Origin of the sequence: Hyphomonas pacifica, assembly GCF_000682675.1 — a bacterium.
GTDB classification, from domain to species: domain Bacteria; phylum Pseudomonadota; class Alphaproteobacteria; order Caulobacterales; family Hyphomonadaceae; genus Hyphomonas; species Hyphomonas pacifica.
The window spans coordinates 1-57,671 of the sequence record NZ_AWFA01000009.1 but is presented as its reverse complement, the minus strand read 5'-3'; the positions used below and the strand labels follow the sequence as shown (position 1 = coordinate 57,671).

General features: G+C 58.2%; 49 protein-coding genes (1 of these 49 running past the window's edge). 26 read left to right on the top strand and 23 right to left on the bottom strand.

Annotated elements, in window-relative coordinates; translation table 11 throughout:
* The 3 genes in view from HY2_RS04315 to HY2_RS04305 are tightly spaced (at most 18 nt apart) and all read right to left on the bottom strand, a layout consistent with a single transcriptional unit that may run on beyond the window.
* Positions 1-921, bottom strand: partial view of an efflux transporter outer membrane subunit gene (locus HY2_RS04315; protein WP_034825036.1) — the 5' portion only. It extends 501 nt beyond the left edge of the window; the window shows 921 of its 1,422 coding nt (coding positions 1-921); the start codon lies at positions 919-921; its stop codon lies beyond the left edge, outside the window.
* Positions 918-4,052: an efflux RND transporter permease subunit gene (locus tag HY2_RS04310; protein WP_034825034.1), complete on the bottom strand. Its 3,135-nt coding sequence runs from the start codon at positions 4,050-4,052 to the stop codon at positions 918-920. Before HY2_RS04310 ends, HY2_RS04315 begins: the two co-directional genes overlap by 4 nt.
* A gap of 18 nt (positions 4,053-4,070) precedes the next feature.
* Entirely contained in the window at positions 4,071-5,165 is a 1,095-nt protein-coding gene (locus HY2_RS04305) for an efflux RND transporter periplasmic adaptor subunit (protein ID WP_158535316.1), read from the bottom strand.
* Positions 5,166-5,377: 212 nt separating this feature from the next.
* Between HY2_RS04305 and HY2_RS04300 the strand changes: the two genes are divergently transcribed.
* From HY2_RS04300 to HY2_RS04290, 3 genes are all read left to right on the top strand, one after another.
* Positions 5,378-5,998 (top strand): TetR/AcrR family transcriptional regulator, encoded by a 621-nt coding sequence (locus HY2_RS04300; RefSeq protein WP_081814916.1) that lies wholly within the window; start codon positions 5,378-5,380, stop codon positions 5,996-5,998.
* Positions 5,999-6,117: 119 nt separating this feature from the next.
* A complete protein-coding gene (locus HY2_RS04295) occupies positions 6,118-8,514 on the top strand; it encodes a transketolase (RefSeq protein WP_034825028.1) in 2,397 nt (798 codons plus the stop codon).
* 31 nt (positions 8,515-8,545) lie between these two features.
* The gene (locus HY2_RS04290) at positions 8,546-9,022 is read left to right on the top strand and encodes a MarR family winged helix-turn-helix transcriptional regulator (RefSeq protein ID WP_034825026.1); all 477 of its coding nucleotides are present in this window, start codon (positions 8,546-8,548) and stop codon (positions 9,020-9,022) included.
* On the opposite strand, the gene proB is transcribed toward HY2_RS04290, so the two are convergent.
* On the bottom strand, positions 9,023-10,186 hold the full coding sequence (gene proB / locus HY2_RS04285; protein WP_199285695.1) for a glutamate 5-kinase: 1,164 nt from the start codon (positions 10,184-10,186) through the stop codon (positions 9,023-9,025).
* Between the two features lie 230 nt (positions 10,187-10,416).
* Here proB and proC point away from each other — a divergent pair, with 230 nt between their 5' ends.
* From proC to HY2_RS04265, 4 genes are all read left to right on the top strand, one after another.
* On the top strand, positions 10,417-11,196 hold the full coding sequence (proC, locus tag HY2_RS04280) for a pyrroline-5-carboxylate reductase (RefSeq protein WP_034825075.1): 780 nt from the start codon (positions 10,417-10,419) through the stop codon (positions 11,194-11,196).
* 39 nt (positions 11,197-11,235) lie between these two features.
* Positions 11,236-12,489 (top strand): glutamate-5-semialdehyde dehydrogenase, encoded by a 1,254-nt coding sequence (locus HY2_RS04275; protein WP_112063286.1) that lies wholly within the window; start codon positions 11,236-11,238, stop codon positions 12,487-12,489.
* 69 nt (positions 12,490-12,558) lie between these two features.
* Positions 12,559-14,121, top strand: coding sequence for a sodium/proline symporter PutP (gene putP, locus HY2_RS04270; RefSeq protein WP_081814917.1), 1,563 nt, complete (start codon positions 12,559-12,561; stop codon positions 14,119-14,121).
* Positions 14,122-14,240: 119 nt separating this feature from the next.
* Positions 14,241-16,406 carry an alpha-glucuronidase family glycosyl hydrolase gene (locus tag HY2_RS04265; protein ID WP_081814915.1) on the top strand — a complete coding sequence of 722 codons (2,166 nt, stop codon included), beginning with the start codon at positions 14,241-14,243 and terminating at the stop codon, positions 16,404-16,406.
* A 10-nt stretch (positions 16,407-16,416) separates the two neighbouring features.
* On the opposite strand, the gene HY2_RS04260 is transcribed toward HY2_RS04265, so the two are convergent.
* Positions 16,417-17,310: a LysR family transcriptional regulator gene (locus HY2_RS04260; RefSeq protein WP_034825023.1), complete on the bottom strand. Its 894-nt coding sequence runs from the start codon at positions 17,308-17,310 to the stop codon at positions 16,417-16,419.
* A gap of 100 nt (positions 17,311-17,410) precedes the next feature.
* Between HY2_RS04260 and HY2_RS04255 the strand changes: the two genes are divergently transcribed.
* The 5 genes from HY2_RS04255 (at position 17,411) to mdoH (ending at position 24,808) form a co-directional block, all read left to right on the top strand.
* Positions 17,411-18,907 carry a CoA-acylating methylmalonate-semialdehyde dehydrogenase gene (locus HY2_RS04255; RefSeq protein WP_034825022.1) on the top strand — a complete coding sequence of 499 codons (1,497 nt, stop codon included), beginning with the start codon at positions 17,411-17,413 and terminating at the stop codon, positions 18,905-18,907.
* A 7-nt stretch (positions 18,908-18,914) separates the two neighbouring features.
* The gene (locus HY2_RS04250; protein ID WP_034825021.1) at positions 18,915-19,688 is read left to right on the top strand and encodes an enoyl-CoA hydratase-related protein; all 774 of its coding nucleotides are present in this window, start codon (positions 18,915-18,917) and stop codon (positions 19,686-19,688) included.
* Positions 19,689-19,820: 132 nt separating this feature from the next.
* Positions 19,821-20,714: a 3-hydroxyisobutyrate dehydrogenase gene (mmsB, locus tag HY2_RS04245; RefSeq protein WP_034825019.1), complete on the top strand. Its 894-nt coding sequence runs from the start codon at positions 19,821-19,823 to the stop codon at positions 20,712-20,714.
* Positions 20,715-20,948: 234 nt separating this feature from the next.
* On the top strand, positions 20,949-22,616 hold the full coding sequence (locus HY2_RS04240; RefSeq protein WP_146617162.1) for an OpgD/OpgG family glucan biosynthesis protein: 1,668 nt from the start codon (positions 20,949-20,951) through the stop codon (positions 22,614-22,616).
* A complete protein-coding gene (mdoH, locus tag HY2_RS04235; RefSeq protein WP_051594705.1) occupies positions 22,613-24,808 on the top strand; it encodes a glucans biosynthesis glucosyltransferase MdoH in 2,196 nt (731 codons plus the stop codon). Before HY2_RS04240 ends, mdoH begins: the two co-directional genes overlap by 4 nt.
* A gap of 9 nt (positions 24,809-24,817) precedes the next feature.
* On the opposite strand, the gene HY2_RS04230 is transcribed toward mdoH, so the two are convergent.
* The 5 genes from HY2_RS04230 to HY2_RS04210 all read right to left on the bottom strand — a co-directional run bounded on the left by HY2_RS04230 (position 24,818) and on the right by HY2_RS04210 (position 30,783).
* Complete coding sequence (locus HY2_RS04230; protein ID WP_034825017.1) at positions 24,818-25,765, bottom strand: C1 family peptidase; 948 nt, start codon at positions 25,763-25,765, stop codon at positions 24,818-24,820.
* A gap of 85 nt (positions 25,766-25,850) precedes the next feature.
* Positions 25,851-27,434, bottom strand: a complete 1,584-nt coding sequence (locus tag HY2_RS04225; RefSeq protein ID WP_034825016.1) for a serine/threonine-protein kinase — start codon at positions 27,432-27,434, stop codon at positions 25,851-25,853.
* Positions 27,404-28,552: an FHA domain-containing protein gene (locus HY2_RS04220; RefSeq protein ID WP_034825014.1), complete on the bottom strand. Its 1,149-nt coding sequence runs from the start codon at positions 28,550-28,552 to the stop codon at positions 27,404-27,406. Before HY2_RS04220 ends, HY2_RS04225 begins: the two co-directional genes overlap by 31 nt.
* Positions 28,553-28,557: 5 nt before the next feature.
* Positions 28,558-30,228 carry a zinc ribbon domain-containing protein gene (locus HY2_RS04215; protein WP_034825013.1) on the bottom strand — a complete coding sequence of 557 codons (1,671 nt, stop codon included), beginning with the start codon at positions 30,226-30,228 and terminating at the stop codon, positions 28,558-28,560.
* Between the two features lie 3 nt (positions 30,229-30,231).
* Positions 30,232-30,783, bottom strand: coding sequence for a hypothetical protein (locus HY2_RS04210; RefSeq protein ID WP_034825011.1), 552 nt, complete (start codon positions 30,781-30,783; stop codon positions 30,232-30,234).
* A 142-nt stretch (positions 30,784-30,925) separates the two neighbouring features.
* Between HY2_RS04210 and HY2_RS04205 the strand changes: the two genes are divergently transcribed.
* Both HY2_RS04205 and HY2_RS04200 read left to right on the top strand, forming a co-directional pair.
* The gene (locus HY2_RS04205) at positions 30,926-31,510 is read left to right on the top strand and encodes a sigma-70 family RNA polymerase sigma factor (RefSeq protein WP_034825010.1); all 585 of its coding nucleotides are present in this window, start codon (positions 30,926-30,928) and stop codon (positions 31,508-31,510) included.
* Positions 31,491-33,863: a serine/threonine-protein kinase gene (locus tag HY2_RS04200; RefSeq protein ID WP_034825008.1), complete on the top strand. Its 2,373-nt coding sequence runs from the start codon at positions 31,491-31,493 to the stop codon at positions 33,861-33,863. Before HY2_RS04205 ends, HY2_RS04200 begins: the two co-directional genes overlap by 20 nt.
* Here the strand turns inward: HY2_RS04200 and HY2_RS04195 are convergent, their stop codons facing one another.
* The 10 genes from HY2_RS04195 to HY2_RS04150 form a co-directional block, all read right to left on the bottom strand.
* Positions 33,864-34,607, bottom strand: a complete 744-nt coding sequence (locus tag HY2_RS04195; protein ID WP_051594704.1) for a metallophosphoesterase family protein — start codon at positions 34,605-34,607, stop codon at positions 33,864-33,866.
* Positions 34,582-35,004, bottom strand: a complete 423-nt coding sequence (locus HY2_RS04190; protein ID WP_051594713.1) for a hypothetical protein — start codon at positions 35,002-35,004, stop codon at positions 34,582-34,584. Before HY2_RS04190 ends, HY2_RS04195 begins: the two co-directional genes overlap by 26 nt.
* A 91-nt stretch (positions 35,005-35,095) precedes the next feature.
* Positions 35,096-35,992 carry an alpha/beta fold hydrolase gene (locus HY2_RS04185; RefSeq protein WP_051594703.1) on the bottom strand — a complete coding sequence of 299 codons (897 nt, stop codon included), beginning with the start codon at positions 35,990-35,992 and terminating at the stop codon, positions 35,096-35,098.
* On the bottom strand, positions 35,992-37,296 hold the full coding sequence (locus HY2_RS04180; RefSeq protein ID WP_034825006.1) for a spinster family MFS transporter: 1,305 nt from the start codon (positions 37,294-37,296) through the stop codon (positions 35,992-35,994). Before HY2_RS04180 ends, HY2_RS04185 begins: the two co-directional genes overlap by 1 nt.
* 120 nt (positions 37,297-37,416) lie before the next feature.
* On the bottom strand, positions 37,417-39,639 hold the full coding sequence (locus tag HY2_RS04175; protein ID WP_051594712.1) for a TonB-dependent receptor: 2,223 nt from the start codon (positions 39,637-39,639) through the stop codon (positions 37,417-37,419).
* 193 nt (positions 39,640-39,832) lie between these two features.
* Positions 39,833-40,894: a helix-turn-helix domain-containing protein gene (locus HY2_RS16620; RefSeq protein ID WP_051594702.1), complete on the bottom strand. Its 1,062-nt coding sequence runs from the start codon at positions 40,892-40,894 to the stop codon at positions 39,833-39,835.
* Positions 40,895-40,980: 86 nt separating this feature from the next.
* Positions 40,981-41,301 carry an ArsR/SmtB family transcription factor gene (locus HY2_RS04165; RefSeq protein WP_241762388.1) on the bottom strand — a complete coding sequence of 107 codons (321 nt, stop codon included), beginning with the start codon at positions 41,299-41,301 and terminating at the stop codon, positions 40,981-40,983.
* Complete coding sequence (locus tag HY2_RS04160; protein WP_051594701.1) at positions 41,301-44,585, bottom strand: efflux RND transporter permease subunit; 3,285 nt, start codon at positions 44,583-44,585, stop codon at positions 41,301-41,303. Before HY2_RS04160 ends, HY2_RS04165 begins: the two co-directional genes overlap by 1 nt.
* A 4-nt stretch (positions 44,586-44,589) precedes the next feature.
* Positions 44,590-45,573: an efflux RND transporter periplasmic adaptor subunit gene (locus HY2_RS04155; RefSeq protein WP_034825004.1), complete on the bottom strand. Its 984-nt coding sequence runs from the start codon at positions 45,571-45,573 to the stop codon at positions 44,590-44,592.
* Complete coding sequence (locus HY2_RS04150; RefSeq protein WP_034825002.1) at positions 45,560-45,919, bottom strand: rhodanese-like domain-containing protein; 360 nt, start codon at positions 45,917-45,919, stop codon at positions 45,560-45,562. Before HY2_RS04150 ends, HY2_RS04155 begins: the two co-directional genes overlap by 14 nt.
* Before the next feature lie 156 nt (positions 45,920-46,075).
* Here HY2_RS04150 and HY2_RS04145 point away from each other — a divergent pair, with 156 nt between their 5' ends.
* The 6 genes from HY2_RS04145 (at position 46,076) to HY2_RS04120 (ending at position 50,260) form a co-directional block, all read left to right on the top strand.
* Positions 46,076-47,350 carry an NAD(P)/FAD-dependent oxidoreductase gene (locus tag HY2_RS04145; protein WP_034825000.1) on the top strand — a complete coding sequence of 425 codons (1,275 nt, stop codon included), beginning with the start codon at positions 46,076-46,078 and terminating at the stop codon, positions 47,348-47,350.
* 9 nt (positions 47,351-47,359) lie between these two features.
* Entirely contained in the window at positions 47,360-47,818 is a 459-nt protein-coding gene (locus HY2_RS04140) for a thioredoxin domain-containing protein (RefSeq protein WP_034824998.1), read from the top strand.
* 20 nt (positions 47,819-47,838) lie between these two features.
* Entirely contained in the window at positions 47,839-48,042 is a 204-nt protein-coding gene (locus HY2_RS04135; RefSeq protein ID WP_034824996.1) for a YgaP family membrane protein, read from the top strand.
* On the top strand, positions 48,039-49,313 hold the full coding sequence (locus HY2_RS04130) for a TolC family protein (RefSeq protein ID WP_034824994.1): 1,275 nt from the start codon (positions 48,039-48,041) through the stop codon (positions 49,311-49,313). The genes HY2_RS04135 and HY2_RS04130 overlap by 4 nt, the downstream gene beginning before the upstream one ends.
* Before the next feature lie 141 nt (positions 49,314-49,454).
* A complete protein-coding gene (gene infA / locus HY2_RS04125; RefSeq protein ID WP_011646371.1) occupies positions 49,455-49,673 on the top strand; it encodes a translation initiation factor IF-1 in 219 nt (72 codons plus the stop codon).
* A gap of 2 nt (positions 49,674-49,675) precedes the next feature.
* A complete protein-coding gene (locus tag HY2_RS04120; RefSeq protein ID WP_034824992.1) occupies positions 49,676-50,260 on the top strand; it encodes a Maf family protein in 585 nt (194 codons plus the stop codon).
* A gap of 92 nt (positions 50,261-50,352) precedes the next feature.
* Here the strand turns inward: HY2_RS04120 and HY2_RS04115 are convergent, their stop codons facing one another.
* The 3 genes from HY2_RS04115 to HY2_RS04105 are packed head-to-tail and all read right to left on the bottom strand — an operon-like array spanning position 50,353 to position 51,641.
* Entirely contained in the window at positions 50,353-50,703 is a 351-nt protein-coding gene (locus HY2_RS04115) for a hypothetical protein (protein ID WP_034824990.1), read from the bottom strand.
* A 10-nt stretch (positions 50,704-50,713) separates the two neighbouring features.
* Positions 50,714-51,241: an RNA polymerase sigma factor gene (locus tag HY2_RS04110; protein ID WP_034824988.1), complete on the bottom strand. Its 528-nt coding sequence runs from the start codon at positions 51,239-51,241 to the stop codon at positions 50,714-50,716.
* A gap of 31 nt (positions 51,242-51,272) precedes the next feature.
* Positions 51,273-51,641, bottom strand: coding sequence for a DUF6249 domain-containing protein (locus HY2_RS04105; RefSeq protein WP_034824986.1), 369 nt, complete (start codon positions 51,639-51,641; stop codon positions 51,273-51,275).
* A 152-nt stretch (positions 51,642-51,793) separates the two neighbouring features.
* Between HY2_RS04105 and HY2_RS04100 the strand changes: the two genes are divergently transcribed.
* The 6 genes from HY2_RS04100 to HY2_RS04075 all read left to right on the top strand — a co-directional run bounded on the left by HY2_RS04100 (position 51,794) and on the right by HY2_RS04075 (position 57,645).
* Positions 51,794-52,510, top strand: a complete 717-nt coding sequence (locus HY2_RS04100) for a fused DSP-PTPase phosphatase/NAD kinase-like protein (RefSeq protein ID WP_051594700.1) — start codon at positions 51,794-51,796, stop codon at positions 52,508-52,510.
* Between the two features lie 61 nt (positions 52,511-52,571).
* The gene (locus tag HY2_RS04095) at positions 52,572-52,895 is read left to right on the top strand and encodes a hypothetical protein (protein ID WP_034824984.1); all 324 of its coding nucleotides are present in this window, start codon (positions 52,572-52,574) and stop codon (positions 52,893-52,895) included.
* A gap of 109 nt (positions 52,896-53,004) precedes the next feature.
* Positions 53,005-53,280 carry a hypothetical protein gene (locus HY2_RS04090; protein ID WP_034824982.1) on the top strand — a complete coding sequence of 92 codons (276 nt, stop codon included), beginning with the start codon at positions 53,005-53,007 and terminating at the stop codon, positions 53,278-53,280.
* A gap of 130 nt (positions 53,281-53,410) precedes the next feature.
* The gene (locus HY2_RS04085; RefSeq protein ID WP_034824980.1) at positions 53,411-54,757 is read left to right on the top strand and encodes a TldD/PmbA family protein; all 1,347 of its coding nucleotides are present in this window, start codon (positions 53,411-53,413) and stop codon (positions 54,755-54,757) included.
* A gap of 19 nt (positions 54,758-54,776) precedes the next feature.
* Positions 54,777-55,868 (top strand): inositol monophosphatase family protein, encoded by a 1,092-nt coding sequence (locus HY2_RS04080; RefSeq protein ID WP_034824978.1) that lies wholly within the window; start codon positions 54,777-54,779, stop codon positions 55,866-55,868.
* Positions 55,869-55,941: 73 nt separating this feature from the next.
* Positions 55,942-57,645 (top strand): ABC transporter ATP-binding protein, encoded by a 1,704-nt coding sequence (locus HY2_RS04075; protein ID WP_051594699.1) that lies wholly within the window; start codon positions 55,942-55,944, stop codon positions 57,643-57,645.
* Positions 57,646-57,671: the final 26 nt, after the last annotated feature.

The following is a 57,671-nucleotide window of genomic DNA, read 5'->3' as shown; positions in this document are numbered from 1 at the left end:
GGCCGCACGCGCCGCGCCGATATTGGCATTGGCCGCCAGAAGCTGACGCTCGGCGGCGATCACGTCGGGGCGCATCAGCAGGGCTGCGGAAGACTGGCCGACAGGAACGTCCACTCTCACCGGAGCGGGGAAGAGAGAGGCCTGGTTGGCCAGGTTTGCAGGAAGCTCCGCACCCGTCAGATAGCGAAGGGCATTGAGGTCCCGCCGCACGGCCGCTTCATATTGCGCCGCTTGTGCCTGAGCCTGCGAGACAGATGCAGAGGCCCGACGAACGTCCAATTCGCTGGCCGTGCCGGCTTCAAACAATTCGTTCGTCAGCGAAAGGCTTTCAGACTGACTGCTCACTGTCTGGTTGGCCAGGCGAAGCAATTCCTGATCGGAGGCGAGTTGCAGCCATGTCTCTGCAACGGTTGCCACAAGGGCAATCCTGGCGGCGCGTTCACCTTCAGCCGTCGCGAGATAGGTCTGCAGGGCGACAGCATTCAGATTGCTGACCCGCCCGAAGAAATCCAGTTCCCATGCCGCGACGCCCACTTGGGCGTAGGTGCTGTCAACAAAGCGAGTGTTGGGGCCAGACCCATCATCGAAGGTGTCAGCAATCTGACTGCTGGCGCCGGCGCTGATATAGGGCCACAATTGCGAGCGTGAGCTTACAAGGTTTGCCTGCGCAGCGCGGACATTCGCCGTTGCAGCTCTCAGATCGCGATTGTTTTCCAGCGCCTGTTCGACAAGATTGCGCAGGGCCGGGGAGGTGATGACGCCTTCCCAGTAGAGCGGAGCTTCATAGCCCCGTTCGACCGTGGCGGAACCAAACTCCGTCGGCACAGGCATGTCAACGCGCTCATATTTCGGTGCCATGTTCATGCAGCCTGTCAGGGTGATCAGGCTAGCTGCCGCAAGAAGATTTAGTTTGTGGCTCATGCTGGGTCTCCGGCTGTGTCGCCATGTTTGGGGGTACGAGAAGTCAGTTTACGCACCAGAACATAGAAGAGCGGAGCGAAAAGCAGGCTGAAGGTCATGGCCGCGATCACACCGCCAAGCACGATTGTGCCGATGGCGTTTCTACCAGCAGCTCCTGCGCCACTGCTGAGTGCCAGAGGCAACACACCAAAGGCAAAGGCGAAGGATGTCATCAGAACCGGTCGGATACGCAGACGGACGGCTTCGATCGTCGCTTCCACCAGTTCCTTGCCTTCATTCTCAAGGTTGCGGGCAAACTCGACAATCAGGATGGCGTTTTTGGAGGCAAGGCCGACCGTGGTGAGAAGGCCTACCTGGAAGAAGACGTCATTTGCAAATCCACCAAATGTTGCGCCTGCTACAGCACCAGCCACACCCAGCGGGGCAACCAGCAGAACGGAAACCGGAATGGTCCAGCTTTCATACAGGGCAGCAAGGCAGAGGAACACAAACAGGATGGAGATGACGTACAGGGTGGTTGCCTGGTTGCCTGACTGGCGTTCCTGACGGCTGAGTCCGCTCCACTCATAGGAGATGCCAGGCGGTAGCTGACCGATAAGTTCTTCCATGGCCTCCATGGCACCACCTGAACTCAGGCCAGGTGCGGCGGAGCCTTGAAGGTTCAGGGCGGAGATGCCGTTGAAGCGCTGCAGTTGAGGTGAACCAATGATCCAGTCACTGGTAATCATCTCGTCAAGCGGAGCCATTTCGTTGGAACTGGTTCTCACAAACCAGTTGGAAATGTCTTCCGGCTGCATGCGGTCGTTCGCATCGCCCTGAATATAGACGCGCTTGATCCGGCCACGGTCGATAAAGTCATTTACATAGAGGCCGCCGAACATGGTGGACATCAGGCTCGTCGCATCAGAGACAGACACGCCGAGAGCCTGGGCCTTCTGGTAATCCAATTTCAGATTAAATTGTGGGCCATCTTCTACGCCATTCGGGCGCACACCTGCAAGGCGCGGATCCTGGGCGGCCATACCGAGCAATTGGTTGCGGGCACCCACAAACTCTTCATGGGACAGGTTACCTGTGTTCTGAATGAACAGGTCAAACCCGCTGGCATTGCCCAGTTCGCGGATGGCGGGCGGGGAAATTGCAAAAACCTGCGCCCGGTCGATCTGGGAGAGTTCCCCCATGGCGCGGCCGACAATAGCCTGCACGGAGTTTTCCTTGCCGGGGCGCTCAGACCAGTCTTTCAGGGAGGCAAAGGCGATACCGTTATTTTGGCCCTGACCGGCGAAGCTGAAGCCTGCGAGAGAGAATATACCTTTAACGTTGTCACCTTCTTCCGTCTGATAATAGTCAACGACTTCATCCATGACGGACATGGTGCGCTCAAGGCTGGCATTTGCCGGCAATTGGGCAAGGGTAAAGTAGTTGCCCTGGTCTTCGTCAGGAAGGAAGGAGCTGGGGATGCGGGTGAATGCAAGGCCCGTCAGCGCGACAATGATGGCGAAGACGCCAACCATGATCAGGCGCCGTCTAAGGATGCGGTTCACCACAGCTTCATAGCCGACGGTCAGCTTGTCAAAGCCGGTATTGAAGACTTCGGCCGGTTTGCCCAGCCAGGAGCTTTTCGAGTGATCCTTTGGCTTCAGGATGGTCGCGCAGAGCGCCGGGGACAGCACAATCGCGATCAGCACGGATAGCGCCATGGCAGATACGATGGTCACCGAGAACTGGCGATAGATGATGCCCGCAGAGCCCGGGAAGAAGGCCATGGGCACGAATACAGCAGACAGAACAACTGCGATGCCGACAAGGGCGCCGACGATCTGTTCCATGGAACGGATCGTTGCCTCACGCGGTGGCAATTTCTCATCATGCATCACGCGCTCGACGTTCTCCACAACAACAATCGCGTCATCCACCAGAAGGCCGATGGCGAGCACCATGGCGAACATGGTCAGTGTGTTGATGGACATGCCCATGACCAGCAGCACGGCAAATGTGCCAAGCAGCACGACAGGCACAGCAATGATCGGGATGAAGGAGGCGCGGAAGCTTTGCAGGAAGACCAGGATCACAATGAAGACTAGGAAGATGGCCTCAAACAGGGTCTTCTGAACCTCGTGAATGGACGTTTCGATGAAGGGAGTGGAGTCCACCGGAAAGGCATATTCAATGTCGTCTGGAAAGTCTTTGGACATCCCTTCGACCGTCTTCTTCACCAACTCGGCCGTGTCGAGTGCGTTGGCGCCGGTCGCAAGGGATACGGCAAAACCGGTTGAGGGCATGCCGTTATATTTCGAGATGAACTCGTAGTTCTCTGCGCCCATCTCAACCTTGGCAACATCCTCAAGACGGACAGAGCCGCCTTCGGGAGTCGTTCGGATAAGAAGGTTGCGGAACTCTTCCGGTGTCGAGAGAAGGGATTGCAGGGTGATGGTGACGTTGATTTCCTGGCCTTCGACTGACGGCGCGCCGCCGAGGGAGCCTGCTGAAATCTGCGCATTCTGTGCCTTGATCGCATTTACGATGTCAGAGGGCATCAGCTTGTACTGGACCAGCTTTTCAGGTTCCAGCCAGACGCGCATGGCATAGCGTGATCCGAATGCCTCAACCCGGCCTACACCATTGAGGCGACTGACAGTGTCGTAGATATTGGAGCGGACATAATCCCCCAGATCGGTCTGGTCATATGTTCCGTTCGGAGAGTACAGCGCGGTAATCAGCAGGAAGCCGTTACTGGCCTTGCTGACCGTCACGCCTTGCCGCTGCACCTGTTCGGGAAGGAAAGGTGTTGCGAGAGACAGTTTGTTCTGGACCTGAACCTGCGCAATATCCGGATTGGTGCCCGGCTTGAAGGAGAGGTTGATCGTGGCAGAGCCGTTCGAGCTGCTGGTGGAGGTGATGTAGTCGAGCCCGTCAAGACCGGTCAGCTGTTGCTCGATTACCTGCGTGACAGAGTTTTCCACCGCTTTGGCCGATGCGCCCGGATAGTTGCCCATGATGCTGATCGTGGTCGGGGCAACATCTGGGTACTGTGCAACCGGAAGCGTTCGCAGGGCCAGGCCGCCTGCCAGCATGATGAGGATCGCAATCACCCAAGCAAATACCGGGCGATCAATGAAGAATTTTGCCATTTGAAACTTCCGTAGGTCTTATTTCGAGCCGCCGCGTGCATCCTGGGATGCAGACAGCTTGCTGGCGGCGGAGATAGGTGTGACTTTCATGCCGGGACGGATGGACTGGAGGTTGGACACGGCGATCTTCTCGCCGGGCTTCAGGCCGGATGTGACGATCCATTGGTTGTCGACCTGTTCGGCAATCTCGACGACACGCTGCTCCACAGTGCCATCCTCATTGACGACCATGACGGTTGCCTGACCAGTGGCGGATCTTGAAACGACTGACTGGGGCAGGAGGAAGACATTTTCATAATTGCCGGCGGCAAAGTTGGCTCTCACGAACATGCCAGGCAGAATGATGCCATCAGGATTGGGCACCACAACCCGAACAGCGACGGTGCCAGCGCTCTCATCAACGTTCACCTCGCTGAACTCCAGTTCGCCGACAAGACCGTTTGAGTCATTGTCGCTCAGCAGGATGTTGACCGGGATGGTACGTCTCTCAGTGGTCGCAATCTCTCCGGAGGCCATCTGCTGGCGCCAGTTCAGGATGCGGGAGCTTGAAACCGTAAGGTCGACATAGACCGGATCGAGTTGCAGCACACGCGCCAGAGGTTCGGCTTGGTTCTGCGTAACAAGCGCGCCCTGCGTGACAGAAGAGCGGCCGATCGTGCCTGTGATCGGAGAGGTGATCTTGGTACGAGCCAGATCAATCCGCGCGCTATCCAGAGCGGCTTTTTGCATGGAGATGTCGGCTTCGGCCTGGCGTGCAGATGCGACCGCTTGGTCATATTCCTGCTGGCTGACAGCGTTGATTTCTGCGAGGCGCTTGTAGCGATTGGCTGTTTCGCGAGCGACATCAGCCGTTGCTTGGGCGCGCTCCAGTGAAGCTTCCGCACTGCGCGCCGCCGCAGCGTATTCAGCCGCGTCGATCTGATAGAGCGCTTGGCCTTTCTGAACAACATCCCCTTCCGTGAAGAGGCGTTCCTTGATGAGGCCGGTCACCTGGGGGCGAATTTCGGCTTCAGCATAGGCGCGTGCGCGGCCCGACAGCTCTATCGTGTTGGGCACGCTGGTCAGTTCCGCCGTCATTGTTTCAACACGGGGAGCAGCCTGTTGCTGGCTCATGTCGGCTGAGGGGGAGTCATTTCCACATGCCGCAAGCAGTAGTGAAGTGGCCATAACCAGCGCCGAAAGGGTTTGTGTGGGTATGCGCATGAAAGTTCCTTGACGACTGACCAGCCCGCAGGCTATTCAAAATATAGAATGAGCGCTCTATCTAATGCTGCGTCGCAGCAAGTCAAGGAGGCGGTGCATCAAATTATGGGTAGGAAACGTTAATGAGCCAGATTCTAGGAACAAGGATGAGCGCAAAGCGCGAAACACGCATCGCATCCATACTTGATTGCGCGGAAAAGAACTTTGTCGAGAAGGGGTTCCATGGGGCCGGAATCTCCGGGATCGCCCGTGATTGTGGCATCAGCGTTGGCCACCTGTATCACTATTTCCCTTCAAAGGACTCGCTGGTCGAGGCCGTGACGGAACGAGAGCTTTGCCGTCAGCTTGGGCGTATGCGGGAGTTTGAGAATGATACACCGCAGATGGTGCAGGAGGGTATTGTCAGCACGATATCTGACATCATCATGCGCAAGGAAGATCCTTTCAGGACGGTTCTGAACTTCGAAATTCTCGCCGAAGCGCAGCGTAATCCCTCGGTTGCGGATATTCTTCAAAAGCATGACGCCGTGATGCGGCAGGAATTCAGCGCCATTCTGGAGCGTGCGGGCCTCGATTCTATTCAGCTACGAACTGAGCTTCTCTTTACGATGCTGTCCGGACTTCCTGCGCGGGCCCTGCGACATCCGGAACAGGAGCGAGCCTCATTCCTTGAGACCATGAAGCCTGTTCTGGAAAGCATTCTGGGAGATTGTTGGGACGGGGACCCCAAGAAGGCGAAATAATATGCCCCATATTTCCTTACGGAAGACATTTTTAGCCCAAATGAGCCTGACAAATCGGTAAGTCTGCGCTACCCGGATATCATGGTCGTTACCCCCATGAAACCTGCTGCCGGAAAGCCATGACGCAAGACACCACACAGTATCTTAAATTAATTGAGCAGCGCCTGCTTTGGCTGTCTGCCTGGATTGTTCATAATGCCAATCATTTGCGCGCCAAATCAGATGGCGATGTCAAAGTTGGCGGCCACCAGGCTTCTTGCGCCTCAATGGTCTCGATCATGACGGCGTTGTATTTTCATGAGCTGAAACCGGAAGACCGTGTTGCCGTGAAGCCCCACGCCTCGCCCGTGTTCCACGCCATGCAGTATATGATGGGCAATCAGACGCGCGAAAAGCTGGAGAGTTTCCGTGCTCTAGGTGGCGCACAATCCTACCCCAGCCGCACCAAGGATGTAGATGATGTGGACTTCTCCACGGGCTCGGTTGGCCTTGGCGTGGCGATCACGGCATTTGCGTCCCTCATGCAGGATTATCTGGAGGCCAAGAAATGGGCCGCTGACAAGCCGCTTGGGCGGATGATTGCGCTGGTCGGTGATGCCGAGCTGGATGAAGGCAATGTCTATGAATGCCTTCAGGAGGGCTGGAAGCATGGCCTTCGCAACACGTGGTGGATCATTGACTATAACCGTCAAAGCCTGGACGGCGTTGTCCGCGAGGGGCTGTGGGAAAAGATCGATGCGATCTTCAAGGCATTTGGCTGGCGCACAGTGGTGCTGCGCCATGGCGTGCTGCAACGCGCAGCCTTTGGGGAGCCAGGCGGCGAGGCGTTGAGGCAATGGATCCAGTCCTGTCCGAATACGGACTATTCTGCGCTGACCTATCAGGGCGGCAAGGCATGGCGCAAACGCCTGATGGACGATATTGGCGATCAGGGCGATGTGACGGAACTGCTAGAGAAGCGCTCGGATGATGAACTGGCGGCCCTGATGAACAATCTGGGCGGTCAGTGCGTCGAGACGTTGATGAATGCCTTTGACAGCATTCAGGATGACCAGCCGACCGTGTTTCTTGCCTATACAATCAAAGGCTGGGGCACGCCATTGGCGGGGCATAAGGACAATCATGCCGGCCTGATGAATCCGGCGCAGATGGCCGATTTCCAGAAGCGGATGGGCGTTCCGCAGGGCCAGGAGTGGGAACCTTTTGCCGCGCTTGATGATGCAGGCAGCCTGCGGGCGTTCATGGAAAAGGCCGAGTTCTTCTCCAAAGGTGCCCGCCGCTATGAGGCGCCAATCGTGAAAAGCCCCGGCCCCGTATTTCTTGATGACCGGGAGCTGTCCACGCAAGCGGGATTTGGCAAGATACTCGACGCGCTGGCGAAGACTGATAGCGAGCTGGCCGACCGTATGCTGACGACATCTCCTGATGTGACGGCTTCGACCAATCTCGGACCCTGGGTGAACCGGCGCAGCCTGTTTGCCCGGGATGCGCGTGAGGACAAATTCCGGGAAGAGCGCATTCCGTCGACGCAGAAATGGCAGTTTTCTCCCGAAGGTCAGCATATTGAGCTGGGCATTGCGGAGATGAATTTGTTCCTGCTGCTGGGCGCAGCTGGGCTGTCACATAGCCTGTTCGGTGAGCGGATCATCCCGATCGGAACTGTCTATGACCCCTTTGTGGCGCGCGGACTCGATGCCATGAATTATGCCTGTTACCAGGATGCACGCTTTATCATCGTGGGCACACCCTCGGGGGTGACGTTGGCGCCAGAAGGCGGCGCGCACCAATCCATTGGGGCGCAGCTGATCGGCATGAGCCAGGATGGGCTTGTCTCGTTCGAGCCGGCTTTTCTGGATGAACTTTCCATCATCATGGACTGGTCGTTTGATTATCTCCAGCGCAGCGGCGAGGGGGATCCGGATGAGCGGACCTGGTTGCGTGACGAGACGGGCGGCTCTGTCTATTTGCGCCTGACGACCCGTCCCCTGGAGCAGCCGGGCGTGAAGGCGCGTGATGATGAAGAGTTTAGGCGCGGCGTAGTCGATGGCGGATACTGGTTGAGAGAACCCGGCCCGAATTGTGAAGTCGTCATTGCCTATCAGGGCTGTGTCGCGCCCGAAGCAATCGAAGCTGCTGGCCGCATCGGCAATGACCGGCGAGACATTGGCGTTCTAGCGATCACGTCAGCTGACAGGCTGAATTCCGGCTGGACAGCGGCGCGCCGGGCCCGGGCGCGCGGCGTGGAAGATGCAACCAGTCAGATTGAGCGGCTGATGGCGGGCGTGCCGCGGGATGCGACGCTGATTACTGTAACGGATGGTCATCCAGCGACGCTGGCCTGGATCGGCTCTGTCAGGGGGCATCGCACGATGCCCTTGGGCGTGGAGCATTTCGGTCAGACCGGGACGATCTCTGATCTCTACCGGCACTTCATGATCGACGCCGATGCGATTACAGCCGCTGCCAATCATTTGTCCGTGGGGCGTCCTATTCGGCTTAGCGCTCGAAACATTTGACGATTCTGGATTTGTCTTCTTATTAGCATGCATGTCTGACCATCATGATCTTCTTATTGCCCTGCGCCAGATAACGCGGGCCATCGACCTGAACTCCAAACGCCTTGCCAAAACATCCGGGCTTACTGCGCCGCAATTGCTGGTGCTGCAGACTTTGGCGCGGTCCGGCTGGGACAAGCCGTCCGAGATTGCGCGGCAGATCCATCTTTCGCAGGCAACGGTCACGTCGATTGTCGACCGGTTGGAGGCGGCTGGCCTGGTTGAACGCAAGCGCAATCAGGATGACCGCCGCGTGATTGATGTGGTGATTACAGAACGTGGCCGGAAAAACCTGGCAGACGCACCAGAGCCGCTCCAAGAGGGGTTCCTGAAGCGGTTTGAGGCATTGGAAATGTGGGAAAAGACTCTCCTCGTTTCATCTGTGCAGAGACTTGCTGCAATGATGAACGCGGAGAGCCTGGATGTGGCACCTATCCTTGAGGTGGGAGATCTATCCCAGCCGGATTGATCAGCTGTCGGAAACTTCCACGAATGTATCTTCCTTGGGGCTGTCCCATAGAAGGTGGCGGTCTTCCAGAATGATCAGGTTTTCACGGCTGATGACGGTGCCGCCGGTCTGGTATCCTAGAAGATCCTTGGGAGGGATTTCCGGATGACGTGCCAGCACCATGGTTTCCTCTGAGGAGAAATTGGTCATGCCGCGGGCAATTTCTTCACCATGCTCATCATAAATGTGGATCACGTCACCCTTCACATATGGGCCCTGAATGGACTTGATGTCTTCGTGACGGATATGGTCGATGTCCTTGGCGATCTTCTTGGCGACATCGTCGCGGATCACCAGGCTGCCGGCAACTTGCAGGCGGTCTGTCAGCCATGCGGCCCATGCAGAGGCGGGCTTGGTATGTGCAATGCACTTGGTGTGCTTACGTTCCCCGTAAAGAACCGATGATACCGGCGCTTCATGCTCGCCATTGGCGATCAGCGTGGTGCAACCAGCATTCTGGGCCATGTTTGCGGCTTGCATCTTGGTCAGCATGCCGCCACTGCCGAGGCTGCTCGTGCCATCTGTTACAGCAATATATTCGCTGACATCGGAAACCTCCTCGACCAGCTGCGCACCTTCCTCTTCGGGATTGCGGTCATACAGGCCGTCAATGCAGGTCAGGATCACGAGATGGTCCGCCTGGATCATCTGGGCAACTTTCGCGGCGAGACGGTCATTATCACCGACGCGGATTTCTTCGGTCGTGATGGAGTCGTTCTCGTTCACGATGGGCAGGATATCGCCCTGGAGAAGTCGGTGAACAGTGTTCTTTGTGTTCAGGAAGCGCTTGCGCTCTTCCATGTCCTGTAGGGTTACCAGAACCTGAGCAATATCAAAACCGAATTCATGTGCCACTTGCTTGTAGGCGTTCAGAAGAAGCGGCATGCCGCAGGCCGCAGCAGCCTGTTTATCCCGAAGGCCGGCGGTTTCCGGTTTTTCGCCCAGCATGTTCAGGCCAAGGGCCACAGCACCTGATGAGCAGAGGACAACTTCATATCCGTCATTACGAAGTTTCGTGATGTCTTCAAGAAGTCGTTGTATGAATGCCCAGCGCGGCGTGAGAAGGTCAGGATTGGCGAGAAGGCTGGATCCGATTTTCACGACAAGGCGTTTTTTAGCAGGCAAAATATGCTCCCGTAGTAGCTTAGGGGCGGACATAGGTAGATTTTCCGCGGGATGCAAATGATTAGCTTACAAAATACCCGCGGGTGTTGCTCATATACACAGTTGCCCCGTATCAACAGGGTATATGGTAGATTTTTTCGAAGCGTCCACCCCTGTGCCTGCAGTATATAATTTGAATTCTAAACAAATATTATTATGTGGCGAGTCAGGCAAACATGGAAAGGCTGAGCATGAAGATACTTCTTCTGGGTTGTGGAAAAATGGGCGGTGCCCTTCTGACGCAATGGGTAAAGGCTGTAGAGGCTGAGTTCACCATTGTGGATCCGTTTTTGGATCAACAGCCTGAGGGAGCGCGCCTCCTGAAGAAGGTCGAAGATATTGGAGATGAGCAGTTTGATCTGCTGATCGTGGCGATAAAGCCGCAAATGATCGACGAAATCCTGCCTGCCTATAAGAATGTACTTGCCTCGGATGGAGCGATCGCTTCCATCGCTGCAGGATGCTCGGTTCAGCGTCTGAAAAAAGCGCTGCCGGGATTTCCTGTCGTCCGCATTATGCCGAACCTTCCTTCTGCAATTGGTGCAGGTGTTGCGGGCCTATATGCCAGTGAAGATGCTGGCGATGCCCACAAATCTGCTGTCCAGGAGCTGATGGAAGCTGCTGGCACAGCCGTTTGGGTCGGCGAGGAAGACATGCTTGACCGCGTTACAGCAGTCGCTGGAAGTGGCCCAGGTTATGTATTCGAAATCGCGCGCGCCTACATCGAAGCCGCGCAGGAGCTTGGTTTCTCGGCTGAGCAGGCGCGTGATCTCGTCATGGGCACCTTGAATGGCTCTATCCAGATGGTTCTGGAAACCGGTGACGATCCGGAAAATCTGCGCAATTCCGTGACCAGCAAGAACGGCACGACTGAAGCCGGCCTGAAAGCGCTGAATGGTGACGGATCCCTGACCAAGCTTCTGAAAGCAACAACGGAGGCTGCTTACAAGCGCGCTGTGGAGCTGCGCTGAGGGCCCCTACAATCAAGTAAAGGACAAAACGTGACCACATTGGACTCCCGTTTAACCGCCTATATCGCCGGGCTTGGCTCGGATGCACAATCTGCTGCAAAGGCCCTTATGACGGCCACGACAGATCAAAAGAATGAGGCCTTGCGAGCTGCGGCTACAGCCTTGAGAGAGGCCAAGCCTGAGCTGCTGAAGGCGAATGCCGAAGATGTTGCCAGTGTCGGAGATTCCCGGCCGGACTCATTCATTGACCGCCTCAAGCTGACAGATGAACGTGTCGAGGGCATTGCCTCCGCAATTGAGCAAATTGCGGAGCTGCCTGACCCCGTCGGTCGGCTCCTCTCCACCACAGACCGACCGAATGGCTTGAAGATTGAGCGTGTAGCTGTGCCGATTGGCGTGATCGGCATGATTTACGAGTCCCGCCCGAATGTCGGTGCGGACGCCAGTGCGCTTTGTCTTAAGTCCGGCAACGCCGTGATTCTACGCGGCGGATCGGAGAGTGGCAATTCCACGCGCGTCATCGTCAAGTGCATGCAAAAAGGCCTCAAGTCGGCTGGTCTGCCGGGAAAAGCCGTGCAGACGGTAGAGACAACAGACCGCGGTGCCGTGAAAGCGCTGCTCCATGCCGTTGATTATGTCGACCTGGTCATCCCGCGCGGCGGGCGTGGCCTGGTCGAACTGGTGCGCGATGAGGCCAAGGTGCCAACCCTGCTGCACCTGGATGGCAATTGCCATTCCTACATTCATGCCGAGGCCGATATCGACAAGGCACTTGACGTGGTGCGGAATGCGAAGCTGCGCCGGACCGGTGTTTGCGGCGCAACTGAGAGCATCGTGGTTGACCGTGCCATTGCGAAGGACGTGCTGCCAAGACTGGTCGACGTTATGGAAGGATGCGAGCTGCGCGGAGATGCTGAGGCCCGCGAAATTGAACCACGCCTCGCCGAAGCCTCTGATGAGGATTGGTCAACAGAGTATCTCGACGCCATCGCATCCGTGAAACTGGTGGACGGTCTGGACGAGGCGATCGGCTTTGTCAGCAAGAATTCCTCCGGCCACACCGATGCGATCCTGACCGAAGACAAGGATGCTGCGCGCCGTTTCATGACCAGCATCGACAGCGCCGTGGTCATGCACAATGCCTCCACACAGTTTTCTGATGGCGGAGAATTCGGAATGGGTGCAGAAATTGGCATTGCCACGGGCAAAATGCATGCTCGAGGCCCTGTTGGCTTGGAGCAGCTGACGAGTTTTAAATATCTGGTACACGGGGCGGGGCAAACGCGACCGTAGAGACATTTGGTACAGGCGCCGTGTAGCAGCGGCGCCTTTCTTGAAATTTACGAGGATAGCGAGAACAACATGACGATCAGCCTTCCGGAAATGATTTCCCTTGGCGCGTATTTTGTCCTGATGATGCTTATCGGGCTCTATGCGTACAAAGAGTCTACAAGCGATGTGTCTGAATACATGCTGGGCGGGCGCAACCTGCACCCGGCTGTAGGGGCATTGTCTGCGGGCGCCTCTGACATGAGTGGCTGGATGCTAATGGGGCTTCCTGGGGCCGTTTATGTCAGCGGCTTCTCAGCAGCATGGATCGCGGTTGGCCTCACTATTGGTGCCTATCTGAACTATCGGTTCGTGGCGCCGCGCCTCAGGGTCTATACTGAACTCGCCGATGACTCGATTACCATTCCGGACTTTTTCGAGAAACGCTTCCACGACTCCTCGCATGCTCTGCGCACCATCTCTGCGCTGGTCATCATCATATTCTTCACGGTCTATACGTCCTCCGGCATCGTGGCGGGCGGCAAGCTGTTTGAATCGGCCTTCGGGCTCAACTACCAACTCGGCCTATTCGTGACGGCCGGCGTTGTGCTTGCCTATACCGTAGTTGGCGGCTTCCTGGCTGTCAGCCTGACGGACTTTGTCCAGGGCTGCATCATGTTCCTCGCGCTTATCGTCGTGCCGGTGATTGCATTCTTCGTGGTCGGCGGCTGGAGCGGCATGGAAGAGGCGATCCTGCAATCTCCGCCCTATATTGACTCTGTCAGTGGCGCGGTGGGACCAACCCGCGATCACTTCTTCGAAATGTGGCCAGAGGGCATGACCTTCCTGGGGCTGATCTCCCTGCTGGCCTGGGGGCTTGGCTATTTTGGCCAGCCGCACATCATTGTGCGCTTCATGGCGATCCGCTCCCTCAAGGATATCAAAACCGCCCGTATTATCGGGATGAGCTGGATGCTCGTAACGGTTATCGGTGCCGTGTTCGTTGGCGCAGTCGGCGTTGCCTATGTAAACCAGCATGATCTTGGCGCAGACCTGACGGATTCCGAAGCGATCTTCATTCTGCTGTCGCAGATTGTCTTCCACCCGCTGGTTTCCGGCTTCCTGCTGGCGGCGATCTTGGCGGCGATCATGAGTACGATTTCGTCTCAGCTGCTTGTCTCTTCCAGCTCGATCACAGAAGACGTCTACAAGACCTTCTTCCGCCGTGAAGCCTCACAAACCGAACTCGTCATGATTGGCCGGATTGCGACCGTTGTGGTTAGCCTCGTGGCGATCGCGCTTGCCTTCAATCCGAACAGCAACATTCTGGACCTGGTGTCCAATGCCTGGGCAGGCTTCGGCTCTGCCTTCGGTCCGATCATCCTGCTCAGCCTGTTCTGGCGTCACCTGACGCGGGACGGTGCACTCGCAGGCATGATTGTGGGCGCGGTGACCGTGCTGGTCTGGCTATATGTGCCGCTGGTTCCGGGTGAAGAGGGTGCGCAGCCGCTGGAATCCATCGTCTATGCGATGATCCCGGGCTTTATCCTGTCTGGTCTGGCTGCTTACCTGGTCAGCAAATTTGGCCGGAACGTGAAGCCGCATGTTGCAGACCGCTTTGACGACATGTCGACCCATATGGCCGAAAACCAGTAGAGTGGGCCTCCGCTTTCGAGCGGAGGCCGTGACAGGCGATAGCTAAGGCGTTACATAATGATAACGCAAACATTTGGGGTGGAGGACACAGAATTCTCCCCCCTCTTAGCTATCAGGTCATCGGGTTGAAAAATTTTATCACACACATCGCAGCAGCATTCTGCCTGCTCGCCTCCAGTCTTTTCCAGCAAGCTGTCGCGGAAGACGGATACGAACTTTGGCTCCGTTATGAAAAACTGGAGCAGGTCCCCAAGAGTGCCCCCCGGAGCGTTGTTGCGGCCTGTTCTGATCTGTCGCCCACTCTGGACGCAGCGCTTTCCGAAATCTTACGCGCCAGTGCGTCCATACTTGGTACGCCGCTGAAACAGGGCGACAGGATCAGCCGTCATGCGCTGGTGCTGACCAGTGAGGCTTGCGGTGCGACACTGCCGAACGGCACGTTGCCGAATGCTGATGAGGTCGGGACGGAAGGCTATGTCCTTCAGTCCACGCTCATCAATGGAAAGCCTGTTACCCTGATCGCGGCGCAGTCTGATATTGGCGTGCTGTATGGCGTGTTCGACTATCTGCGCCGGATGTCATCCGGTGAAGCCATCGCGGATCTGGATGTCATTTCCCGGCCGAAGACACAGCTGCGCCTGCTGAACCACTGGGACAATCTCGACCGTCATGTGGAGCGCGGCTATTCCGGCCAGTCGATCTGGGACTGGCACCGCCTGCCAGGTTATGTCGATCCGCGCTATACGGACTATGCGCGTGCCAACGCCTCGATTGGCATCAATGGCACCTCGCTAACCAATGTGAACTCTGATGCCACGGTGCTGACTCCGCACTATCTTGAAAAAGTTGCCGCGATTGCTGATGTGCTGCGGCCCTATGGCATCAAAGTATATCTGACTGCGCGCTTTTCTGCGCCAATTGAGCTGGACGGGCTGGCCACGGCGGACCCGCTCGATCCAGCTGTGCAGACTTGGTGGCAGGCCAAGACGGACGAGATCTATGACTATGTGCCTGATTTTGGAGGCTTTCTCGTCAAGGCAAATTCTGAAGGCCAGCCCGGTCCGCAGGATTATGGCCGCAGCCATGCCGAAGGTGCCAATATGCTGGCTAAAGCGGTTGCCCCGCATGGGGGTGTCGTGATGTGGCGTGCTTTTGTCTACTCCGCGGAAGAGCCGGAGGACAGGGTGAGGCAGGCCTATACCGAATTCGTGCCGCTGGACGGTCAGTTTGCGGAGAATGTTCTGGTTCAGGTAAAGAATGGTCCGCTGGATTTCCAACCGCGCGAGCCTTTCCATCCGCTGTTCGGCGCCATGCCGGAAACGCCGCTTATGATCGAGCTGCAAATCACCAAGGAATATCTCGGCTTCTCCACGCACCTCGCCTATCTCGGTACGCTGTGGGAGGAGGTGCTCGCCGCTGACACAAAGACCAAAGGTGATGGCACGACGGTCGCCTCTGTGGTCGATGGCGAGACGTATGATTACGCCTATACGGGCATGGCGGGCGTTTCAAATATCGGCACGGATCGCAACTGGGCAGGTTCCATCTTTGATCAGGCCAACTGGTATGCATTTGGCCGTCTCGCCTGGAACCCTGACGCATCGGCAGAAGATATTGCCCGCGAATGGGTAAAGCAGACCTTCAGCCGCAAGCCGGAAGTTGTGGATGAGATCACGGACATGATGATGAAATCCCGTGAGGCGGTTGTCGATTATATGACCCCGCTGGGCCTGACTCATCTGATGGGCACGGGTCATCATTACGGGCCCGCGCCGTGGGTGGACGATCTTGGCCGTGCGGACTGGACACCCTATTATTATCACAAGGCCACCAGGGGCGGTATCGGCTTTGACCGTACCGAGACGGGCTCTGACGCTGTAGACCAATATGCCGGACCGGTCGCGCAAGAATGGGCGAGCCTTGAGACGGTGCCGGATAGTCTGCTGCTTTGGTTCCATCATGTGCCATGGGATTATGAGATGCAGGATGGAAGCACGCTGTGGCAGTCCCTTGTGGCGCATTATGCGCGTGGTATCACGACCGTTGCAGAGATGCAGTCCGAATGGGCAAGCCTGAAGGGAGAGATTGATTCCGAACGTTTCAATCAGGTGACGGACTATCTGAATATCCAGCATGAAGAGGCGCAATGGTGGCGCGATGCTTCCATCGCTTACTGGCAGAGCATCAACCAGTTGCCCTTGCCGGCGGGTGAAGCCCCACCGCCGCATGATCTGGACTATTACAAGAGCCTCTCTTTCCCGAATGCGCCGGGGCAAGGCGAGTAGCGCCAGCCTGTCAGGCCGTTCCGATCAGACGCTCAGCGGATGAGGCGAACAGACCATCCAGAAAAGTGTTCACGGCGCGCACGCGCGCGGTGCCGTGAACATCTTCGTGCACAGCCAGCCAGAAGGCGCGTTCGATACGCACGGCTTCCGGCAGTACACGAACGAGGTGCGGGTCACGTACCGCGATGAAATGCGGCAGCACGGCAATGCCTGCGCCTTCGCGTGCCATCTGCCATTGGGCGACGATGGAAGGGCTGCAGAAGCGTGGCGTCAGGCCGGGCGCAATGTCTTCATGATAGCGCAGCTGGGCCGAATATATCAAATCGTCCACATAGCCGATCAGGTCATGCTCGGTGAGATCGCTCACCCGTTCAACAGGTCGGCTGCGCGCGAGGTAATCCGGATGAGCGTATAGCTGCAGGATATAATCCGACATCTTGCGAACCTTGACGCGGCCCGCCTTTGGACGGGTTAGCATGATGGACATGTCCGCTTCGCGCTTCGGCACGCTGACAAAGCCTGAGACGGCGATGATGTCGAGGCCAATATGCGGATGCTGTGCCGCGAAGTCTGCCATGGCGGGCGCGATCAGCAGACTGCCCAGCCCTTCCGTCACACCCAGCCTGACCCGGCCTGCAGCCAGCGGCCCTTCATGATCGGACATGGCGACAATCTCTGAAGCGCTATGCTCCAGGCCTTCAGCCTTGTTTGCAACAGCGAGCCCGGCTGGTGTCAGCACATGTCCCTTTGGCGTGCGTTCGAACAGTTCGAGGCCAAGATCCGTTTCCAGCCGTTTCAGTCTACGGCTGATCGTTGTCGCGTCGAGGCCTGTGCGCGTGGCGACATCAGCCAGGCGCGGGTGACGGCTGACATCCAGCAAAAGGCGAAGATCATCCCAATTCATTTAGTTTACCTGCGAATATGCAGCCATTAACTGCGATATTGTCCATTTACCTGAATTTACGCGCGCTGTAGGCTTTCGTCAAAATGAAAGGGAGCGACCTATGCGCGAAGTGCATCACTTCATTGGTGGAAAGTCTGTTGCAGGCACATCTGGCCGATTCGGCGATATCTATAATCCGAATACCGGAGAGGTTCAGGCCCGCGTTTCGCTGGCGACCGATGCGGAACTCGGCGACGCGGTGGCAAATGCTGCAGAAGCATTCCCGGCTTGGGCGATGATGAACCCGCAGCGTCGTGCCCGCGTGATGTTCGAGTTCAAGCGCCTGCTGGAAGCGAACGTCAACGAACTGGCCGAAATGCTCTCCTCCGAGCATGGCAAGGTGGTGGCCGACTCCAAGGGTGACGTACAGCGCGGCATCGACGTGGTGGAGTTCGCTTGCGGTATCCCGCACCTGCAGAAGGGCGAGTATACCGAGGGCGCAGGCCCCGGCATCGACGTCTATTCTCTGCGCCAGCCGCTGGGCGTCGTGGCCGGTATCACGCCATTCAACTTCCCTGCCATGATCCCCTGCTGGATGTCGGCGGTGGCGATCGCGTGCGGCAACACCTTCATCCTGAAGCCATCGGAGAAGGACCCTTCGGTGCCGGTGCGCTTGGCTGAGCTGCTGCTGGAAGCCGGTGCGCCGGAAGGCGTGCTGAATGTGGTGAATGGCGACAAGGTGGTCGTTGATGCCATTCTGAAGCATCCGGAGATCAAGGCCATCAGCTTCGTTGGGTCGTCTGATATCGCACAATATGTCTATGCCACCGGCACGGCACACGGCAAGCGTGTGCAAGCCATGGGCGGGGCGAAGAACCACGGCATCATCCTGCCGGATGCCAACATGGAACAGGCTGTGAAAGACATCGTCGGCGCGGCCTATGGCTCGGCGGGCGAGCGCTGCATGGCGCTGCCTGTGGCGGTAACGGTCGGCAAGAAGACGGGCGACGAGTTTGTTGAGCGTATGGTGGATGCTGCGCGCAATCTGAAGGTCGGCGTCTCAACAGATCCTGAAGCGCATTACGGCCCGGTCGTGTCCGCCGCGCACAAGGCAAAGGTCGAAAGCTATATCCAGATGGGCGTCGATGAGGGCGCAGACCTGGTGCTGGATGGCCGCGGCCTGAGCCTGCAAGGCAATGAGGGCGGCTACTTCATTGGTCCGAACCTGTTCGACAATGTCACGCCGCAGATGCAATCCTACAAGGAAGAGATCTTTGGCCCGGTGCTGCAGGTGGTGCGCGCCGAGACACTGGAAGAGGCCGTCGCACTGCCCAGCAACCACCAATACGGCAATGGCGTTGCTATCTTCACGAGCAATGGCCGGGCGGCGCGCGAGTTCGCGGCGCAGGTGAATGTCGGCATGGTGGGCGTCAACGTGCCGATCCCGGTGCCGGTCTCCTATCATACGTTCGGGGGCTGGAAGCGCTCGGCCTTTGGCGATACGAACCAGCATGGCCCGGAAGGCGTGCGGTTCTGGACGAAGATCAAGACGATCACCCAGCGCTGGCCCGAAGGCGATATTGGCGATCAGGCCTTCATCATTCCGACGATGGGATAGGGATTTCATGAGCTACGAAACAATCACATTCGAACATAATGCTCGCATTGCGCTGGTCACGATCAACCGACCGGAGAGCCTCAATGCGCTGAACCAGCAGGTCATGCGTGAGGTGGCGCATGTCTTCGCCGAGATCGACCGCAATCCGGATATCGCGGTAAGTGTGTTGACGGGGGAAGGTCGGGCCTTTGCGGCGGGTGCCGACATCAAGGAGATGCAGCCGCAGAGCTTTTCCGACATGTATGTCGATGATTTCTTCGGCCAGTGGGACCGGTTCGCGGCGTGCCGCAAGCCGGTGATCGCGGCGGTGAACGGCTTCGCACTCGGCGGCGGATGTGAACTGGCCATGATGTGCGACATGATCATTGCGTCCGAAAAGGCAAAGTTTGGCCAGCCGGAAATCAAGTTGGGCGTAACGCCGGGAATGGGCGGTTCCATCCGCCTGACGAAAGCCGTCGGCAAGGCGAAGGCGATGGACATGGTGCTGACCGGTCGTATGATCGACGCTGCTGAAGCCGACCGGATCGGGCTTGTGTCCCGCGTGGTGGAGCATGATGCGCTGATGGACACGGCCATGGGCGCGGCGAAGGAAATCGCCGACTACTCCATCCCGTCGCTGATGGCGGCGAAGGAAATGGTGGGGCGGGCGCTGGAGGTCTCCACCGCCGAGGGCGTGAAGTTTGAGCGCCGTTTGTTTCAGGGCCTCTTCGGCACCGCCGACCAGAAGGAAGGCATGAGCGCCTTTGTCGAAAAGCGCGCCGCAGACTTCAAGGATAAATAATGCCTAAGGAACTCATCCTCAGCGAAGTCCAAGCATGGGTTCCGGTTGCGCGCCAGGTTTTGCCGGGCCCGCGCCACATGCTTCGACTTCGCTCAGCATGAGCGCTTTTTGAAGGGCCAAAGGGAGGAAAACATGACAAAGATCGCATTCATCGGGCTTGGAAACATGGGCTCTGGCATGTGTGCCAATCTGTGCAAGGCGGGGCATGACGTCAGCGCGTTCGACTTGAACACTGACGCCGTGAAAGCGGCAGCGCAGCAGGGCGCAAAGCCCGCTGCGACCCTGGTCGACGCGGTGAGTGGCGCGGACGTGATTGTCTCCATGCTGCCTGCGGGCAAGCATGTATTGTCTGTTTATTTCGGCGATGATGGCGTCGCCTCCCATACCGCACCGGGCACGTTGTTCCTCGATTGTTCGACCATCTCTGTTGAGGATGCACGCGAAGCGGCTTCGAAGGCCGAGGCGGCAGGCTTCCCAATGGTGGATGCGCCGGTCTCCGGTGGCACAGCTGCGGCGGATGCCGGTACGCTGACATTCATGGTCGGTGGCCCGGACGAGGCCTTCGCGACGGCAAAGCCTATCCTCGACGCCATGGGGAAGAACATCTTCCATGCTGGCGGTAGCGGGAATGGCCAGGCAGCAAAGATTGCCAACAACATGCTTCTCGGCATCTCGATGATTGGCACGTGCGAAGCGTTCAATCTGGCGGAAAAGCTGGGCCTGGATGCGCAGACTTTTTACGATATTTCATCTACTGCCTCCGGCCAATGCTGGAGCATGACGAGCTATTGTCCGGCCCCCGGACCGGTGCCGACGGCGCCATCAAACCGCGACTACAAGCCGGGTTTTGCTGTCGCAATGATGTTAAAAGATCTTCATCTGGCTGCAGGTGCCGCCAAAGCCGCGGGGGCAGATATCATGCTCGGCGAGATGGCCGAAAAAATCTATGAAGATCTGGACTCTAGAGGATATGGCGACCTTGATTTTTCCGGTGTGATGAAAGACATCAAGCGCCAGCTGGATTAGCAAATACCCCCACAACACGCTTTTGAACCTGGTCTGAGGGACGCCTAGCAAACGTCCAATCCCCTCCGTAACGGCTCGCTTTGCAACCATTCCAATACTTATGCATTGGAAGCGGACTTGTATGTATTGCGCTGCAGCATACCGGGTGTGGAATGTGCTTGGCGCTAATCACCAGTGAGGTGCGTTTTGGACGGACGGTATTTTTGTCGGGCGGGGGGAACTCTTGCGGTGAGCGTGGCCGCGTTGCTGGCGGCGTGTTCCGAGCCGCAGCAAAACACGACGATGGCAGAGGCTGATGCGCAGCCTGCGGTGCTTGAAGCAGAAACAAGTGAGGAAGCAGAGGCTGTGTCACCGAACATGGCCGATGAGGGGGTGGATCAGCGCTCTGTGCTCTACAATCTCGATGCAGAGTCTGTACCGCAACAGATTGATGCGCCAGCCCCATCGCCGCAGCAGCCTGAGGTCGTCATGCAGGGCCGCGAGTTTGGAATGTCGGATATTGTTGACCAAGCCCGGCGGCTGGCTGCTTCCGAATTCCAGCCTTCGCCCGCCGTGCCGGATGATGCGAAGGCGATGAATTATGACCAGTATCGAAGAATCCTGCCTGCCGAATCCGATATGGGATGGCCGGAAGACAAAGGCCGGTATCGCTTTCTGTTCGATCCGCGCGGCTATCTTTTCAATCATGAAGTAAAGATCAATCTGGTGAATGGGGCGGACGTAACGCCCAAGGCTTACGATCCCGATCTGTTTGACTTCAAGGATCTGCCTCTTTCCAAGCATACACGCCAAACGCTTGGCTTTGCCGGTGTGCGCTTGCTGGCGCCGATCAACCGCTCAGGTAAATTTGATGAGGTTCTGAGCTTCAAGGGGGCCAGCTTTTTCAGGGCGCTTGGGGCGGGAAATGTTTATGGCGCATCGGCCCGTGGGCTTGGCCTGGGCACGGCCTCTCCGGAAGGCGAGGAGTTCCCTTTCTTCAAGGAGTTCTGGATCGTCCATCCGGACACGGCAGATGATCAGGTGGAAATGTTCGCCCTGATGGACAGCCCAAGCGTGACCGGCGCATTCAGGTTCCTCGTTACCACTGGCCAGACAACCCGCATGGATGTAGAGGCGACGTTTTTCCCTCGCAAGGAAATCCAGCGTGTCGGGCTCTCGCCTCTGACGTCGATGTATTATTTCTCGCCGCATGATGTGGTCAAGCAGGCCACGGATTACCGCCCAGCTGTGCATGATTCAGAAGGGCTGGCCGTCCATATGGCTAATGGCGAATGGGCCTGGCGGCCCTTGCTCAACCCGGCAGAGCTTGAAGTGTCTGTGTTGACCGAGGACCAGCCAAAAGGGTTTGGCCTGTTGCAGCGTCACAGGAAGTTCGATGATTTCTCCGATTTGGAGGCGGGCTATCATCAGCGTCCAGATGTATGGATTGAGCCGACTGGAGAATGGGGAGAAGGCCAGCTGATGCTGGTGGAAATTCCCACCGTCAATGAGTACAATGACAATATTGCGGTCTTCTGGCGACCAAAGAACAGCTGGCGGGCCGGAGAGGCCAAGACGATTTCCTACACTATGAATTGGGGCCTGAAGCCTTCGGTCATGCCGCAAGTTGTCTCGGTTTCCGAAACCCGTGCAGGAAAAAAACCTGGCGAGAAACGCTATCTGTTTATTCTGGATTATGATGAGTCTCCATCGGAGTATTTTGATGACGCGGAAATGGAAATAACGACATCTGCCGGTGAAATTTTGAACCCGACCCTCCGCAAGCATCCCGGTGATGATCGGTATCGTCTAAGCTTTGAGCTGGACCCTGGTAGCGCCAGCATGGCGGAACTACGGACCGTTGTGCACAAGGGAGAAACCCCACTAACCGAAACATGGCTTTATCGTTGGAGAGCGAAATGACGGATCTGCGCCCTCGACCGACTGAATTCCCCCTGACCATGCCAAATCAGGCTTTCAAGGCGCAGGAAGGCAGGCGCAAGGCTGAAACTCCATCTTATCGCTGGCGCAAATTGTTTGTCTTCTTCTCTTCCATGCTGCTCACCTTGTGGGCGACGCGGGAAATGTACGAGGTTCTGGCGGCATCGGAGATGACCCTGCTGGAATGGGTGCTGCTGGTTGTCTTCGTTATCAATATCAGCTGGATTTGCTTCGCATTCATCAATGCAACGATCGGCTTTGTTGGCGCCCTGTCTTCGGAATTCAGGGGGGGCGGGGAAGAGCCTGATATATGTATTCATAATGTGCGTACCGTGATCGCTTTTCCGATATATAACGAATCCGTTGAGCATGTCTTTGCGACGGTGTCTGCCACGGCCCGTATGCTGAAAGAGTCGCCAGGCATTTATGAGTGCTTCATTCTCAGCGACACGACAGACCCTGAAATAGCGTTGGCGGAAGAGGCGGCCTATACGGAACTTCTGAGAACAGCCGGGCATGAGGTGGCAGTGCGGTATCGCCGCCGCACGATCAACCATCACCGCAAATCCGGTAATGTCCGTGATTTCGTCATGCGCTGGGGCGGTCGCTATGATTATATGATCGTGTTTGATGCTGATAGCTATATGGAGCGAGACACGATTGTCCGTCTGGTGAAGGAGATGGAGCGTGCTCCCCACACCGCGCTTATCCAGACCATTCCACAACTCGTCGGCGGCACGACATTGTTTGCGCGTTGCCAGCAATTTGCCTCTGCGCTTTATGGTCCCATCCTTGGCGGTGGCATGGCCTGGTGGGCGCAGAATGAAGGCAATTTCTGGGGACACAATGCGATCATTCGCGTGTCAGCACTTGCCGAGGCGGCCGGTCTTCCTGATATTCCCGGTAAGGCGCCCTTTGGTGGCACCATCCTCAGTCACGATTTTGTCGAGGCGGCCTTCCTGCGGCGTGCTGGATGGAATGTGGAAATCCGCCCGGAAATAGGCGGTTCCTATGAGCAGGGCCCACCAACAATCATCGAACTGGTCAAGCGTGACCGGCGTTGGTGTCAGGGCAACATGCAGCATATGGCCGTACTGCTCAAGACGGCTGGCCTCAGCTGGACGAACCGCTTTCACCTCATTACCGGCATCTTCTCTTATCTGGCTTCACCGCTCTGGCTCATCTTCATCACGCTGGGCATGATGCTGTCCCTTCAGAACAGTTTCATGCGCCCGAACTATTTCAGTGATGGGGCCTCTCTGTTTCCCACTTGGCCTGTGATTGACTCAGAGCGCGCCTTGACGTTGTTCCTGGCGACAATGGGGCTGTTGTTCGCGCCCAAGATATATGCCCTGATTTATGGTCTTGTTTCCAGCCGTTGGCGCAAGACGGTAGGTGTAACCCGAACCTTCATGGGCACTCTGACCGAAACGTTCATCTCTGTGCTGATTGCTCCAATCCTGATGGCGACGCAGACTGGAGCGGTGATCAATGTCTTCCGGGGCAAAGACACTGGCTGGTCTCCGCAGGAGCGCAGCCAGGGCGGCTATGGCTTTCTCACGACACTGCGCCATAATGCACCGGCAACCCTGTTGGGACTAGTGCTTACGGTTTCGGCGATTGCTATTTCCCCCATCTATGCCGCGTGGTTGGCGCCTGCGACAATCGGCATGTTGCTCAGTGCCCCATTGTCTTATTGGACCGCCAAGGAAAGCGTTGGGCGAGCGGCACATCTCAAAGGCCTCTTGGTAACTCCTGTTGAAATAAACACGCCGGAGAGTGTTCAGCTTTCCAAGGCAGAAAGTGCGACCTTTGCCACGCTTCCCAAGACGGATATCGTTTCTCTACTGAGGGATCGGAGAAAACAAAAGAAACGCAAGCAGCTGATTGACCCTTACTGGCCCCTGCAGCGCTATGAAGTGCATACGCCATTGGCCATAGCGCGGGCAAAGGCAGCGCGCGTACTGTCGCTGGAAGATTATATGAAAGCCATCACGCGGGCAGAGTTGATGGCCGTGCTGAACTCAAGTCAGGATATGGAAAGTATTAGTTTCCGGTTCTCCGTTGCTGGACGGGTTGTCGGGGACTCTACCAGTTTCGAGAGATTCTTGGCCACTCGGCGCACACCTGCCCGACCGCCTCAGCCCAGCGGCGCAAGGCGTGGTCGCTCCTAGTCTGAGTAATTACTTGCCTCTCAACCGGTTTCGGAAGTCTCTCTTGGCGGCCTCCAAGCCTTCATTCAGCTGTTGGCGTAATCCCATCCGCAGGGCGCTGACGCCCTGGCTCGTGGACTGTACCAGGTCTTCTGTGACGCCGACAGATGTCATGCTTTCAGAAATGCTGGGGCCCATAAGTGAGAAACCAGAGGTTTGCTCAATCGCACCAATCGTCCAGAAGTCCTCTTCCTGGGACCAAGCGTCCATAGTTTCGAAAGGAATCCAGAAATAACCGCCCTCGGCCCAGCTGGCGCTCCAGCTGTTGCGGACGAGATAGCAGCGGTCTGTCAGATCATAGCCGACGATCAGCATGGCATGTCCGGAAGGGGGCTTGTTTGTTGCAATTTGGTCGGGTCGGGGCATGCGTCCTGTCTCGCTGGCGACCTTGTAGTAATCTCCCGGTGCGAACATTCCAAAGACAACCGGTAAGCCTTGCGACAACGCAGTGAGGGCAGGCACGCCGCGCGGTGTGCGGGCATACTGTACGGCATCATAATTCCGGGCATTATTATAACAGGCTTCCGTGGGCTGCGTGGTCACCATGGCTTCCTGAAAAGGCCACATACGTGCTTCACAGGCTCCGAAAGCCAGAACGGCGGCCATGCCGTGATGGATGTAGCTGCCACTATCCTGTTGCTCACTTTTGGAAAGCGATCGAGCATTATAATAAATGAACAGGCGTGATAGGTCCGTCAAAGGCATTTTGTTTTTGTTTTGATGAAACTCCAATGCGCCCACTACGGCGTTGGCAACACAGGAATTGGTGCGCTGCTGGTTCTCGACGGGGGAGCAGAGGGCCCTCAGATCAATACGATCCGGTAAGTTCAGCTTTGGAGCGGACAGGGTAGGGGCCGGTGATGGCTTTGTTTCGAAGATGCATCCGTGCAGGCTGTAGTCTGATGTGTGACCGGACATGTCGTGTTCCTTCCATATTAGATCTGTATGGCTGGTCCAGAGGCGTTGCGCCCTAGAAGACCTGTGTTTGTTAGAATGCGTGTTTTTATGAAGGGCATGGCCCACCAGGCTGATGGTTCACATGCATCTGTCCCTGACTGACAAGATTGTTGTACGCATCGAACGTCTGAAAGTTGATGTGGCAGCCGCGGTCCCACAGCAGCCGTCCATTCAGGGATACGCTGATCGCAGGGGCCGTGAGGGTGTAGGATCCATTCACACCATTCAATCGACCTGATAGCTGCAGGGAGTAGCCATCCGTGCTTGTGCCAGTGCCTGAGAAAGAGCCATCATTATCGACTCGCATGGAATAGATGCTGCCAATGCCATCATTCCATTGTCCGTTCAGGGATTGATATCTGTTGACCGGATTTACGGGCTCCTCCGGATCTATGCAGGCTTGATAGGCGCTGCCTGTCAGACCGTCGCATGGCCCGATCGGAGGCGGTGGCTCCGTCGGTTCCAGTATCGCCGCGATTCCCGCAATCATTACGACCAGTCCCACCAGGCCGAGTGTGGCCAGTGAAATGATTTTGATCAGGCCGCTCTTGTCGTGAGTGACGTCTCCCGGCGTGTCGCGAGTTTTCTTGCGCGGTACATATCCCAGATTGACTGCCTCTACGAGTTCCTTGCGGTACTCTGCTGCGCTTTGAGGGCGGCTGGCTGGACGGTTGGAAAGGCCGCGTTCGATCAGCTTGTCGATACCGGGCGGCACGTCCGACCGTCCACCAGAGGGGGGCTGCCAATGTCCTTGCGGCAGAACATCCACCAACAGTTCGTAGAACAACACGGATAGGGAATACAGATCAGCTGCTGGGCCAACGCTGCTGGCATGGGTTATCTGTTCAGGTGCCATATAGCGGGGCGTGCCAATACCCGTGCCTGTGCCGCTGTCCAGCGTACCTGTGGTGGCCTGGGCAATGCCAAAATCCAGTATCTTGAGGGGGGCGGCTGCATCTGTCGGCTCATCCATCAGTATGATGTTTTCAGGTTTCAGATCGCGGTGGATCACACCCGCGGCATGCGCCGCAGACAGACCATCGAGTATTTCGGCAACGATACGGGCGGCATGGCGCAAGGGAATATCTTCGCGCGCCTGTATCTTTTTTCTGTGCCAACCGCGCAGGGATAGTCCCTGCAGATACTCCATCGACACATAGGGCTGTCCATGCGCGTCCCCAACATCATAGACAGCCACAACATTCGGGTGACGCACATTGCGTGCCGTCACCCCTTCACTAATAAGGCGCTTCACAGCCGTTTCACCGCCTAGCCGGTCACTGCGGATCAGCTTCAGCGCAACCGTCTGATCTGACACCTTGTCTTTGGCCTTATAGACCAGGCCCATCCCGCCGCGGCCGATGACTTCTTCGATGATATAACGGTCAGCGAACACTTCGCCCGCCTCCAGCGCTTGTTGCTGGTGGCGTGTTCTTGATAGGGTCGTGGCATCATCAATCGTTTCCAACCCGCCCAAAGTCATCATTCCGGCCTCGCTGAAGTCAGCCGCAGTCGGTTTCGTTACGGTGCCGCATTCCGGACAGAAACGGTCCTGCGCGGTGGTCTCGGTTTTACAGTTCGGGCATAAAGGCATGAGGGTCACCGGCTGTGTGAGAAGCGCGTCAGGCATACACTGCCAACACGTCCGTAGTCAGATTTGAATGAAACTTTCAGGGACAGGCTTTCAGGTGCAGAGACTACCGGAGAGATGATGTCTCCATCATTCAGAATGATCGTTTTGCCTTCGCCATAGGCCTCGCCATTGATACGCAGGCCGGCCTGTCCGGTCACGCGCAGAGTCAGACGGTCGCATTCGACATAGAGTTCGAAATGACGGCGGGAGAGCAGCCTGCTGGCCTCGGCATCAATGGTGCCTGTACTATCTGTCACTAGCAGGCGAACATCCCCCAGCCCTTCTTCGACCCGCGCCCGGCTGCGGCCGGCACCCAATACGCCATCAGATGTTAGGATCGGTCCCCGCTTGGGCGCATGTTCCGGGGCGAAGCCTGCCCATATGAATTCGGTGTTGCGGGGAACCCATGTGTCGGCATCCATACCGCGCAGGCCCAGCCGCCTTTCATCCTTTTCCGCGCGGACCATACGCAATTGCAAGGCCTCTTCGGTCCGAATCTGCGCTTCGTGTTTTTCGGTCTTTCCCGAAATATACACCGTGTTGCCATGGCCAGCACTCTGCCCACCGATATTCACGATAGGCGCGGCCTCAGTGCGATCTTCCGAGACAGTCAATTTCAGGTCAGCTGTGAAGGCATAGCATTCCTGCCGCCAACGCCAGCGACTGGCTACGGCGACGAGAATTTTCACGCCATGGGCCCCAGGTTTGGTAATCTGGTTTACACTGATGCTCGCCGGGCGGCTCTCGCCCGTGCTTAACCTTTCCCAACCGAGATCTTCTTCCCGCCAATCGCCTGTGCCTTCACGGCTCCACAGGCCTGTTATGAATAGGGGGCGTCCAACGGGGGAAAGATTGGCAATGGAAACCGGCAGGCTGACAGCGCCGCCGACTTTCACGGCTGTCAGCGCTCCGGCATCCACTTCAATATGCGGCGCAACACAGACCGTACACAGACCGGAATCATCCAGCAGGCCTCCGCATTCTTCCGTCGCCATGCAGCGTAGCAGAGGCTTGCCACACTCGGCGCAGAAGGTCGCTGCCTCATCCAATGCGGATGTGTAGCAGCATTCTCTCTGGGAACGCGCAGGCAAGATGGAGGAGGACGACTTCGACATTTCGATCAGGTCCGCATCTTGTGGCCACAGCCGGTGCAGAATTTAGCCTTTGCGGCTAGAACCCGTCCGCATTCGGGGCATTCCACTTTATCCGGCGGGGGTTCAGCCCCTTCCATGGCGCTGCTATTGCCGGGTTTTCCACCTGCGCCATGCGCGACGCCTGTGGCGCCAGACATGCCTGCCTTCAGGATGTCCAGCTCATGCTGGCGGCTGGCTTCACGCTCTTCGGTTGCGCCCTTGATGAGCTCTTTCATCATCTGCATGGAGTCTTCGGAATTATTGGTCTTGGCGCGCGCCTGTTCTTTAAGCACTTCGGCCACATCTGCGGAGAGGCCGGCATTGATGGCCAGGATTTGTTCGGGCGTCATTTGAGAGCCCGCAGTCAACTGTGCTGTGCGGCTTTCCATGTCTGCCCGCATCTTGGCGAGTTCATTGTCTGTCGTGCTTTTGTCACGTCGGATGTCACGGTCGATATCCCGGTCAGCTGCATCGGCTTCGATTTCCATGATGGAGCGCAGGTTCTTGGCCGACTGCTCCTGGGCAATCCGAGCTAGTTCCATTTCCATCCGCTCTGAGCGTTCGCGGAGCTCAATATCGGTCATGATGCCGAGTTTCTTCATCTGGGCCACATGCTGGGCGTCCAACATCTCGATGGATCGCTCGGAAGCGCGCAGACGTCCGGCCTCATTGGTCAGATCGGTGACATGGCTCGCTTCGGCGATGTCATTTTCCATCTTTGCGGCGCGCTCGGTCCGTAGCACTTCAATCTCATGCGCCAGCGCCTCCATTTCCTGACGACGCGTGGCGGCCTCACGGGCATCAATGAAGCTGATCTCGCTTTGCAGAACCATGTGCGCAAGTTCGTCCTCACTGGCGCTCTGGATCTTGGCCATGTCGACCGAGGCGTTCAGCTTGACTTCTGTGGCATCAGACTGGCGTTCAACCTCGCGCTTCAGCAATTGCAGCTGATAGTCCATGGCCTCTTGCTGGCGTTCAATTTGCGCCTTTTTAAAGGCTTCTCGCTCGACCGCGTTCATAGCCCATTGCACGGAGACGGCGTTCACCAGCACGCCTATGTCTCCGCCGACACGTTCGGCTTCCTGCATCATGTCGGCTTGAATCTTGTCCTGCAGGCCGGTCTCGCCGCGAATGTCGGCGGCGTCCATGCGCCCGACGATGGCCTCCATCACGCGATCAGAGAAGTGCGGTGCGATACGGTCCAGAACATCAATGCGTGACAACGCCTTGCGACCTGTTACGGGCATATCGCCCGTGGTCTTGTCGGTCTGCTTGCGTGTCACTCCGCCCATCAGGCCCAGAATATTGGATGGCTTTTCGGGGTTCAGTTGCAGTTCCAGCGTGGCCAGGCCGGCAATCTCAACATTGTCCCGCGAGAAAGCCTTGACCGGCAACTGAACCTGAAATGGCTTCAAGTCTGCCAGCATGATGGCGATATGGGTCGATCCTCCGACGACACCTTTAAGGGCGGTAGCCAGTCCGCCAACGGAGAAATGTGCACCTTTGAACGTGTCGATCAGTTCACCATTGCGGAAGAGAAGTGCGGCAAAGTCCGGCGGTGTGGCAAAGCGCTTTTCGAAAAAGGCCTTGAATTCACTTTCGCGGACAAATTCCGCCAGCAGGTTGGGATCTGTGAGGACAAGTGGGTTCGAGGCCATGGATCAGCCCTCCTTCTGTGCCGGCTTGGCGAAATAGGCGTAGATGCGTGCGAGAATGACGATGACGCAGACAGAGAATGCGATCGGATGGGTCTGGATGATCGCGATCAGGCGCTCTGCGGTGGAGTATTCTTCCATCATGTCGCCCATACGGGTGACGGTGAAAATTGAGCCGTAGATAATGGAAACAATGGTGAAGAGCGACATGATCAGCGCGACAATGCCTGACAGACGTTGCAGCAGTCCGACCTTGCCGCGCTGACGTCTGGCCTCGGCCTTCCTTTCGGCAATGTCACGCTCGTCGAGCTCTTTCTCAAAGGCCTCCCCACGCTTGATCGCCTCGGCGCGTGCCTTGTGATCCACGTTTAGAAAATCAGGCTGGACCTTCCGGCTCTTCTCGGCAGAGTTTACAGGCGTCAGGTTTGAGGCATGGCGTCGCCACAGGACAAACACCGTGATGCCTAGCCAGATACCCGCTGCCGCCATGGTCAGATTGAACATCAGGTCAATGAACGGCCAGGCTTCTGGCGGAATTTGGTTCAACGTTTCTTGCATCACGGGCCTCATAAATTCGGTCTCGTAATGGAAGGCGTCAGACTGTCGCCGAACGGGTCACGGGGGACAAAATTTTTTGAAAATGCTCCTATGCCTTGTGAGATCGGGGTTTTTGAGACAAGTTTGCCCGGGGAGGTGCGTAATGAGCACTGAAGAAAACCTGTCAGCCAAACAGCTGCTGGATGCCTGGAGGGACGGGGACATAGGTGCCCGTGACCGGCTCTTCACGCAATTATACTCTGAATTGCGCCTCATCTCTGCTGCCTTGATCCGTTCGGAAAGCAATCTCTCCCTATCCAGCGGAGATTTAGTGAATGAAGCTGTCATTCGTCTGATGCGACTTGACCAGATTGAATGGGCCGACAAGGCGCATTTCCTCGCGCTCGCAGCTCGCGCCATGAGACGTGTACTGATTGATCATGCTCGAAAGAAGAATTCAGACAAGCGTCAGCACAGGAAAGTAACCCTTGTCTCCAAAGTGGCGGGCAAGGGCGCGGAGCGTCTGGAGGTCGATCAGTTGGAAAAGGCCTTGATCCGCCTGAGTGTGATTGATCCGGACAAAGCAGAAATCGTTGAGCTTCGCTATTTCGGAGGCATGACCCTGGAAGAGATCGCAGAAGTGAAGGCCATCTCCGAATCCACTGTGAAGCGCAATTGGAGGGTCGCCCGGGCCTGGTTGCTGGATTCCCTGAAAGAGGATTGGCAGGATGAGCACAGAATCTCTTGAGCGCGCGGCGCTGGAACTGCTCTCGCGTGCTCTGGATGTCGTATCGGCTGAGCGTGCCGAATGGGTGCGCCAGCAGGCGGGAGACAATCATGCCCTTGCAGACCGTGTTCTGGCCATGCTTGCGGCAGAAGGGGCAGGCTCCGGACGGTTCAGAACGGGGGGGGCCGGCGGGGACATTGTAGAGCCCGCAGCGCCTAAACGCGTTGGCGCTTACCAAATCACCAGTGTCATCGGCCAGGGTGGTATGGGCGCGGTCTATAAGGGCGTGCGCATTTCCGGGAACTTCGATCACACAGTCGCGATAAAGATCATCCGGCCCGGTGTCTTGTCAGATGCCTTGATTGACCGGTTCCTGCGGGAACGGCAGACGCTGGCCGCCCTCAACCATCCCAACATTGCCCGTCTCTATGATGGCGGGGAGATGGAGGATGGTGCGCCTTATATCGTGATGGAATATGTGGACGGGCAGCCGATACTGGATTGGGTGGCTGAGGAAAGTACCCCGCTATCGGAACGCCTGCGCATGTTTCTAGACCTCTGCCATGCCGTTCATTATGCGCACCAGAATTTGGTCATCCATCGGGACATCACGCCTTCAAACGTTCTGGTGACGCAGGATGGCCAGGTCAAGCTGATTGATTTCGGCATTTCCCGCCCCCAGGAAGACAGGGCGGAGCACGTATTGGCGGCAGGGGGCTCAGCGAAACCCAGCCTTAGCTACACGCCAGGTTACGCCGCACCTGAGCGCAGCCAGGGAGCCAGCGCCAACACCCTGTCTGATATTTATTCTCTTGGGAAGTTGCTTCAGGATCTGATCGGTCCTGAGAGTCAGACCGCAGACCTTCAGGCGATCATTGCCATGGCGACGGCAACGGCACCGGAAGACAGGTATGCTTCCGTGGATGCCTTGATTGAGGATATCCAGAACTATCTGTCCGGGCGGGCCGTGAATGCGCACGGGGCAGGCGGGCTTTATCGTTTCGGCAAATTCGTCGGCCGGCACAGTATCAGTGTGGCGGCGGGGGTGGTTGTCTTTCTTGGCCTGAGTGCGGCTCTCGCGGCGACCTATGTTCAGTATACCCGTGCAGAAAAGGCGCTTGGTGTCGCCAATACGCGTTTTGCCGAAGCCCGCGAGCTGAGCCAGTCGCTCGTCTATGATGTCTATGACTCTATTTCCCGCGTTTCCGGCACCATGGAGCCGCGTCAGGCGCTGGCGAACGTTGTGCGTGATTATGTGAACGACCTTTCTGTGGATGAAGACGCCCCGGATGATGTGATGTTCGAAGTCGGCATCATCAAATCGCGGCTTTCGGATCTTTATGGCGGCGTCGGCATGGCCAATCTGGGCGACACGGATACTTCCTACGCCCTGCTGAAAGACGCGGAGTCCACGCTGGAGGCGTTGCTGCAGCGTGACCCTCAGGATACTGCCACCATGGCAGAACTCGTCATGGTGCTGAGGAGTGTCACCATGCAGAATCTGAATTACCGGCATGATATTGAAGCGGCTGAGGTGGCCAACCGAAAAGCTCTTGCCCTCGCGCAGCGCGGGGTAGCGATTGGCGATGCGAATGAGCGCACTTTGCTGCGCCATGTCTGGAGCTGCCGAACGGACGCGCTCCAGATCATGCTGAGCAAAGGAGAGAGTGAAGCAGCACTGGAAAGCGTGCGGCAATGGCGCAAGGAATTGACGCCGGAGATGTTTGCCCAGTTGGGCGGTGGGGAGGAAATGGCAGCCTATCTGGCCATCCAGGAGGCGGAATTCTTGACGCAACTGCAACGCGGCGAGGAAGCTGTTGAGCCGTTGCAATATGCCATCTCATTCCGGGAGCAGGCGCTGAAAGATAGCCCTAAAAACTACTATCAGATGACGCAGTTAATGGTGGCTCTCGGGGAAATGTCGACTGCCCTGCGGCAGACGCCTGGTAAGGCAGAGAGCCTTGAATATGCAGATAAAGCTGTCGCGCTCGCACGTCAGATACAGGAGGCAGACCCGCAGGATGCAGGCGGGCCGGAAGGCCTCTCCTCCATGTTGATGAAGAAAGCCGACACCCTTGTCACCCTGCAGGATTATCAGGCGGCAAAGGCCGCCCTGGAAGAAGCGACCGCGCTCTCGATCAGTCTTGTTCAACAGTTCCCGGATGATCTGTTTTATGAATCGCTTCTCTTCATGGCGCTTGACCATTCTGTCGAGACGGATCTAGCCATGAATGGCTGGGAAACGCTTTGGTCTTGTGAGCTTCTGAAGAAGGCTGCGCAAACCGTGCCGATCCGGGAGAAGCTGTCTGATCCCGACTCCGCACATGATCTGGACGAGCTTTCGACCCTGACGGATCAGGCGTGTCTGCCCTAATCAGGCGTAAATGAAGCTGGGCTCTCCATGGCATGTCAGGCAGACGGCGGTCAGGCGTCCCCCATAGACTGCGCCGGTATCGACATTGATGCGGCGCGAGATGTCGCCCTCTACATCCGGAAAGAAGTCATCCGTCGGAGTATGTCCGTGCACGACAGTGTGCGCATAGAGTTCCGGATTGTCCCAGTTCTCTGTCCGAAAAAAGGTTGAGGCCCGTGTCCACAACCGTCTGCCAGGGCGGCAATTCGGATACTCTCTTGTGTCGACACCCGCATGAACAAAGATCAGCTTCTGCTCGTCCTTGACATAAATATCCGGCAGGCTTTCCAGCCAGGCTAGGTGAGAGTGTGGCACGCCTTCCAGCCCCATCTTCTGATAACTCTCCAACGTTTGCTTGCCGCCATTGCGCAGCCACATGTCGCGCGCGCTGATGTCATCCGAATCATGCCCCTCGATCATGATCTGCTCATGGTTTCCACGCAGGCATATGATACGGCTTGGATCCGCTGCCTGGCATTCCATCAGGAAGGCCAGCGTACCCGCACTGTCCGGACCTCTGTCGACATAGTCGCCAAGATGCACGATCCTATAGTCATACTGCGCGTATAGCCTTTCGTGGCGGACATGGATCGCGTCATGCAGGCGTTTCAGCCGGTCGCTTTCGCCATGCACATCCCCGATCGCGTAATAGACGGGCGGGCGAGACGTATCTGCCTTGTCAACTGATGAGTCTCTCGCCGACACCAAAATCTCTCCGTGCTGCAACAATACTGATGATTGGTCCCGCCAGAACATCCAGCAGGCACATTATCAGTAACAGAAAGAACACGGATGTTGAAAACCCTGGAAACAGCAGGAAAGCCACAACACAGAAAACCAGTAATAGCATGGACAAGGCATGGTTCACGATTGCGTCGGACCGTGTGCTGGCAGATTTAATGATTTCCACGAACAGGCAGATCAGCCCGATGAATAGGACAAAATCCCCCAAGGTGAGCACCCAGGGTGTAGACATAATCATCGGTATGCGAAACATCACCTTCGTCAAGCGTTCGTCGGCACCACCAGAGAAAATGATCACGCCCAGATACAGCATAAGGGGCAGGAACAGTGAAGGGGCGTAGATGATGGCTTTGCGCATGGTTGGTCTCCAGCCGGGCAGGATTGCGTCCATGGCATTTCGGCCCACAGACTCTGTTACCTCTAGAAGCGTGGAAATGCGCCAAAACAGGTCAGTCCATCAGGCCGGTTATGAATGCCCGTATTCCGGCCAGGCTGGTTGGCTCATCCAGCGCAGGAGTGTGGCCCCGGCCTGAAATGGTCAGCAAGCTGCTGCCCTTGTGCCGACGATGCATGCGCTGGGCGGTCTTGTCGGACAGGATATCGGACGTCTCACCGCGAATAATCAGCAGAGGAATGCCCTTCATCACGCCAAATAGGCGCCACATGGCGAAATTGGTTTTCCAGTCCGGTTTGGTCGCGCCCATTCCCTGCACAATAGCCGGATCATAGTCAAAGACGATGCTGCCATCATCGGCTTCTCTACAGGTGCGTTTGGCAAACGCCATCCAGTCGTCTGCGCCATAGTCCGGATAGACCGAAGCCTGTGTCCGTCCTATGGCAGCGGCAGCCTCCACCCAGCTGCGGAAAGTTTCATTGCCGCCAGCATAGCTGGCGATGCGTTGCAGACCTGCGGGCTCGACGACTGGACCCACATCATTCAGGATAATCCCTCGGATCTTTTCCGGCATCACCTTCGCCATGATCATGGACATCAGGCCGCCCATGCTGGTGCCGGCCAGCACCAAATTCTCCAGGTTCAGCTTTTTGGTCAGCGCGGCCATGTCCTGCACGTAGACAGGCGGCAGATAGCCTTCGGTTGAGGCGGCGCGGTCTGATTTCCCGCGTCCGCGCACATCCACCGCGATGAACCGCACTGGCAGGTTCAGGCCGGCAATCATCGGCTCGAAATCCTTGTGGTTGCGGGTCAGGCCATGCATGCACAGCACCGTCAGCGCAGCATCTTTCGGCCCATAGTCCGCCGCATAGAGGTTCAATCCGTCAGCGGATGTCCAATAGACATCCCGCTTTGACGGCAAGGCCTGTTGCGGGGGCGGCGTCGTTTGCATCAGACTGCCTCCGCCGCGCGCTTGGCATCACGCGCATAGGTGAAGCCTGCCATGAACAGGAAGACGACGCTCAGCGCATTGAAGCCCAGCATCAGCTCCAGCGCAGACTTAAGGGGCGTCTCATTGCCTTGCGCTGCAAAATACTCGCTCAGATAGCCAACAATGCTCGGGCCGCCGCCAATCCCGATAAAGGTCAGGCAGAACAACATGAAGGCAGAGGCAAAAGCTCGCATACGAAGACCGACCAGTTCCTGCGATGCAGTGTAGGCGATGCTGGCATAGATCAAGCCGATGAAGGCCGGCACGACATTCCACGCATAGGCCATGTTCAGCGTATCGGCCTGAAGGAACATCCAGGCAAAGGGCAGGGCCAGCGCTGCACAGACGGCAATCATCCAGGGGCGCCAGGCCAGATTATTTGCTGAGAGCCGGTCACAGACACGGCCCAGCATAATCGCGCCCACACTGCCCACACCGCCAATCAGCAGGCCGAGCGGAATGGCAATGTCACTCGGGCCCACCTGGTAGGTGCGCTGTAGATGGCTGGGTGTCCAGGCGAGGAAAGCGTTTGCGGAGATACAGATCAGGCAACAACCCGCCAGCATCCAGAGAAAAGATGTCTGCCCTCCGATGAAGCGGATCGTCTCGCCAAGGGTGGAGGCTTCGCCTTCATCGCTGCGCTGTTCGATGGCACCGCGTTTTGGTTCGCGAATGGTCAGCCACACAATTACGGACAGGATGAGGCCCGGAATGCCCGCGACGAAAAAGGCCGTGCGCCATCCAAAATATTTGTAGACATAGCCGCCAATGGCAAAGCCTGCGAGTACGCCAAGGCCGATCCCTGCCGTGTAGATGCCCAGTGCAAAGGCGCGCTCTTTCGGAGCGTAGAGATCAGAGATGATGGAGGTCGCGGGCGGTGTGCCGCCAGCTTCACCCACGCCGACGCCCATGCGCGCGATCAGCAATTGCCAGTAATTTTGCGCGATGCCGGAGAGCGCCGTCATGCCGGACCATAGCGCCAGTGCAATGGCCAGAATGTTCTTCCGGTTTCCCCGGTCGGCCCACATCGCAATCGGAATGCCGAATGTCGCGTAGAAAGCCGCAAACACAAAACCAGTCAACAGCCCGATCCGTCCGTCAGATATGTCGAGATCTTCCTTGATCGGTTCGATCAGGATCAGAAGGATTTGCCGATCAATATGGTTGAATGTGTACACCAGCGTCAGCAAGCCCAGCACATAGGCGCGCGAGGCATTGCGGGGTGACTGGAGGGCATGTGTCGGGGGGGTAATGTCCGCGCTCATCAGTTCAGATCCTTTGGAGCAGTCCGGAAGGCAGCGATGCCCTTGGGCAGCGCCAGCAGAAAGGGATGACTGGCAGGCGCGGGAGGACACACCCGCCAGTCCTGAGTTCGACGGCTAAGATCAGAACTCGTATGAGATCGAGGCCGTCACAGTGCGCGGCGGCCCGTAGAAAGCGGAATAGGCGCTGTCTGCCCCTAATTGGCTTGGCGTGACGAAGTTATACGCGGCGACACGGTATTCCTCGTCCGTCAAATTTCGGCCATGGATGCCGAATTTCAGTTTCTCGGAAGGTGAAGTCCAGACAAGGCTCAGATCCAGCAGTGTATAGGAATCCGGGTCCAGGGCAGGTCCGCCGAGCGGGAAGATAACATTTGTGCCCGGATCAAATCCTTCATTCGGCACGTTGAAGAGATAGTACTCGTCACGATAGGAGGCTGATCCCGTGATGGACAGGGCGCCGAAATCCGGTCCGAAATCCTTCATATAATTCAGCGATAGCTGGCCCTGTAGTTCCGGCGTGTTTTGCGTCACGAACTGGTCTGCAATGTTCACGCCCGCCGAGATGATCTCCTTGATTTCGGCATCGATGTAGCCAAGGTTGCCCATCAGGGTAAACTCGTCGCTGATGAACCAGCTGCCCTCGATTTCCAGGCCCTTGTACTCGGAGGAGCCAGCGTTGAAGACAGACGACACGAAGGTATCATTGATGCCGTCATTATCGGAGTCCGCGCCGCTTTGTACCGTGATTTGCTGATCGGTATATTCGGCATAGAAGGCGGCTGTGTTCAGCTGCAGACGGTTGTCGAAGAAATTACCCTTCAGCCCGATCTCATAACTGTCGACCTTTTCCGGGCCGAAGCCTTCCTGTGAAAGGCCGAGAGGGTCAAGGTCTGCCCGGGCACGCGGGTCAAAGCCGCCAGCCTTGAATCCCTGTGCATAGGTCGCATACAGATTGATGTCGTCAGTCGCCTTGTAGGAGATGGAGATGCGCGGCGTGAATTCTTCATCTTCTCTGTTCAGGCCGGTATATCCAGTCTGGGTCGCCAGGAACAGGGAGGTCTGGTTATCCGTATCGAAGGAGCCGGAGCCGAGCCCCAGCCAGAGTTCACGAGTTACATCTGCCGTTGTCTCATCCTTGGTATAGCGCCCACCAAGAGACACGCTAAAGCGGTCTGTCAGATCATAGGTAAAGTCTCCGTAGAGGGAGAAATTCTCCTTGTCCTGCTTGCCGCCCTGGAACACTGTGACGCCCAGGCTGGAAAGCAGCAGGTCGAATGCGCCATCTGCGCTGCCGTCGAGATAGTAGATGCCCGCGACGCCGGAGAAGCGGGCGCCATTGTACAGCATCTGGAATTCCTGGCTGAACTGGTCATCATTATAATAGGCAGGAACGTCGAAGTCCGGCTGTGGCAGGGCATCAAAGTCAATCGGCGTTACGGTGTGCCCCTCACGATAGGCCGTGATGGATTTCAGCGTGACCGCGTCATTGACGTCCCATTCCGCGGTCAGGGAGTAGCCTTCGGTCTCGACCGAGTTGTCGTCGCCTGCGCCGCCGTGCGTGTCATAGACATTGTCCGTAACCGGCAGGGTTCCGTCAGCGCTCGGCAACAGGCGGTGGCCGTGCTTTGCATTGGAGTCATCCTGCGACTTGTCATAGGCAAGGCGCACGAAAAAATCGCTGGTCGGCTGCCATTCTGCGCTTACGCGATAGGCCAGCACATCCTTGTCATAATGTTCTGCGCCGGTGAAGAGGTTCTTGCCATAGCCGTCGCGCTGATAGCTGGCGATGGCGCCGCCAATCGCAAACTGATCGCCAATCGGGGTTGAGCCGGAAACGATCGTGTCGAGCTGGCTGTAAGAGCCGAAATTCACTTTCGCCTTCAGTTCGGGCTCGTCACTCATTTTCTTAGTGACGTATTTGATCGCGCCGCCAATCGTGTTGCGGCCATAGAGAGTGCCTTGCGGTCCGCGCAAAACCTCGATGCGGTCAATGTCGAAGATGTCTAGAATCGCGCCTTGCGGACGGGCAATATAGACGTCGTCCACATAGAGGCCAACGCCAGGCTCAAAACCCCAGAGTGGGTCTTGCTGACCGACGCCGCGAATGAATGCGATCAGCGTGGAGTTCGAGCCGCGTGCCACTTCGATCGTGGCGTTCGGGGTGGAGCGCTGGATGGATGTGATGTCGACTGCGCCGGTGGCTTCCAGCTGAGCGGAGTCAAAAGCGGAAACCGACAGTGGTACGTCGATCAGGTCTTCTTCCCGGCGTTGCGCCGTAACCGTCACGCGCCCCAGCGTACGGGCTTCTTCCTGCTCGCCGGAATCGTCCTGCGCATGGGCCATATATTGCCCCGTGGTTAGAGCAATGGCGGAAACCAGGCCGAGCTTGAGTGTATTGAAGCGATGATGTCTCAATTTATCCTCCCACGGATTTATGGCCACATATGTGTGGCATTATGGGGGGAGTATTGCTGGAAACCGCCCCGGCAGGCGATGACCCGACGGCTCAGGCGGAGTGAACATTTTCGCTCACGTGTTATTTCGCAGTAACAGGTTGGTCGCTCTTTTTCATAAAGGCGGCCGGGGAAAGGCCCCGCGATTTCTTGAAAGCGCGGGTGAAGGCGCGTACATCGGAATAGCCGAGCTTTTCCGATACCTGGGCGACGCTTTCCCCTTGTGCCAGCATCCGGCCCGCTCGCCGCGCACGGGATTCCTGAAGAATGTCTCGAAAGCTCGTATTCTCTTCACTCAGACGGCGGCGATAAGTGGCCACGCTGATGCCCAACTGGCTCGCGGCGGCCTGTTGGGTTTCATAACCGTCGGCAATCAGGTCTTCCGTCCGGGCTGTATAGGAGCGCGTATCGACCGTGGGCGACAGTTGTTCCAGATACTGGATCACCCGGTCGAACAGCCCATCCGTCGTCAGATCCACGTCACTGGCAGGGGTAATGGGCTTGCACGCGACATCGATGTCATAAACCAGTTCGTAGGCAGAGTGGCCGTAGCTGATCGGCACTTGCCAGAACCGCAGATGCTCCTTGCCGGATTCCTGCCGGTCGCGCTTCAGAACAACTCGTTTCAGCGCGCGCCCGGCCGTGCCATTGGAAATGCTCTCTAGCAGGCACTGCGTCTTGATGAGCAGGGCATCGCCAATGAAATGGGTAAGGGCGCTGTCATCGCGGAAGCGGTAGGGGAAGCTCGCATCATCCACCACCAGGGTCAGCGTTGTCTCATTCTGGCGGATGTTATTGTAATTGCCACCATGCATCATGTTGAAGTGAGAGGCTAAGCTGCGGATGGCATCCATAAGAGTGACGGCAGAGCGCATCTGCGTCACCACGAAAGGGCCGGTCTGGTAGAGCAATTTGCGCTCTGAAAGCTGCGCGGTCAAATCATCCATAAGGCGAGCGATCTCGCGCTGGATGCGGTAATAGTCGACAATTCTGACACGGGTTTGCGGCTGATTTGTGCGCCCGGCCGCATTGATGCCCAGCCGGGCAAGAATGGCGTCAATGTCCACACCTGATTTTTCCGCCCAGGAAAGGATGGGCTCAATCTGGTGTAGCTCGAAATATGCCTGGTTCAGTTCCTGCGCCATGTCCAAATCATGCCGGGACGCGATTCTGACTATTCATCACGTCCGACCAAAATCATCCGCCGCGCAGCCGGGTAAGTCCGATTGCGTCAGCGATAGAAGTTACACAATGTGTTTACCAGAGCTTCGCCAATGCCGCCACTGCAACGATAGTAAATCGTTTGGGCGTCCCGGCGGCTCTCCACCAAGCCTGCCGCGCGCAGCTTGGCCAGGTGCTGCGAGACGGCCGATTGCGACTGCCCGGTCATCTCGGCCAGCTGGTTCACGGCCAGTTCCCCGTCGCTAAGGGCACACATGATCTTCAGGCGCGTGTCGCTCGCCATCGCCTTCAGCACTTCAGAGGCTTCATGGATGCGCTCGGACATCAGCTCTAACGCATCAACACTTTTCATTTGGTGGCCTGCTGGCATCAGCTGGGTACCTCCTGTGTATCAGGCTCTATGGCCCGCGTTTTGTTTTTATCAGCCGGAATCCAGTCCGGGCCCCTCAAGGCTATATAGATCGCAGGAATGACCAAAACAGTCAGAGCTGTTGAAGACGCAAGCCCGAACAGCAGTGAAATCGCCAGTCCCTGAAAGATCGGATCGCTCAGGATCACCGCTGCGCCGATCATGGCGGCCAGCGCCGTCAGAAGGATCGGCTTGAAGCGAATCGCGCCTGCATCCAGCAGCACATCCTTCAGCGGTGTGTGGTCGTCGGTCCGGTGGCGCACGAAATCCACCAGCAGGATGGAGTTGCGCACAATAATCCCGGCGAGGGCGATAAAGCCGATCATGGAGGTTGCCGTAAAGGGGGCCCCGAACAGCCAGTGACCGATCATGATGCCGATCAGGGTCAGGGGCACAGGCGTCAGAATGATCAACGGCACGCGGAAGGTTCCGAACTGGCCGACTACCAGAATATAGATGCCGAACAGCGCAACGCCGAAGGCGAGCCCCATGTCGCGGAAGGTGACATAGGTGATCTCCCATTCACCATCCCACAACAGTGTGGTTTCGGCTTCATTGTCAGGTTGGCCATACATGCGGATGGCGGGCTGTTTCAGGCCTGCCGCGGCCCAGTCATAGGCCTTAACCTTGTCCTGGATTTCGAACATGCCATAGATCGGAGCCTCATAGCGCCCGGCAAGTTCGCCCATCACCATGTCTGCGAAATAGCCGTCACGGCGGAAGATGACTGGGGATCCCATCTCTTCCGATACGTCTACCAGCGCGCCCAGTTCCACAGGCGTCTGGCCCGTCCCCAGCGGACGTCGCGGCACCGGGATGGCGGCAAACTCCTGAGACCAGTTGCGTTCGGCCTTGGGCAGCTTCACTTGAATGTCCAGCGGATCGCGGCCTTCACCGCGCGGAGAGACGCCCACAATCTGCCCGCCAAAGGCCAGGCCGATCGTGTCCAGAATGTCCTGCTGGGCGATACCATAATCCGCCGCACTCGGCTCATTCACGGAAACCGTCATACGTGGGGCCGGGTCGCCAATCGAATCGTCCACATCAACGATGAAATCCGTCTCCTCGAAGAAGCTGCGGACAATGGCCGCCGTCTCGCGTCGTGCTTCCGGTGTCGGGCCATAGATCTCGGCCATCAGCGTCGCGATCACCGGTGGCCCTGGTGGCACTTCAACCACTTTCACGCTTGAGCCCTCCGGCATCGGTACGGCCAGTAGGCGCTGACGCAGGTCCAGAGCGATGTCATGACTCGCCCGCTTACGGTGAGACTTCTCGGACAAATTCACCTGCAGGTCGCCCAGCTCCGGGCTGTTGCGCATGAAATAGTGGCGCACCAGGCCATTGAAATTGAACGGCGCAGCCGTGCCCGCATAGGCCTGCACGGACTCGACTTCCTCGACATCTCGCATCGCATCGGCCAGTGCGAACAGGGACCGTTCGGTGTCCTCAACCGTTGCGCCTTCCGGCAGGTCCACAACCACCTGGATTTCGGATTTGTTGTCGAACGGCAGCAGCTTGACCGGCACCAGTTTGAAATAGAACAGGCTAAGCGATGACAGCGTCGTCACACCCACAATGATCAGAAAAGTCCACGCATTGCGCTTGGAGGATACGACCGGCGTCGCAATGCGGCGATAGAAACCACCCAGGCGGTTTTCGCCATGCGCAGCGCCGTCTCCGCCCTCATCGCCATGTCCGGCCAGTTTGGCTCGTCCGGCAATCTTCATGATCAGCCAGGGCGCTATGCCCACGGCGACAAAGAAAGAGAAAACCATCGCCGCCGACGCATTCGCTGGGATCGGCGCCATATAGGGCCCCATCAGTCCGGAGACGAACATCATCGGCAACAGGGCGGCGATCACGGTCATTGTGGCAATGATGGTCGGGTTGCCCACTTCGGAGACCGCATCAATGGCGGCCTGAATGCGTGTGCGTCCGTCGCGCATCGCCCAGTGCCGGGCAATGTTCTCGATCATCACAATGGCATCGTCGACCAGGATACCGATGGAGAAGATCAGCGCGAAAAGAGATACGCGGTTGATCGTATAGCCCATCATCAGCGACGCAAACAGCGTCAGCAGGATCGTCGTCGGGATCACGATCAGCGTCACCAGCGCCTCGCGCCAGCCAATGGCGAAGGCGATCAGCACAACGATGGAGACCGTCGCCAGCCCGAGATGGAACAAGAGTTCATTGGCCTTGTGATTGGCCGTCTCGCCATAGTCGCGGGTCACGTCCACACGCACACCCTCTGGGATCAGTTGCCCCTTCAGCGTGTCGACCCGCGCCAGAATGGCCTCGGCCACTTTCACCGCATTTGCGCCGGGCCGCTTGGCCAGCGCCAGCGTCACAGCGGGCCGCGCGACAAAGGCATCGTCGCCCGCATGATGTTCCAGCGTCCAGACACGCGATTCCGTTTCCGCGCCATCTACCGTCACCGTCGCGACATCGGACAGATAGACCGTGCGTCCGTTCGCGCCGCTGATTTCCAGCTTCTCCAGTTCTGCCAGCGAGTCCATCCGGTCCCCGGCCTGCACAAGCAGCGAATTGCCATCCTGCCGCGCGGTGCCAACCGGCAGCGCCGAGGCAGCCTGTCCGACAGAGGCGACCAGCGTCTGAAGCGGCACGCCATAGGAAGCCAGCGCCTGAATATCCGGCTCCACACGCATCACCAGATCGCGTCCGCCAACCAGTGAGGTCAGCCCGACATCCGGCACCTTGATCAATTCCTTTTGCAACTCATCCGCCAGCATGCGCAGGCTGGTGTCGTTCCAGAGATCCCCGGTCCAGTCCTCAGGCGACAGGGTCAGCGTCACGATCGGGACGTCATTAATGCCCCGGCCGACGACCAGCGGCATTGGTACGCCGGACGGAATGCGGTCCATATTAGCGCGGATCTTCTCGTGGATACGCAGGATGGCGTCATCCGCATCCGTACCGACATCGAATCGGGCCGTGACCATCGCGCCATCATCCCGGCTTTGGGAGTAGACATGCTCTACATCTGGGATCGCCATGACGATCTCTTCCAGCGGCTTGGACACCTGCTCCACTACATCGGGTGCCTGCAGGCCGGGTGCGGAGACCATGATGTCCACCATCGGAACGGAGATTTGCGGTTCCTCCTCACGCGGAATGGTCAGCAGGGCGATCAGCCCTACCGCCAGCGCGGTCAGCAGGAAGAGCGGCGTCAGAGGCGAGCGGATCGTCGCGCGCGTGATGGAGCCTGAAATGTCGGCTTTCATCGGATCACTCCGGTTTCTCGATACGGTCGCCGGGGCGAAGGCCGCTCAGGATTTCATATTGGCCGTCTGTGTCGGCCAGCGGCGCAGCCAGTGCGACGGGCGCTTCCACAAAGCGGTCGCCGACCAGAACGCGGACAAAGTCCACGCCATAGCGAGTAGAGATATATTCTTTCGGCACACGGATCGCACGGCGCTCGCCTACAGGTGCCAGCACGTCCACGCGTTCGCCCACCAGCGCCTTCAGGCCGCCAGGTACAGTCGCATCCGCGATTACCTCGCCATTGCGCAGCTCAGGATAAACCTTGACGATGGTGGCTGTCTGTAGGTCGCCGCCGCGTGCGGGCAGGCGTAGCGTGACGGTCTCGCCTTCTGCCATCTGCGCCGCGTGGCGCTCAGGCAGGGACAGGCGCACAATGCCGTCCAGCGTCGAAAAGCTGGCGATCACTTCGCCAGGCGATACGATTGAGCCTTCCACGACATTCACTTCCGTGACGCGGGAATCTGCCGGCGCGCGGATCTGGCCTTCGGCCTGACGGGCCGACAGGGCACGGCGTTCCGATTGTGCCGAAGACAGGGTACGCTTCAACACGTCCAGCCCGGTACGCTGCTCATCCAGGCGTGCCTTCGGGAAGAAGCCTTCCTTGAACAGGGCTTCATTGCGGGCAAGGTCTTCTTCGGCCTGACGGATCTGGGCCTCAAGTCCCTGGATGCGGGAGGAAAGGGCCGCCAGTTGAGGGGCCAGTGTGCCATCGGTCACGACGGCAACCACCTGGCTGGCGGAGACGACATCACCCTCATCAATGGTCAGGCGGCTGACCACGCCTTGCAGGCGGGAGCGCGCGGTGGCGGTGTCGCCAGCTTCAATCCGGGCAACGACCGGGCGGTAATCCATTACGGTCGATGTCTCGACTTCCAGCGTCTGCCCTGCCGCCATACCAGACAGCAGCGTCAAAGCTGTGGCGGTCAGGAATGCTTTAGTAACGGCCATGATCTTCCACCTGTCCTGTCGCGGGATTGATCTGCACGCAGGGCAGGCCGGCTTGCTTCCACGCGCCGATTCCACCAGCCAGATGCGCAGCGTCTGCGCCTGTCTCGGCCATGAATGCCTCCAGCGCCTGGCGGGAGCGTTTGCCGGACCCGCACTGGAACACAACGCGCCTTGCCGTGTCTGTCGGGACAGCCTTCGGCTCAAAGGTCGATAGCGGGTTCAGCAGCGCGCCATGAATGCGCTGATTGGCGAATTCTGCGGGCTCGCGAACGTCCACCAGAATGATGCGGCCTGCTTTCAGGTCTTCAAACACGGTGTTTGGGGACAGGTCTCTTTCGTCGGCCATGGGGCAATCCTCCAGTATCTATACGTATGCGCACGAGGCGCCTTTAAGGGTAGATACAAGCACTCCCCGCTTGCATCTATGCGACATATTGCGCATTTTATAAAATACGAATATAAAGTAAAGTATTCGTATCAGAAAAGAACCAGGGAGTTCATCATGGCCAGGATTGTCATTTTGGGGGCGGGGTTGGGCGGCGTCATCGCAGCCTATGAAGTGCGAAATTCGGCGCGCAAGGAAGATGAGGTCATCTGTATCAACGAGACCTCCTATTACCAATTCGTGCCTTCGAACCCTTGGGTCCTGGTCGGTTGGCGAGAGCGAAAGGACATTCTGGTCGATCTCGAAAAGCCGATGAAGCAGCGCGGCGTTGAGTTGCTGATCGGCAAGGCCGAGAAGCTGCAGCCCGAAGAGAAAAACATTCTGATGACGGATGGTCAGATCGTGCCTTATGACTATCTGGTGATCGCGACAGGACCGGAACTGGCCTTTGACGAGATTGAAGGCCTAGGCCCCCATGGCGGCTACACCCAGTCGGTCTGCCACATAGATCACGCCCAAGCGGGCCACGATGCGTTTGAAGAGTTTTGCAAAGATCCCGGCCCTGTCATCGTCGGTGCTGTGCAGGGCGCGTCTTGTTTCGGCCCGGCCTATGAAACGGCCATGATTATCGAGACCGAACTGCGCAAGCGCAAACTTCGTGACAAGGTGCCGATGACCTTCGTCACTTCAGAGCCCTATATCGGGCATCTTGGCCTCGACGGAGTAGGCGACACCAAGGGCCTGCTTGAAAGCGAGATGCGGGAGCGTCACATCAAATGGATCACCAATGCCCGCGTGAAAAAGATCGAACCCGGACAAATGATCGTGGAGGAAGTCAACGAGGATGGCTCTGTCAAACAAACGCATGAGCTGCCCATGAAATTTTCCATGATGCTGCCGGCCTTCCGCGGCGTTCCGGCTGTGCGCGATATTGACGGCCTCGTAAACCCGAAGGGCTTCGTCATTACGGATACGCATCAGCGCAATCCGAAATACCCGGAAATCTTCGGCATCGGCGTGTGCATAGCCATCGCCCCGCCCGGAAAGACGCCTGTGCCGGTCGGTGTGCCGAAGACGGGCTTCATGATCGAATCCATGGTCACCGCCACGGCAGAAAACATCGGCGAGATCCTGCGCGGCAAGGAGCCGACGCATGAGGCGACCTGGAATGCCATCTGCATCGCTGACTTTGGGGATGGCGGTGTGGCCTTTGTAGCGCAGCCGCAAATTCCGCCGCGCAATGTCAACTGGTCCGTATCCGGCGGATGGGTCCATATGGCAAAGGTCGCCTTCGAGAAATACTTCCTGCGCAAGGTACGCACCGGCAAGTCTGACAATGTGTTCGAGAATGCCGCACTGAACCTGATCAACACGCACAAGCTGAAAACATAGAGGCATTTCATGACAGACACGTCCGTCGACACCCGGATGCTGGTCTGCGTCCATTGCGGCGCAACGAACCGCGTATCAGTCGGCCAGCCTTTGACCGGCGGGCGCTGTGGCAAATGCAAGACCAGCCTAGCCACACCCCAGCCGGTTGATATTGACGAAAAGATGCTGGCGCGCCTGCAAGCGCGCGATACCGGTGCCTATGTGCTGGATGTCTGGGCGCCCTGGTGCGGCCCGTGCCGTATGATGGCCCCGGCCTATGCTGAGGCCGCCACCCGTTTTGCCGGGCAGGTGCGCTTCTTCAAGCTGAATTCAGACCAGAACCAGTCCGCGTCCTCAGGCCTCGGTATTCGGGGCATCCCGACATTGATCGCCTGGAAGGATGCAAAGAAGATCGCTCAACAGCCCGGCGCGCAAACCGGGGATGGGCTGATCAATTGGATAAAATCAACCTTCAGGCTGTCTGCCTGATCTGTGGAAGGAGTATTTCCATGAATATCGACCGCGCAGTTTTTGCCTTTGCCGGCCTTATGGTGCTTGCCAGCCTGGCACTTGGCTATTTTGTTTCGCCTTACTGGTTTCTGCTGACGGCCTTTGTCGGGCTAAACCTGTTCCAGGCTGCCTTTACCAGCTTTTGCCCGGCGGCGATGATCTTCAAGGCGCTGGGCCTGAAGTCCGGTAACGCTTTCAAATGAGTCTCCGCGCGCTTCTCTCTGGGGCCTGCCTGATGGCGCTTGCGCCGCTGGCGGCGGCTGAGTCTGTCTCCCTGCAGCAGGCCCTTGAGGCTGCCCTGCAATATGACCCCTCGCTCGATCAGGCCTCTGCCGGGATGGAGCGCAGTGAAGCCGGTCTAGACGTTGCACGCGCCAAGACCGGTCCCACGGCAGGTCTTCAGGCCCAGGTCGGCGCGCTTGAGACAGACTTCACGACTGACCGCATCTCCCAGGTGCCGCGCCAGATTGGTCTGCAGGCGGAATGGCCGGTCTTTACCTCCGGCGCCAATGCTGCGGCGATCGACGCGGCCCGTGCGCAGCGTGAAGCCGCCGCCGCGCAATTGCTCAGCGCGCGAGAGCAGACGGTGCTCAACACGTTCGACGCATATGCCCGTGCCTGGCTGGCGGACCAGGAACTTGCCGTTGCCCGTCAACAGGTCGAGACCTTCCGTCTCCGCTTGCAACAGACAGAGGCGCAGTTCAATCAGGGCCTCGTCACGCGTACAGATATCGCGCTTACCCAGTCGCGCCTCGCCTCGGCTGAGGCACAGCAGGAAGGCTACCGCGCCGCTTTGGCCGCAGCGGAGGCCCGGCTGGCTCGCCTGACCGGCCTGGACAAGCCAAGCCCGGCCCATCCGGTCGCGCTGCCGGGGGAGATGCCGACAGACTTTCAGCAATCGCTGGCCCATGTACTGGAGACCAATCCTGACCTCGCCGCCGCGCGCGCCAGTGAGGCCTCCGCCGACAAGCGCGTTCAGGAAGCACGCAGCCGGTTCGGTCCGAAAGTCTCCCTCAAGGCACGGGCGACGACGGGCGAGGACATCTATTTCTTCTTTGAAGACCCGATCAGTGATGTCGGCGCGTTCGTTTCGGTCGAGGTGCCGCTCTATACCAGCGGCCTCAAATCCGCGAGCGCGCGTGAGGCGCGGGCAGGGCGCAGCGCAGCGACCGCAGGCGTTCGCGTGGCCGAAGTTCAGCTGAAGGAAGCCGTCAGCAGCCTGTGGGGCGATATCGAGGCGCGACGTCTGGCTCTGAAGGCTGCGACCCGCGCAGAAGCTGCGGCGAGCCTGGCGGCGGAAGGCGCCTACAAGGAATATGATGCCGGCGCGCGCACTCTGGTGGATGCGCTGGACGCCGAAAATGCCTATCGCGATGCCCAGATTGCGCGCCTTCGGGCAGGGGTGGAGCTGCAACTGGCATCGGCGCGTTTGCGCGCCTTGTCGTCTGATCTGGAACTCAGCCTCATGCCCTGACATGTCAGAAGTACGGAAATTCCGGAAAACGGCTTATATTGCCTTGCTGAGCTTCAAATCTTGCCGGAATCCGTGCAAACCGTTATGCGCCCCTTATATGCGTTTCGGCGGCGCAATGGACCGCCCTGATTTGGAGACTGCATGTCGAAGGAAGAACTGATCGAATTTGAAGGCACAGTTGTCGAACTGCTGCCGAACGCGACGTTTCGCGTGAAACTCGAAAATGACCACGAAATCATTGCCCACACCGCTGGCAAGATGCGCAAGAACCGCATCCGCGTGCTGACCGGTGACAAGGTTATGGTTGAAATGACGCCCTATGACCTGACCAAGGGCCGCATCACCTACCGCTTCAAATAATCATGATGGCGTCCTCCGGGCACGCCCCTTTGATCCTCGCCAGTGCGAGTCCCCGGCGGCGAGACTTGCTCGCCCAGATCGGGATTGTGCCGGACGCGATCCACCCGACCGACATTGACGAATCCCGTCGCAAGGACGAGTCGCCACGTGCGCTGGCGGAGCGTCTGGCGGTGGAAAAGGCCGAGGCCTGCCCAGAAGCGGGCTATGTGCTGGCGGCTGATACGGTTGTCGCGATGGGCCAGCGAAATCTGGAGAAGGCGGCGGATGAGGCAGAGGCCGAACACTTCCTGCGCCAATTATCAGGCCGCGCACATCAATGCATCACAGGGGTCGCCGTGAAGGCCCCGGATGGCCGCATCGCCAGCCGCACCGTGCTCGCCCGGGTCAAGATGAAGCGGCTGACCGATCAGGATATCGCCGCCTACATCGCCAGCGGCGAATGGAAGGGCAAGGCGGGCGGCTATGGCATCCAGGGCATGGCCGGTGCCTTCATCACCCATATCAGCGGCAGCTACACCACCATTGTCGGCCTGCCGCTCTATGAGACCAAAGCCCTGCTTGAGGGGATGGGGTGGCGCAAGCCTTGACACCCGCGCCCGTGCTTCGACTTCGCTCCGCATGAGCGCGCGTCAATTACGGCACTCATCCTGAGCGGAGTCGAAGGATGGCGGGAAGGAGCCTAGGTCCGTTCCCAGGTTGTGACGGCGAGGAGGCTGAGGGCTACGACGCCGCCGACGGCCAGCCAGAGCGGGTCCACCGTGGACAGAAGGCTCGCATCCTTGCTCGCGTCGACGACGGATTTGGTGAGGGCCAAATCCAGGCCGGTCCAGCCGGACAGCAGTTTTGGCAATTGCATCGCGGCAACGCTTGCCCCTGCCAGGCCGACTGCGCCCAGCAAAACGCGGCGCATCAGGGCCTTGCGGCGGATATTGCCCATCACGTCCTGAACGAACGGCGCCGGGTCCAGCTTGCGATCCTCTGCCGTAAAAAGATCGGTGAGGTCTGAATAGGGTTCCTGTTCACGCATCATCTGTACTCCATCACGCCACTTGGCTGCTTGCAAGGTGTTTGCGGAGCGCGTCCACGCCGCGCATCACATGGGATTTTACGGTGCCGAGCGGCCAGCCCGTGGCGTCGGCCGCTTCGCGATGTGACAGGCCCGCCGCGACGCAGAGCGTGACGCACACGCGCTGGGCTTCTGTCAGTTTCTGCAAGGCATTGGTCAGGTCCATCTGGTCACCCACCTCATCGGACTGGGTACGCTCGAACGGAATGATCTCTGCCGTTTCGTCAAACTCGATCTCGATCTTCTGCTTGCGGCGGAGTTGCAGATATTCCCGCCAGCAGATGGTGCAGATCCAGGCCGAGAAGGTGCCGCCGGTATAGGTGCCGATTTTCTGCCAGGCCTTCAGAAAGGTCAGCTGGGCAATATCGTCCCCGTCACTGGCAGACCCGGTCAGCCGCCGGGCCATGCCCCGCACGCGGGCCTGGTGGCGCCGCACCAGCTCGGCATAGGCTGCCTCGCTGCCTCGTGCGGCGTCTGCGGCCAGGTCTGGATCGCTGCGCATGTCGCGCCCTCCTTCGGAGACCAGTCTCAGCTCAGGCCGTCTCACGGCGGCCGAATGCCCAGAGACCAAGATAGGCCAGACCCAGGAATACCGGAAATGAGGCCACGCCGATCATCGGCTTGATGGCTTCGCCCTGTTCACTTCCGACCATAACCCCAAGAAAGCCAAAGGCGATCCCGACGGCAAGGAACAGCACGCCGCGGCGCAGATCAGCCCGCACCGGGTCCGTCACCAGCGCCAGGCGCTCGATCATCTCGCGGTCCAGAATCTGGCCCTTGTCTATGGCTTCGCGCACGGTTTCGTGGATGGTTTTGCGTTTCTTGAAATTGAAATGGCTGACCAGCCAGACAATTCCGACAGTCATGGCAAACAGGCCAAGCGGTACGATGATGTCTTCCATAATGAAGCTCCTTCAAGGGTTTTGTTGGCGCTCACTGCGGCGCCTTTGATTGTGAGATGCAGGCAGGGGTGCGTTTGGATGCAGGGGGACGTCATTTTCTTTCTGACGCTATTGCTTGCAGGCAGAAGGAGGGGCGGCTAATCCGCAGGGCAATGGTAAAGATCAGGTCCAAGAAAAAGCGGAAGACGCCCCATGTGGCGGCTGACCTCACGACGCGCGAAGGCCGGGCCCGGGCCCGCCGGGAACTGGTCTGGCAGGATCACGGTTTCCTGCGCGCGGCCTTTTCCAATCTGCATCAGATCTCGCCCGAGATGTGGCGGGCGAACCAGCCCTCACCGAAGAAAGTGGTGGAATATGCCGAGAAATTTGGCATCCGCACGATCCTGAATTTGCGCGGCGAAAGCACAAAGGGCTATTATCTGCTGGAGAAAGAGGCCTGCGAGAAAGCGGGAATCACTCTGGTCGACTTCCAGGTCTTTTCCCGCGATACGCCGACCAAAGAGGCCCTGTTTGCTGCGAAAGAGCTGTTCGAGAGCATCGACTACCCGGCCCTGATGCATTGTAAATCCGGCGCGGACCGGGCGGGGCTGATGTCCGTTCTCTACAAATTGCTGCGCGAAAACGTGCCGTTTGAAGAGGCGGTGGAGCAATTGTCGCTGAAATATCTGCATGTGAAGCACGGCAAGACGGGCATGCTGGACGCCTTCTTCCAAGCCTATGCCGACTATAATGCCGGGCGCGCAAAGGAAGACTGGAAGCCTTTCCTGGACTGGGTGGAAGAGGATTATGATCGCCTGAAAGTGAAGGAAGATTTCATGCGTGACTTTGGTAAAGGCATCCAGGTCGACAAGATCCTGAACCGGGAATAGGTGCTTTACCTGCTGGTTAATTTCATGCTTGGTTTGGGCCAGACAGATCGGAGCTGCCCGAATGCGCGTGCTTATCCTGACCTTTGCGGCATTGGCGGCCCTGACTGCTTGCAATCAGAAATCTGACCGGGAAATCCTGACGGAAACCTGTGTGGCAGGGGGTGAAAATCCTGAGACATGCCAGTGCATTACTGTGGCCATGGAAAAGAATCTGCCGCCGGACCTGTTCCGCCGAACCGCTGCGGCGGTCGGCCGGGAGAAGCGCGATGTCAGCAAGTTCGTCAGATCCTTGAAGATGGAAGAACAGCTCGAATTTGCGAGTGTTCTGACAGAGATGGTGTCGTGTGAGCTGTCGCAGCCGGATGAGGCAAGTGTCGCAGACTGATGCAGAATTGCCCCCGCTTGGGAGGCTCAACTTCGTTTCTCGCGTGTATTAACGTGACGTGAGACAGCAATCCGCTTAGAAGTGTCGCGGAGTTAAGGAAGGGGATACCATGAAGTTCTTCATCATCAACAGCTTCCGGACGATGGTTTACGTGGCCTATATCGCCATTGTCGTCGCCGGTATCGCACTTGGCCTGTACAATCGCGGCGAGTTTTCGGGGGAGCTGCTGGGCCTTAGCGGCACACTTGCCCAGGTGGCTGACTTTGTCATCTTCACCGTTGGTGGCTGGATCGCGGCGAGCCTGGTCTGCGGCCTGATCGTGACGCTGCTGGACATTCGCGACGACATCAATGACCGCTTGCCGGACGCGCGCCGCGACGACTGAGCAGACGCCATGTTTCGGGGGGAACTGAAGGGCCGTCAGCCAGTGCTGGCGCCCTTTTTGCTGGTTGGAACGGGCCTGTTGCCTGACTCCCGCAGTTGCGCAGTCAGGCGGCGCAGTCCATCTACGCTACATGGCTGATTTCACAACACCGCCGGCCGATCTGCTTGCCGGACTTCTGGACCATTGCCGCAAGGAAGGCGCCGATGCCTCCGACGCAAGAATCGGCATTGCCGATGGCGTCAGTGTCTCTGTGCGCGATGGCAATCTTGAAAGCATTGAACGCGAAGAGGGGCGTTCTGTCGCGCTGCGCTGTTTCTATGGAAAACGTCAGGCGCATGTCTCTGGCGCGGACCTGTCGCCCGAGGGGCTGAAGGCCCTGGCAGAGCGCTGCGTGGCGATGGCTAAGGCTGTGCCGGAGGACAAGTTCTGCGGTCTGCCAGGCCCGGACGAGTTGGCCACCGGCGACCTCGACATGGATTTGACCGGCGAGCCGGAAATCTCCGCGGAAGTGCTGGAAACAGAAGCCCTGACAGCAGAAGCCAGCGCCCTGTCTGTGCCGGGCGTGAAGACTGTGGCGGGCTGCGGCGCGGCCTGGAACAGGTCCTCCCGCTGGGTGGCTGCCAGTAATGGCTTTTCCGCCTACAAGACCGGCACCTCGACCAGTCTGGGCCTGGCCGCCGTGGCTGAACGCGATGGCCATATGGAGCGGGACTATGACAGCTGGTCTGTCCGCTTCACCAAGGACCGCCCGAGCGCCGAAGAGATCGGCAAGACAGCGGGCGAGCGCACGATTTCGCGCCTCGGCTCTCGCAAGCTTGCGACGCAGAAAGCGGCTGTCCTGTATGACCGCCGCGTCTCTGCCAGCCTGATTGGGGCTTTCCTCAGCGCGATTTCCGGCCCGTCTGTGGCACGCGGCGTCAGCTTCCTGAAGGACAGAATGGGCGAGCAGGTGTTCGCCAAGGGCATTCACATTATTGACGATCCGTTCCGCCCGATGGGCATGGGCTCTCGCAGTCATGATGGCGAAGGCCTGCCGGTGCGTGAGACGCATCTGATCGAGGATGGCCGCCTGACAGAATGGCTGCTGAACTCCCCCTCCGCACGCCAGCTGGGCCTGAAGCCGAACGGCTTTTCGGCGCTTGGCTTTGGTGATCCGCCGGGGGTCACGACATCAAACCTCTATCTCAAGGCCGGCGAGAAGACGCCTGCCGATCTTGTGAAGCAGGTCGGCAAGGGCCTGCTCGTGACCGACATGTTCGGCCCATCCATCAACCCGAATACCGGCGACTATTCCGTCGGCGTGGCGGGCTTCTGGTTCGAGGATGGCGAGATTGCCTATCCGGTTTCTGAAGTCACCATCGCAGGCGACCTGCCGGCCATGTTTGCACGGTTGATCCCGGCATCGGACCTGGAATTCCGGGGCACGCGGGATGCGCCAAGCATTCTGATCGAGGATATGAGCCTTGCGGGCAGCTGACCGCACCCTGTCTGAAGACATGAAGATCCTGCGAGAGGTGGCGCAGGAGGCTGGCAAGCTCGCCTTGTCTTTCATGTTGGATGACTCGGCGGTCAAAACCTGGCGTAAATCCGGGGGTAGCCCGGTGACGGCGGCTGATATTGCCGTGAACCGGCTATGCTCCGAGCGGCTGACCCGCTTTCGCCGGGAGTATGGCTGGCTGTCTGAAGAGACGCTGGACAATCCGGACGCCCGCATGAAAGATCGCTGCTGGGTGGTAGACCCGATCGACGGCACCCGCGCTTTCATGCGCAATGATCCCTATTGGTGCGTCGGCCTCTCCATCGTCGAAGAGGGCGAGGCCGTGGGCGGCGTGATCTATGCCCCCCAGCTGAACCAGCTCTATGAAGCCCGGCGCGGCGGCGGGGCGTTCCTGAACGGCCAGTCCATCCGCGTGTCAGAATGCCGCTCGGAAGAGGGTTGCCGGATGATCGCGGCCAAGGAAATGATCCGCCACAAGGGCTGGAACGAACCTTGGCCGGAGCTGACCCTGGCGCAGCCGAAACCGAACGCCACATTGCTGCGGCTGGCCTTTGTCGCCTCCGGCGCGTGGGACGCAACAATCGCCATGGGTAACAAGTCTGACTGGGATCTTGCCGCTGGAACCGTGCTCGTTGAGGAGGCAGGCGGTGTCGTAACGACACACAAGGGCGAAAAACTCGTCTTTAATCGCGATGTACCTGCACAACGAAGCGTCATCGCATCTGGAAACGCCTTGCATCCTCTGTTAGTGCGCAGATCAGAAATTGTGGATATACCTGACCCACAGGAAAGGGCGGCTGAAATAGCCCCCGCACAGATTACGGAGCCAGTAAAAATGGGCGAAGCGACCCGCGACACCAAGCAGCTTCTCCACATCGTATTCGGCGGCGAGCTGAAGGATGTGGCCGAAGTGGAATTCGAAGATCTTTCCAAGGTCGACTTTGTCGGCGCCTTCCCGAACTACAAGGAAGCGTACGACGCCTGGAAAAATGCAGCCCACCGCACGGTGGACAATGCAGAAGTCCGTTACTTCATCCTGCACGCCCACAAGCTGCTGGACCCGGAAACGGGAGATCACCATCACGTCTGAGGTGGTGACACGTAAGGCCCCCAGGCAAAAGGGGAGCCTGAGACGACTGTTCTCGGCTTATTTCAGCCAGCACATGGGCTGGTTTGCTGCGGGTACGCTCATGGCCCTGCTGACATCGCTCAGCGCCATGGGCTATTCTCTGATCCTGAAAAAGATGGGCGACCAGCTGCAGGCGACCTTTGGGGAAACCACCGCGCAGGCAGAGGCCGATGCCGACTGGATCGGCTGGGTCGCCGCGGCGATCATCGGTCTGTCGGCGGCGCGGGCGCTGTCGCTCTATCTGATGACGCTGTTCAACAATACCGGCGTTCAGCGCGGGCTGGTTCTGGTTCAGACCAGCCAGTTCGATTCCCTGACGGATGGAGACTATGCGCGCATCTCTGCCGATGCGTCCGGCGATTTCGTGTCGCGCTTCATCAATGACGTGAACGCGATCCGCGATGCGGCGCTGCGCTTTGCCAACAATTTCACCAAGAGCGTGATCACCGTGATCGGTGTGCTGGGAGTGATGCTGTACATTGACTGGCAGCTGACCCTGCTCTTGCTGGTGGCCTATCCGATTGCATTCGGCCCGGTCATTGGCCTCGGCAACCGTATCCGCAAACGCTCCAAGCAGGCGCAGCAGCAGATCGGCGAAGTGACGTCCCTGTTGTCGGAAGGGTTTCAATCTGCGCGCGTGGTGAAGGCCTATGGGCTGGAGCCATATCAGAAGTCGCGCGCCAAGACAGGCTTTGTCGAGCGGTCCCGCCTGTTCCTGAAAGTGCTGTCGAACCGGGCGGCAGTGGACCCGATTCTTGAGGTCGCGGGCGGCGCCGCGCTGGCGGGTATTCTGGGCTTTGCGGCCTGGCGGATGTCTGAAGGTGCGATGACGCTGGGCGACCTGCTGGGCTTCATTGCGGCGCTGGGTATTGTCTCGCCGGAGCTTCGCGCGCTGGGCACGCTGAACTCCGTGGCGCAGGAAGGCGGCGCAGCAGCCGATCGTGTGTTCGAGATTGTCGATGCACCTTGCCATATCTCTGACCTTCCGAATGCGGAGCGTTTGAACAGGGTGTCTGGCGAGATCCGCTTTGACGAGGTGCACTTTGCCTATCCGGATGGCACCCGCGCGCTGCACGGCTTGAGCTTTTCCGCAAAGCCCGGCGAGACGGTGGCGATTGTCGGCCCGTCCGGCGCGGGCAAGTCGACTGTCTTCAATCTGTTGATGCGCCTGTATGACCCGATGAGCGGCGAGGTCAGGGTTGATGGCCATGATATTCGTCATGTCGTGGGCGATACGCTGCGCGCAAATATCGGCCTGGTCGCGCAGGACGCGGCGCTGTTTGACGACACGATCCGCAACAATATCGCGCTGGGCCGGCTGGGTGCGACGAATGCCGAGATCGAAGCAGCGGCGCGCGCGGCCAATGCGCATGAATTCATCACGCAAATGCCGGGCGGCTATGATGCCCCGGCGGGCGAGATGGGGCGTAATCTCTCCGGCGGGCAGCGCCAGCGCATTGCCCTGGCACGCGCCATCCTGCGCGGCGCGCCGATCCTGCTGCTGGATGAGGCGACGTCTGCGCTGGATGCCGAAAGCGAAGCCAAGGTGCAGGCGGCGCTGGCGGAATTCTCCTCAGGGCGCACGACACTGATCATTGCGCATCGTCTTTCGACCGTGAGGTCTGCTGACCGGATCATCGTGATGGAAGATGGGCGCGCCGTGGAAGAGGGCAGTCATGAGACGCTGATGGCGAACAGCGGCGCTTATAAGCGGCTGGTGGAACTGCAACTGAGCTAGGGTTCCAGCTGCACATGCGACGCCCG

Coding starts and splice junctions, on each gene's coding strand:
- mdoH (WP_051594705.1), top strand. CDS start 22,613: ATGACGGATCTGCGCCCTCGACCGACTGAATTCCCCCTGACCATGCCA.
- HY2_RS04310 (WP_034825034.1), bottom strand. CDS start 4,052: ATGGCAAAATTCTTCATTGATCGCCCGGTATTTGCTTGGGTGATTGCG.
- HY2_RS04140 (WP_034824998.1), top strand. CDS start 47,360: ATGACAGACACGTCCGTCGACACCCGGATGCTGGTCTGCGTCCATTGC.
- HY2_RS04090 (WP_034824982.1), top strand. CDS start 53,005: ATGAAGTTCTTCATCATCAACAGCTTCCGGACGATGGTTTACGTGGCC.
- HY2_RS04190 (WP_051594713.1), bottom strand. CDS start 35,004: ATGCGCAAAGCCATCATCTACGCCCCTTCACTGTTCCTGCCCCTTATG.
- HY2_RS04150 (WP_034825002.1), bottom strand. CDS start 45,919: ATGGCCGACGAAAGAGACCTGTCCCCAAACACCGTGTTTGAAGACCTG.
- HY2_RS04110 (WP_034824988.1), bottom strand. CDS start 51,241: ATGCGCAGCGATCCAGACCTGGCCGCAGACGCCGCACGAGGCAGCGAG.
- HY2_RS04145 (WP_034825000.1), top strand. CDS start 46,076: ATGGCCAGGATTGTCATTTTGGGGGCGGGGTTGGGCGGCGTCATCGCA.
- HY2_RS04230 (WP_034825017.1), bottom strand. CDS start 25,765: ATGTCCGGTCACACATCAGACTACAGCCTGCACGGATGCATCTTCGAA.
- HY2_RS04120 (WP_034824992.1), top strand. CDS start 49,676: ATGATGGCGTCCTCCGGGCACGCCCCTTTGATCCTCGCCAGTGCGAGT.
- HY2_RS04210 (WP_034825011.1), bottom strand. CDS start 30,783: ATGCAAGAAACGTTGAACCAAATTCCGCCAGAAGCCTGGCCGTTCATT.
- HY2_RS04155 (WP_034825004.1), bottom strand. CDS start 45,573: ATGGCCGTTACTAAAGCATTCCTGACCGCCACAGCTTTGACGCTGCTG.
- HY2_RS04100 (WP_051594700.1), top strand. CDS start 51,794: ATGGTAAAGATCAGGTCCAAGAAAAAGCGGAAGACGCCCCATGTGGCG.
- HY2_RS04260 (WP_034825023.1), bottom strand. CDS start 17,310: ATGAATTGGGATGATCTTCGCCTTTTGCTGGATGTCAGCCGTCACCCG.
- HY2_RS04175 (WP_051594712.1), bottom strand. CDS start 39,639: ATGGCCCATGCGCAGGACGATTCCGGCGAGCAGGAAGAAGCCCGTACG.
- HY2_RS04180 (WP_034825006.1), bottom strand. CDS start 37,296: ATGAGCGCGGACATTACCCCCCCGACACATGCCCTCCAGTCACCCCGC.
- HY2_RS04290 (WP_034825026.1), top strand. CDS start 8,546: ATGTCTGACCATCATGATCTTCTTATTGCCCTGCGCCAGATAACGCGG.
- HY2_RS04135 (WP_034824996.1), top strand. CDS start 47,839: ATGAATATCGACCGCGCAGTTTTTGCCTTTGCCGGCCTTATGGTGCTT.
- HY2_RS04200 (WP_034825008.1), top strand. CDS start 31,491: ATGAGCACAGAATCTCTTGAGCGCGCGGCGCTGGAACTGCTCTCGCGT.
- HY2_RS04250 (WP_034825021.1), top strand. CDS start 18,915: ATGAGCTACGAAACAATCACATTCGAACATAATGCTCGCATTGCGCTG.
- HY2_RS04220 (WP_034825014.1), bottom strand. CDS start 28,552: ATGTCGAAGTCGTCCTCCTCCATCTTGCCTGCGCGTTCCCAGAGAGAA.
- HY2_RS16620 (WP_051594702.1), bottom strand. CDS start 40,894: ATGGCGCAGGAACTGAACCAGGCATATTTCGAGCTACACCAGATTGAG.
- HY2_RS04300 (WP_081814916.1), top strand. CDS start 5,378: ATGAGCCAGATTCTAGGAACAAGGATGAGCGCAAAGCGCGAAACACGC.
- HY2_RS04130 (WP_034824994.1), top strand. CDS start 48,039: ATGAGTCTCCGCGCGCTTCTCTCTGGGGCCTGCCTGATGGCGCTTGCG.
- HY2_RS04095 (WP_034824984.1), top strand. CDS start 52,572: ATGCGCGTGCTTATCCTGACCTTTGCGGCATTGGCGGCCCTGACTGCT.
- HY2_RS04255 (WP_034825022.1), top strand. CDS start 17,411: ATGCGCGAAGTGCATCACTTCATTGGTGGAAAGTCTGTTGCAGGCACA.
- putP (WP_081814917.1), top strand. CDS start 12,559: ATGACGATCAGCCTTCCGGAAATGATTTCCCTTGGCGCGTATTTTGTC.
- mmsB (WP_034825019.1), top strand. CDS start 19,821: ATGACAAAGATCGCATTCATCGGGCTTGGAAACATGGGCTCTGGCATG.
- HY2_RS04105 (WP_034824986.1), bottom strand. CDS start 51,641: ATGGAAGACATCATCGTACCGCTTGGCCTGTTTGCCATGACTGTCGGA.
- HY2_RS04305 (WP_158535316.1), bottom strand. CDS start 5,165: ATGAGCCAGCAACAGGCTGCTCCCCGTGTTGAAACAATGACGGCGGAA.
- HY2_RS04205 (WP_034825010.1), top strand. CDS start 30,926: ATGAGCACTGAAGAAAACCTGTCAGCCAAACAGCTGCTGGATGCCTGG.
- HY2_RS04115 (WP_034824990.1), bottom strand. CDS start 50,703: ATGATGCGTGAACAGGAACCCTATTCAGACCTCACCGATCTTTTTACG.
- HY2_RS04085 (WP_034824980.1), top strand. CDS start 53,411: ATGGCTGATTTCACAACACCGCCGGCCGATCTGCTTGCCGGACTTCTG.
- HY2_RS04160 (WP_051594701.1), bottom strand. CDS start 44,585: ATGAAAGCCGACATTTCAGGCTCCATCACGCGCGCGACGATCCGCTCG.
- proC (WP_034825075.1), top strand. CDS start 10,417: ATGAAGATACTTCTTCTGGGTTGTGGAAAAATGGGCGGTGCCCTTCTG.
- infA (WP_011646371.1), top strand. CDS start 49,455: ATGTCGAAGGAAGAACTGATCGAATTTGAAGGCACAGTTGTCGAACTG.
- HY2_RS04215 (WP_034825013.1), bottom strand. CDS start 30,228: ATGGCCTCGAACCCACTTGTCCTCACAGATCCCAACCTGCTGGCGGAA.
- HY2_RS04165 (WP_241762388.1), bottom strand. CDS start 41,301: ATGCCAGCAGGCCACCAAATGAAAAGTGTTGATGCGTTAGAGCTGATG.
- HY2_RS04185 (WP_051594703.1), bottom strand. CDS start 35,992: ATGCAAACGACGCCGCCCCCGCAACAGGCCTTGCCGTCAAAGCGGGAT.
- HY2_RS04080 (WP_034824978.1), top strand. CDS start 54,777: ATGAAGATCCTGCGAGAGGTGGCGCAGGAGGCTGGCAAGCTCGCCTTG.
- HY2_RS04295 (WP_034825028.1), top strand. CDS start 6,118: ATGACGCAAGACACCACACAGTATCTTAAATTAATTGAGCAGCGCCTG.
- HY2_RS04075 (WP_051594699.1), top strand. CDS start 55,942: ATGGGCTGGTTTGCTGCGGGTACGCTCATGGCCCTGCTGACATCGCTC.
- HY2_RS04225 (WP_034825016.1), bottom strand. CDS start 27,434: ATGCCTGACGCGCTTCTCACACAGCCGGTGACCCTCATGCCTTTATGC.